Raw genomic sequence first — 48,971 nt, 5'->3', positions numbered from 1 at the left:
TCATTTTCAGCTTGTAATGCCTCCATTGAACCCTCTACAGGTAATGATTTTTTTGTTTCCTTTTTCATGGATGGACGCCCCTTTTTCTTTGGAAATAGAGCGTCCACACCTGATTCTTCAACCTGCCTTTGCCATTGAAGAATTGTAGAAGGAGAAGAAATGTTATACACAGCCGCTGCTTGTTTAAAAGACGCTCCAAGTTCGCTCATATAATTTAGTACGTCCATTTTAAAATGAATATCATAGTTTGTATAGGATGAAATTAATCCATTTTCACCATTTTCTCTATATTGAGCTATCCAAGTTTCTAAGGGGGTTTTACTTACATTGAAACGCCTAGCAACTGCTCGAATAGACTCTTTTCCATTTAAATAGTCTAATACCGCCTCAAGTTTTAACTCAAATGAATATTTGGCCATAAAAAAACTGCACCTCCAATTGTTAGTTGTGTCTAACAATTGGGGTGCAGTTCATTTTTGGTCCTTTTTAATTTGAAGCTAGATCATCTTCACTATATTTTGGATCCGAAATAATAATTTCTACCCGCCGGTTTTTCTGACGATTTTCCGGACTATCATTAGAAATAACTGGTCTTGTGTCCGCATAGCCAACCGCAATAAATCTGCGGCTATCAAGCTGATGATTGGCTATCAGATAATTTATTACACTGCTGGCACGCGCAGCCGAGAGCTCCCAATTGGATGGATATCTAAAAGAACTCATCGGGATATCATCTGTATGACCTTCTACCTTAACTAAATTAGGCAGTTTCACCAAAAGCTCGCCAACTTTATTTAAAAAGGCATGTGAATCCCCAAGAAGAGTCGCTTGTCCGGGATCAAATAGAACCTGTTCTTGCAGTACAAGAACGACTCCACGTTCTGTCCGGTTAGCAATAATTACATCTTCTAATCCATTCTTGTCCAGATAGTTTTGTACTTCAGTTAATAAACTCTGCAAGGATTCCTCAGACATGTCTTTCTCATTTTTTTCCTCAGGCAATTCCGTTTCTACGGCAGCTGGGTTTTCTAACGGGATCATCGAAGGATAAAAGTCAAAAAAGTGCTCCTGAAATGATTCAGTAATTGCTTTAAACTTAATCATATCAATTTGAGACATTGAAAATAACAAAATAAAAAAAACTAATATGAGTGTAACCAAATCAGAGAATGTAACCATCCAGCCCGGTGCGCCTTTTGCTTGCTCGGCTGGTCTTCTCTTAAGCTTCATCTTTCAGAGCCTCCCCTGAATTCATAGCTTGAATTGCTTCTTTTCTCTCTTTAGAGGATAGAAAGGCACTTAATTTCTCCTCCAACAGTTTAGGATTCTGGCCAGATTGCACGCCAATAACACCCTCAATAATAATTTGCTTAAAAAACACCTCTTGTTCTGTCTTTAAAGCTAGCTTGGAAGCTAACGGAAGGAAAAATAAATTGGCTAACAGTGTTCCATATAAGGTAGTTAATAAAGCAATTGCCATATTAGGTCCTAAAGAGGATGGATCATTCAGGCTTTTTAACATCAGGACTAAGCCGATCAGAGTTCCGATCATCCCCCACGCAGGTGCATATTCCCCTGCCTTTTCAAGAATGCTTCTGCCCTTTCTATGTCTTTCTTCCATCGCTACTATTTCTGCATTCATAATATCATTAATTACATCTGGCTCTATTCCATCAACTGCAAGTAAAATTCCCTTGCGTATGAATGGATCATCAACCTCTTCCAATTGGGTTTCTAAAGATAGCAACCCCTCTCGCCGTGCACGGTCAGATAGATACACAAATGTCTTAATTAATCCGCTTAAGTTTTGCTCATTATGTGAAAAACCGTGCTTAATAACAGTGAACATATGCTTCATATCCTTTAGCGGAAAGCTTACAAGCAGTCCAGCGAGCAGACCGCCTACTACAATAAGCATAGATGCAGGGTCAACAAATGAAAGAAATCCATCAATCCCTCCGTTTGTAATAACCCCGAAAATAAGCATTCCCAAACCAACGATTAATCCAATGGGTGTTAACGCGTCAAACCTTTTCATATTCCCTCTCCTGATCGTTTAAAAATAATATATCTTTCTGTTTTTTCTTTTATTTAGTTGAGTTTCGCTGTTCAATTCTGTGAGGAAGAACAATTATATGATCGGAGATTTCTTCTTTATTCATTAATTTTGTAAGGAGTCTCATTGCAACTGCACCAATATCATATAAAGGCTGTACAACAGTTGTAAGCTGCGGTCTTACCATTAATGATAAACGAGTATTATCCGAACTAATCACCTCAAAATCCTCAGGAATTTTGAAGCCTCTATCCTCTGCACCATGAACAACCCCTAATGCCATTTCATCCGATCCTGAGAAAATCGCAGTTGGTTTCGTACTTTGTTCAAGAAGCTTTTCAAATATTTCTATTCCGGAATCATATGTATAATCCCCTTCTACTACGAAGTCATCCTTGTATTCGATTCCTGCTTCTGTAAGTGCCCGTTTGTATCCTGCCAATTTTTTATCACGGTTAATTGGCTCTGCTAAAGGACCAATAGCGATCGCAATCTCCTTATGTCCCTTTTCGATAAAAGAATGAATCGCATCATATGCAGCTTGTTCATAGTCAATATTTACCGATGGGATTTTTTCACTTTTTTCAATAGAACCAGCCAGTACAATTGGTACAGGAGATTTTTCAAATTCTTCAACAAGTTCAGAAGTAACATTTCCTCCCATAAAAACAATTCCATCCACTTGTTTTCCAAGCATTGTATTTAATAAATGCAGTTCCTTATCCAAGTTTTGATCTGAATTGCTAAGGATAATATTATATTTGTACATTGTCGCGATATCTTCAATTCCTCTGGCAAGCTCCGCAAAAAATGTACTTGAAATATCCGGAATAATCACACCAACAGTTGTTGTTTTTTTACTGGCAAGACCGCGAGCAACAGCATTTGGACGATAACCTAATTTTTCAATTACCTCCAATACTTTCTTTCGGGTAGCTGGCTTCACGTTCGGATTCCCATTAACAACCCTTGAAACAGTTGCCATTGATACATTGGCTTCTCTTGCCACATCATATATTGTTACATTCATTAATTTTCACTCCTTATTCTAATAACGATCCATATGGTTTATCATAGTTTACTGCAAGCAGCAGCAACCTACTCATTCTCTTGGAATCTGATTAAAAATATATGTATAATTATGTATTCAATCATACGACAGTAATTGACAAGCCGCAATGTAAAGACTTGTTTTTTTATAAAAAATACACAATCGAAAAGCGGAGGCGACTGATCAGCCCCGACTTAGACCCAAGAGGGGCTAGAAGCCGCAGCTAGACAATAAAAAGCCTTCTACACGATGCAGAAGGCTTTCACTATTAAACTCTGGCAAAGGCAAATGATCGAAGTTCATTCATAAATTCATCAAATTGCTTTAAATCCATTTGCTGTGCATTATCTGATAACGCTACTGCTGGATCAGGATGAACCTCAGCCATTACTCCATCGGCACCAATAGCTAAAGCTGCCTTAGCTGTAGGGAGAAGCAAATCTCGTCTCCCAGTTGAATGCGTAACATCAACTAATACCGGTAAGTGGGTTTCTTTCTTCAAAATTGGGACTGCTGAAATATCTAGTGTATTTCTTGTAGCACGTTCATACGTCCGAATACCACGTTCACAAAGAATAATTTGTCCATTGCCTTGAGCCATGATATACTCAGCAGCATTTATAAACTCTTCAATTGTAGCCGAAATCCCCCGCTTTAATAGGATTGGCTTATTTACTGCTCCGGCTGCCTTCAACAGTTCAAAGTTTTGCATGTTTCTTGCGCCTATTTGAATGACGTCTAGATAGTCTACTGCTACTTCAATGTCAGCAGGGCTAACAATCTCACTAATAACAGCTAGGTCAAACTCATCGCCAATTCTTTTTAAAATTTTTAAGCCTTCTAAGCCAAGACCTTGGAAATCATAAGGAGATGTTCTAGGTTTAAAGGCTCCTCCACGCAGAAGCTTAAGCCCCTTTGCTCTTACAGCATCAGCAACAGTCGCTACTTGTTCATAGGATTCCACCGCACATGGACCAAAAACTAAATGCGGTTTCCCATCACCTATTCTTTCTCCTTTGAGTTCAACAATCGTGTTTTCAGGTTTCTTTTTTCTAGAAACTAATAGTGCTTTGCGGTGATCATCCTCTTGCAGCTCTAATCCTGCTTTGAAAATTTCCTTAAAAACATGCTCAATGGTTGAGTTTTCAAATGGCCCATCATTATGTTCTTTAATCTGATCAAGCATTTTTCTCTCACGGACAGGATCATAACGATAAACCCCCTGTGTTTCCTTCGCTTTTCCAATTTCCTGAACAAGCTTAGCTCTTTCATTAATTAATGATAAAAGCTGTAGGTTTAGTTCATCCACACGATTACGTAGTTGATCAAGTTCCTTACTCATTACAATCCCTTCCTTTCCATTTTTAAATGTTGAGTCAGAAGAAGAGTGTTACATTGATACTTGTCTAGCGCTAGAGCCTATCGCCTATCAAACTTCAGGTCCCCTACGCAACGATTTCGTCAGCATCGGTTCGCTATCGCTCACCGTGTTTCCTTTATCGAAAGAACCGGCCCTTCTGCGTTTGTACGGCGATGAGCAAGGCTCCCTGCGCTTTTTCTTCTTTATCGACCCGATATTATGTGTTACATTTTAAATAATTAGAGTTATTATATATGAATTATCTGAGTATGTCACTAATAATTTCTTTATCAATTAAACGCTTTTAAGTAATAAAGTGGACAATGAACTATGAAGAAGGTGTTTCCTTTGCAAAAACATAAAAAGCTATTTGCCCTAGATATTGGCACACGTTCTGTAATCGGCATTATCCTTGAAGAACATGAAGGGCACTACCATGTTGTAGACAGTCTAGTTAAAGAACATACAGAACGAGCCATGCTTGATGGACAAATACATGATGTCTTATCCGTATCAAAAATTATTTCTGAGATAAAAAAACAGCTCGAGGAGAAACATGGTCCGCTGAAAAAAGTTTGTGTAGCTGCTGCTGGCCGTGCGTTAAAAACAGAACGTTCAAAAGTAACAATTGATATAAATGGCAAACCGCTTATTAAAAATCAAGATATACTCCATCTGGAGCTTACTGCAGTTCAACAAGCCCAGTCTGTTGTTGCTGAAAAAAATGAAGCTGAACAAAGCTTTTATTATTATTGTGTTGGCTATTCTGTTCTATATTACCGGCTCGATGGAGAAGAAATCGGCAATTTAATCGATCAGCAAGGAAAAGAAGCTTCAGTTGAAATTATTGCTACATTCTTGCCAAAGGTTGTTGTTGAATCACTGCTATCAGCCCTTCACAGAGCAGGCCTTGAAATGGAAGCATTGACACTTGAGCCAATTGCAGCTATTCATGTATTAATTCCGCCCTCTATGCGCCGGCTGAATGTTGCGTTAGTTGATATTGGTGCAGGGACATCGGATATTGCCATAACAGATTTAGGAACTGTCATCGCTTACGGAATGGTTCCTGTTGCTGGTGACGAAATAACTGAAGCAATTAGCGACCAATTACTCTTAGATTTCCCATTTGCAGAAGAAGCAAAAAGAGAATTATATAAGAATGATACAATAACAGTTACAGATATACTAGGATTTGAAACTGAAGTGAGAAAAGAAGACCTCGTGTCACAGATTTCCCCTGTCCTTGATCGGCTTGCCTCATCTATATGTAATGAAATATTGAGCCTGAATAATAATAAGCCTCCTAAAGCAGTTATGCTTGTCGGCGGCGGCAGCCTCACGCCAGAACTGCCAAAAAGGGTTGCTGAAAAACTGAATCTACCCGAAAACAGGGTTGCAATTAGGGGAATCGATGCCATTCGTTCATTAACAATCGCTGATCAGATTGCACAAGGGCCAGAGCTTGTTACACCAATCGGAATTGCCATTGCTGCGCATCACTCCCCTGTTCAATATAAGACGGTATATGTGAATGAACAGCCTGTCCGATTATTTGAGGTTAAAAAGCTGACTGTTGGCGATTGTCTGCTTGCTGCAGGAATTAAGATGAATAAGCTTTATGGAAAGCCAGGCTTAGCACTTATTGTTTCATTAAACGGGCAAAATATTACCATTCCTGGCGGCCATGGCGATCCACCGGTCATACTGCGTAATGGACAAATAAGTTCATTAGACAGCGAAATCGAAAACGGAGACCAGCTCCAAATTGAAAAAGGAAAGGATGGTCAAAGGGCAGAATTACAAATAAAAGATTTAATCGATGAAATTCCAAAAAGAGAAGTAAAAATAAATGAAAAAGAGTATTCAATAGAGGCAGCAATTACATGTAACGGAAAGGCTGTTTCAGCTGAAAAACCTGTTGAAGACCGGGATGTAATTGAATGCTGCATGCCCGAGACAATTGAAGATATGCTTATCACACTAAATTTGGATGAACATATCATACAGTCCCGCCCTTTCAGAGTAAATATTAATGGAAAAGAAACGTTTATCCCGGCATTTTCAGGCAAGGTTTATCGAAATGGAATAGAGGTTAAGTTACATAACAATTTTGAGCATAAAGACCATATCACCATAGAGAAAAAAACAATGCCAACAGCTAAGGAAATAGCTGAAGTGAAACAAATAATGCTATCACATACGATTCCCATCTCATTTAATGGGGAAAACATCCATCTTCACAAGCCGATTTCAATTATTAGAAGAAATAATACGATTCTGGCAGAAAATGATCCTATCCAGGATGGAGACCATATTGTAATTGAGCATCGAAAGCTAGAACCTTTCTTATTTCAGGATTTATTTGGTCATGTTGAGATCGAAATGCCCGCACAGGCTAACGGAAACTTTGTCTTATTAAAAAACGGCGAACAGGCAACCTTTCATAGCAAACTGGAGCCAGGGGATAACCTTACAATTGTCTGGCCATCTGCACAAAAAACATCCATCTAATGGATGTTTTTTTGTTATTTATTTTCTTCAATTGCCTTTTTAAGTGAATCATATGTAATCTTCCAATGAGATGCATGCCAAACTGGTTTACTTTTTTTAAAGAGAATTGCTTGAGGTGATTCATGTTTAATTTGAAAGCTTTCAGCAATATGATTGGAAAAAGGACGATCCTCTTGTACAACAAGATAATATGTCTTTATACTCTCATTTTCATTTGCAAACGTTTCATATTCCTCATAAGCAGCCTGGCTAATTGGACAAGTCGAGCTATGCTTGAAGAGAAGAAACAAATCCTCTTCTTCCATTTTCTTATCAAATGCTGCATTTTCATTTATTCTTTCCACTGTAGTCCCTCCCATACAATTAACGGTGAAGCCATCTTACTTCACCGTTTCTAAAAAAAATTTCCTTTTATTGACGAACCTTTTTCTCTGTTTCATCGAATGCTCTCTTCGTATCTTCCAGTCTTTTTTGAATCTCAGAGTCATGCGCGGGCAAAGGAATATGTCCCATATTGCCTTCTTCTGTAAGGCTCTGCCCTTCATCATTAGTCTTTAAACCCTTTACCTTATTCATGATTTCAGCACTTTGCTTGGAGACTGTGTTTGTAATGGCATTTGTTTTTTCCTTCGCAGCACTTGCCAATACTGTTCCCTTTGCAACTGCCGTTTCACGTATTTGACCTGTTTTTGCTTTTAGCACAATTGCCTGTTCATTCATATTCGTTCTTAATTCTTTACCAGATTTAGGTGCCAGGAAAAGAGCTGTTGCAGCACCGACGATCCCACCGATTAAAGCGCCAATCAAAAAATCCTTTGTGTTGATACTTTCTTCTGATTTCGACTGATTTTGATCATTTTGGATTCGTTCTTGACTACCCATACTCATTACTCCTCCTTTAGTTTCTTCCTCTAATCCTTTTCTTCTGAAGGGCTTGTTCGCCTTCCACTATAAAGTTTTCTTTTTGTTTTCTCATTTTCCATTTATCCTTCATTTCGAGAAAAATCTGACTCCATTGAACCACTGCAGCAATCTTGTCCTTATTTTCTTCAAATTGATTATTCACAGAAGCAGTAACCTTTTGGATCGAACCATTAAAACTGCGAACGGTATCTCCTACATCTTTAACCGCAACTACTACACTATTCAAGCTTTCTGACTTATGCTGTATATCCTCTGCAAGTGCATTGGTTTTATGTAACAGTTCGGCTGTTTCTCGTGTTACTCCATCTAATTGTTTTTCCAGCCCAATTAATGTCTTCGATACGCTATCTAAAGTTACCTGTAAAGATTTTAATGTTTTAGATAAATAAATAACAAGAATCAAAAATGCAATCGCAATAACCGCTATACTCAAATATAATATGATTTGCAATAAAAGCACCTCCAAATGGAATAACTACTATCTTTCTACCCTATTTTGTTCGACATAAACCTTCGTTTCCTAATACATTTCCATACTAACGTGCACATACCTTCTTTTGCTTTCGACATTTTCCATTACAAATATAAATTTATCATATCTGAAGGGTTTAAATAAACAAAAATGGTTATTTCGGGTACAATAGTATGGTGACATACTAATATTACTTATTCGGAGGGATAAAAATGAAAGATCCTCGAATTGGAACACTGGCAAAAAATTTAATAAACTATTCAGTCCGCCTGCAGAAGGGGGAAAAGGTTCTTATTGAGAACTTTGGACTGCAAAGAGAGCTTGTAACAGCACTTGTTAAAGAAGCATATGCTGCTGGGGGCTATCCATTTGTTTCACTGAAGGATCATCAAGTGGACCGTGCTCTTTTATTAGGTGCACAAGAAGAGCAATTTAATATGATGGCAGATTTTGAAGCAAATGTGATGAGTAAAATGGATGCATACATAGGTCTTAGATCAGGTGATAACATTAATGAACATGCGGATGTACCAGATGACAAAATGAGAATCCAAGGTTCAACGATTGGCAGAAAGGTACACAGTGACATTCGCGTACCAAAAACGAAATGGGTAGTTCTTAGATATCCGAATTCTTCAATGGCACAGCTAGCTAAAATGAGTACAGAAGCTTTCGAAGATTTCTACTTCAAAGTATGTAATCTTGACTATGGAAAAATGGATCAAGCAATGGACAATCTAGTTGAATTAATGAACAAAACGGACAAAGTTAATATCACAGGTCCTGGAACAGATTTAACATTCTCAATCAAGGATATTCCAGCAATTAAATGCTCAGGTCAAATGAATATCCCTGACGGAGAGGTTTACACGGCTCCTGTTCGTGATTCAGTGAATGGAGTAATTACCTATAATACTCCTTCTCCATATCAAGGCTTCACATTTGAAAATGTGAAATTAACCTTTAAAGATGGAAAAATTATTGAAGCAGAAGCAAACGATAGTGAAAGAATTAATAAAATATTTGATACAGATGAGGGTGCCCGTTATATTGGCGAATTTGCCATTGGCGTAAATCCTTTTATCCAGCATCCGATGCAGGATATCTTATTCGATGAAAAAATTGATGGCAGCTTCCACTTTACTCCAGGCCAGGCGTATGATGATGCATATAATGGCAATAAATCAAATATTCATTGGGATATGGTTAATATTCAGCGCCCTGATTATGGCGGCGGGGAAATTTATTTTGATGACCGGCTTATTCGTAAGGACGGCCGCTTCGTTATCCCAGAGCTTGAGGCACTAAATCCTGAGAATCTTAAATAAAGAATACAGTTATACAAAAAAGATGCAGCTAAAATTAGCTGCATCTTTTTTATATCTGTTTTTCATATGCTTCTTGAAACTTCTGAATATCTCCTGCCCCCATAAAAATGATAACGGCATTTTCATGAGTTTTCAAAATAGAAGTTTCTTCTTCTAACAGAATTTCAGCATTAGGAATTTTGGCCTTCAAGTCTTCAATGGAAAGCTGTCCATGAACTTCCCTTGCCGACCCAAAGATTTCGCATAAATAAACTTTATCTGCTAAATTTAAACTTTCGGCAAAATCATCTAGAAAGGTTTGTGTTCGAGTAAATGTATGCGGCTGAAAAACACTAACAATCTCACGTTCAGGATACTTTTGTCTGGCCGCATCGATTGTCGCTTTAATTTCTGTTGGATGGTGCGCATAATCATCTATGATAATTTGCGTTCCAATTTCTTTTTCAGAAAATCTTCTTTTAACACCTTCAAAGGATTGAAGATATTCTTGAACAATACGTGAATCAATTTCCTCATAGTGGCAAATTGCTATAACAGCGAGTGAATTTAGAATATTGTGATCGCCAAAGGAACGAATGGAGAACGTTTCAAAAAAAGTATTTCTGACAAAGACATCAAATGTTGTTCCTTCTGTTGTCTTAACAATATTCCGCGCTTGAAAATCATTTTCCTCACCGAACCCATAAAAAAGGACGGGGACTTTTGCTTGAATTTTTTGCAGATGTTCATCATCTCCACATGCAAAAATCCCCTTATTTACTTGCCATGACATTTCCTGAAAAGCTGAAAATACATCATCAATATTGGCAAAATAATCTGGGTGATCAAAATCAATATTTGTCATGATTGCGTAATCAGGGAAATATGACAAGAAATGTCTTCTATATTCACATGCCTCAAAAACGAAATACTCCGCATTCTCTTCTCCCCTACCAGTACCATCTCCAATTAGGAATGAAGTTGGCTTGGCACCTTTCATTACATGTGCAAGCAAGCCTGTAGTAGACGTTTTCCCATGTGCACCCGTTATAGCGATACTCGTAAAGTTATTCATAAAGTCACCAAGAAAGCGATGGTAACGTATAACCGGCAAGCCAAGCCTCATTGCTTCTTGTATTTCTTCATGAGTATCCGGAAACGCATTCCCGGCAATAATCGTCATACCTGGCTGTATATTTTCCTTTTGAAAGGGAAGGATCTTTATTCCAGATTGCTCAAGGGCCAGTTGAGTAAAGAAATGCTTTTCATAATCTGAGCCTTGAACCTGAAAATTCATATCATGGAGAACTTGAGCCAAGGCACTCATTCCAGACCCCTTAATACCTACGAAATGGTAAATAGTCATATAAAGAACCTCCAACCATCGTATATCTGTAAAACAGTATATGACATTTATCTAGTTTTGCGCACATCTCAATCTAGGACATGCATTTTAAGCAGAACAAAATTTCAAAGAACAAAAAAATTTCCATTTAAAATTCATATTCAAACATTATACCATTAATTATCGTTAATAACTATGTAATAAAAAGGATTAACAGTAATCCCTTTTATTGTCAGGGACAAGATGAGAACAAGCTATTTTATGACTCTCCCTTGCCTGCCAGCTGTTTCCTATTATTATTCCACTTTTTCTAATCGTGGGTTTGGACGGTACCGTCTGCCTGCTTTAGCTGCATGTTTTCCGTTAATTAATACATTATCACCTGTAAAACCAATATTAATTTTCAGCAGACTGCTACCAACACCATAGGTGTCAACTGGAACGCCTCTTTCCTCAAACTCTTGAATCCGTGATTCATTAAAACCGCCACTTACAACAATTTTAACATGGGTAAATCCTTCTTCATCCAATGCATTTCGAAGGGCAAATACTAGTTCTGCATTTACCCCCCTAGGGTCAAACGTCCCTAGCAGATGCTGATTTCGTAAGAAGTATTGATCAATCAGTGTACGAGAAGTATCTAATCGAACTCCCTTTAATTCCTTGCCAAATGTTCTTGCAACCTTAAGAGAGTCAGTAATCACATCATTATTGTAATCAACTAAAGCAACAAGGTCATCTTCAGGGAAGGTTTCTTGATAGGCTTTCGTTGCAGCAACAATATCTCCATTGAATAGCTGAATGAGCGCATGCGGCATAGTCCCCATGCCTTGTTTTCCCCACCACTCATTCATAGCATGGGTTGCTTGAGCTGTTGCGCCTCCAATATGGGCTGCATATCCATCTCCAGCTTGAGTAATATAGTGATCGTCGCGATCCCCCATGAAGATCACTTGCTTCTGCTTTCCAGAAGCGCTTGCCGCCTTAACGACGTTATACACATTTGTTGCAACAGACGTCCGTCTTGAAAGAATTCCGTCAATGACACCCTCAAGGTAGCCAAACGTCTGATATTTGCCAGTAATGGTTAATACTGTTTCGAATGGAGATATTTTGTCGCCATCCTTTAAAGAATATATTTCAAGTTCATCCGGATTATCAGCAAAAGTTTTAAGAAGTGCGATTACTTCATCTGTTCCGCATAATACCGCGTGGTTTTTTTGAAAAAACTGCATCGTGACAACATTATCCTTCTTATATTTATTCACGATGTCTCTCGTCTTTAAAAAATAAACAGCGGAAAACCAGCCGTCTTTCACACGCTCATCGAATTTGAATGTCTGGTTTGTCAGACGTTTGATTTTCCCTTGAAGTTTTAACTCAATTTCTTTCATTTCTAAAAGCTCCTCAGTAATTAACAAATATTTATTCTTATTATTTTAAACATGCAAGTAAAGAATACCATGGATTAATTTATTGTACTAGTACCTTGGACTGATTCAAGATCAGCTTCAGTAATTAGAACATCACGCGGCTTGCTTCCGCGCGCCTCAGAAATCATTCCTTGTTTTTCCATCATATCAATTAATCGTGCAGCACGGTTATAGCCAATTTTAAATCTTCTTTGGAGGCTAGAGGTTGAGGCTGATCCTTGATCAACAACAAATTCGCAGGCTTCGTAAAATAGCTCGTCCTCTTCTTCGATCACTTGTGCCTTTTTCAATAATTCTTCCTGTTCAAATAAATATTCAGGCTCTCTTTCTTTTCTTACATGCGCAACGACATCGTCAATTTCATTATCAGACACATAAGTACCTTGGAGACGAACTGGTTTAGAGCTGCCATTTTCCAAAAATAACATATCTCCACGGCCAAGCAATTTTTCAGCTCCGCTTATGTCAATAATTGTTCGTGAATCAATCTGCGATGATACAGAAAAAGCAATTCTAGTTGGGACATTGGCTTTGATTAAGCCCGTAATAACATCAACGGATGGCCTTTGTGTAGCAATGATCAAATGAATGCCGCACGCTCTTGCCTTCTGTGCAATTCGACAGATGGCTTCTTCCACATCTGCAGGTGACATCATCATTAAATCAGCAAGCTCATCAATAATAATTACCATGAAAGGAAGCTTATCAGCATATCGTTTATGCTCCATCGCCAATTCATTGAAGCGGTTAATATCCCTTACACCAGCATGGGCAAATAACTCATAGCGCCTTTCCATTTCTTCGACAGCCCATTTTAAGGCAGCAGTTGCAGCCTTCACATCTGTGATAACTGGGCTAACTAAATGAGGAATGCGGTTGTACGGTGCCAATTCAACCATTTTTGGATCAATTAGAATTAGCTTTAATTCATCAGGCGTCGCCTTATATAATAGGCTGACTAAAATTGAATTGATACATACACTTTTTCCCGACCCTGTGGCCCCAGCTATTAATCCGTGAGGCATTTTTCTTAAGTCTGTTACGATCGGATTGCCTGCAATATCTAACCCCAGCACTGCTGTTAATGGCGAGGTGCTATCGCGAAATTCAGGACTATTGATGATTTCGCTTATAAATACTGGCCTGCTTTTCTTATTGGGCACTTCAATTCCAATTGTATGCTTGCCAGGAATTGGGGCTTCAATCCTGATGTCCCGTGCAGCTAGGCTTAATTTAATATCGTCTGATAGATTCGTGATTTTATTTACCTTTACACCTGGCTCTGGCTGTACTTCATACCTTGTAACGGATGGTCCTTGTGTAATATTAACTACTTTTGCATGCACATTGAAGTTTTTTAAAGTAGAATTCAATAACTGCTCCTGTTCTTTAATCCATTCAGATGATTCCTCCTGATAGACGGCAGAGGCAAGCAGTGTTTTTGATGGAAATTTATAATAGGTAATTTCTTCATCTTGAATCATTTGTTGATCAGCAGGAAGTACCGGTACAGCCTTCCCTGGAACTGGACGCTTAATTTCTAACCCTGATTTTACTGGAATCATTTTCTCAGCCAGATTTTTTTTATCTTGGTTTAGCATGATTACATTAAACGGGATATGCTTTCTTCCTGGAGAAACCGGAATCTCTTCTTCTTCCATGCTCTCTTGATTTTCAGCATAATGTCTTATATCTTCAGTCACTTCTTCTGTTACTTTAACTTCCCCTGAAATAGGATAGATCTCTTCCATTTCCTGTACTGGCTCTTCCAATAATATTTCAGAATGATCGTCTTCTTGAATTGAAAAAAGATCGATTTTATTTTCAGCTGGATCCTGCGGATGTATGGGCCGATCATTGTTTTCGCATACATCTATTTCTTCTACTGCGAATGCATCTTCCATTTTAAGAGCATTGTTTAATTCATATTCTATTGGTTCTTGATCCTCTTGCTCTATAATTTTTGTTTTCATTTTTGGACGGTCAAATCCGTATATCGGAGAAGGAATTTCTGTAGGCCGAAATGGACCTCTCTTTTTTACTGATTCGGACTTTTCCTTCGTCATTTTAGGCGGCTGATTAGGTGGTGAGAAGGAACCGGATGCGGCTCGACTTTCCAACGGTTCTTTTTTATTTGCCTGCCGTCCTCTAGGCTCTCTATTCTTTGGCTCATCAGGAATTAATGGGAAACGAAATTGACCCTTTGGATATTGATACACGATTTTTGCATCAATATCTTTTGACGTTTCATATTGTCTGTTCACAGGTTGATGATCTGTGAATTCTTGAATTTCATCATCTCTATAATCTTCCTCATCGTTCTTAAACATTTGAAAAAACTTCTTAAACAAACTCAAAGTATACCAACTCTTTCTTTCATTCTATCTTTCTTATTTTAGCAGTATTTCGCGAAATTTGGAGAAAAAAAAGAAATAAGACAAAAAGGACCACTAATTGTGATCCTTATATAAGTAATTGTATTTATTTTTTTTGATTCTTCCCAAGGATAAAAATTGGTTCGAATTCTCCATTTTCATAAAGGAAGGATAAAGCCGTAATCGGGACACGCCCGCTCGCGAAAAAGCTCATTGTTAACTCTGCTAGAATGTCGTACCCTGTCTCATTCTTAATATCGGCAATGATTAAGACATCCTGATGGGGAACAGCTACCGCCATTGAGCCTTTTACTTTTTGCTCCATCTTCTTAATAAATGGTTCATTTAATATTCTGCTTGCATCATAGCCATCATTTTTATTTAGAAAGTAATACGTATTGCCTGCCACCTCATCACTTTTCATTTCAGTAGGTAGGGAACGGACATTAAATAAGGCCGTTTCCTTGATTCTATCGTGAACCCAGCCTTCTTTTTCCATGAGCTTTGCATCGATTAGCCGGTAGGTTTTGCCTAAATCAAGTGCATAATAGATTCTTGTTTCCGCTGTATGCTCATCAAATAAGAATGGTACCCCTTCTTCGGATTCAGTTGGAAATGAGGTTGAACGGATGACGGGAAAGATGCTTTTCTCCTGCCCTGAAAGCTGAATGTCTCCTTCCATTGCTTGAAGACCTTCTTCCACATAGTAAACCACTTCATCTATCGCCTTTTCCTTTTGCAACTCCCATTTAGCAATGATTCCTGGCAGAGATATTGTAATTCCTTTACCTGTCTGTTTATTTTCAACCCTGAGTTCATCTTTCTTCTTATCGAAAGAAAAGGAACGATTGGAATTTGTTAATCGTTTTTCTAATTCCTTCTTCATTTTTATACTATCCATTTTCATAAAAAGTCCCTCCTTACAGGAGCTATTCAGCCTTAATTGTACATGAAAAACCTCCCATCGCAAAAGGATGGGAGATTAAACAGATTCTATTTGCTTAGACCTTCAATAAAGTTCTCAATTTCTTCTTGGGTTTTACGATCCTTGCTTACAAAACGTCCTGTTTCCTGTCCATCTTTAAAGCCAATAAAGCTCGGTATCCCAAAAACCTCTAGCTGAACACACAAATCAATAAACTGATCCCTATCAACATAAATAAACGTGTATTCTTGATATTTTGCTTCAATTTCAGGCAAAATAGGTTCGATGATGCGGCAATCCGGGCACCAATCTGCTGAAAACATAAAGATATGTTTCCCATTGTTCTTAAATTGTTCAAACTGATCCATTGATTCAAGCTTTTTCATATTTAATTCCTCCTATGCGGATAATTTTGCCATCTTAAAAATCCATCCAATTTTTCATCATTTAATCTGATCATAACAAAATTCTAAATCGATGAAAATAAATAAAGCGAAAGGAGTATGACCCTTCCGCCTTATTTTATTTCATCGTTACTGAATTTACAATCTCACTCATAATTGCTGCATCGGATGACAATTGCTTTGTTTTCGACCGGGAAGTAATTTTTACACCGCCAACACCAATAGTCATTTCATTCATTTTTTTATCTTTATTCTTAATTAATAAAAACCCAAAATGCTGATCTTTTTCAAATGTTTCGTTTAAATCATATTTTTTTTGCTTCATCGTCGCTTCATAAACCACTTTACTTTCTGGCCCCTCATGCTGATTATAGAAAAGAATATATGTCTTTGAGCCATTTTTTAAAATGATATTATTAGGCGATTTTTCTTTTACTTCCACTCCAAAAGGCAGATAAAATGAAATATCCTCATTTTTGTTATTTGCTTCTTTTGGTGTACCTTTGAATGCCTCATTTACAGCATCCTTAGCAGCTTTTTGCTCTTCTTTTAAAGAAGCGGAACAAGCACTTAGCAGTAAAACGACAGTAAATAAGAGCAAGGCAGCTTTCGATATGTTTTTCATACTTTTTTCCTCCTTGCTGGGAAATCCATCATCCTTTTCTATCATACATTTCTTCCTAATAGTCTGACAACCCTTCATTTTGAATGATCAGGCTTATCATAATAAACATAATAGAAAAAGTGGAAAAACAAATGGCTTATTTCGTCATTTCTTCCGATATTCATATTGCCCGATCAAAAGCTTCATTACGTGTGAAAACATTTCAGAGCGGCTAATTTCCCCATCTGTAAAAATACCGATTGCCCCCTCTTTTTTCCTAATATCATTTTTATTTGTAAAGGCGTCCATCACAGGACCAAGTTCTTCACCTGCTGCTAATTTTTCTGCAATAGCATCTGGCAGTAGAATTCTCGCTCCCCCAGCTATAATCGGGGGTTTTCCTTTCTCTGCAAGTGCACCCCAGTTACATAAAAAAAGACCATATTCAGTTTTTTGTACGCCGCCTTCCAGACCAACACCAATTTCACCGTCTCCTGCTTCTAAAGCACCGTATGCTCTATTAATTGCACCCTTGATTGTTTCTTCATCAGAAAATGGCTGATCGTTCACCCCAGAGGGAATATCCAAAGTTGTATATTCTGCATCATACTTATGAAATATATCTTGAACTGCCTTTATCTTCGCGGGATTTTTTGATCCAATCATGATTTTCATGATAGTCACTCCTTTTTAAGGAAATATTAAACTTTTATGTGCAGCTCATTTTATTTTACACATAAAAAAGAGGCAAACATAATGTTGCCTCCCAAAAGCTTAGCTGTTTTGTCGAATGGTTTCAACTGTTGTGCGATCACATGCTTTCACTAACTTGACTATTAATTCTTTCGCAGCTGCATAATCATCGATATGAATGATCGAGGCATGTGTATGAATATAGCGGGAACAAATCCCTATTACTGCACTTGGGACTCCTTCATTAGAAACATGCACACGGCCTGCATCTGTACCGCCTTGAGAAACGAAGTATTGGTAAGGAATCTTATTCGATTCTGCTGTATCTAAAACAAATTCTCTCATGCCGCGATGAGTGACCATTGAACGGTCAAGAATTCTTAGAAGGGTTCCTTTTCCTAATTGGCCAAATTCATTTTTATCTCCTGACATATCATTTGCAGGGCTCGCATCCATTGCAAAGAATAAATCAGGATTGATCATGTTAGCCGCCGTTTGTGCTCCTCTAAGTCCAACCTCTTCCTGAACCGTTGCTCCTGAATAAAGAATGTTCGGAAGTTTATCATCCTTCACTTCTTCAAGCAATTCAATTGCTAATCCGCATCCGTAACGATTATCCCAAGCTTTTGCGAGAATTTTCTTCTCATTTGCCATCGGTGTAAACGGACAAATAGGGACAATTTGCTGTCCTGGCTTAATACCTATTTTTTTTGCATCCTCGCGATCATCTGCACCAATATCAATCAGCATATTGCTAATTTCCATCGGCTTGCTGCGCTTCGCCTCATCTAAAAGATGTGGTGGAATCGAGCCAATGACACCAACCACTGGTCCATTATCTGTCATAATTTGTACTCTTTGTGCTAACAGGACCTGACTCCACCATCCGCCAAGTGTTTGGAAACGAATCATCCCATTTTCAGTAATGGAGGTGACCATAAAACCAACTTCATCCATATGTCCTGCCACCATAATTGTGGGACCATTTTCGTCTCCTTTTTTCACACCAAAAATACCGCCTAGCTTATCCTGAACTACTTCATCTGCGTACTGGCTAAGCTGCTCACGCATAAAATTACGGACGAGATGTTCATTTCCCGGCACACCTGGCAGTTCGGTTAATGTTTTGAAGAGCTGCAATGTTTTTTCGTTCATCTCTTTTCTCCTTAAATTAGAATAATATTATGTATTCTTTTATTTTACAGAACTTTCACAGCACTTGCCACTAATTGAGTTTTTAACATCTCGTAATTTTTGGTAAGATGGATAAGGAGCTTAAGAAAGAATAACGTGATATTTCTTTATGGGGGTGTTTCATATGAACTGGAAATCATTTTTATTAGGTGTGGGAGTCGGATTAGCTGGCGGATATGCAGCAAGGGAACTGTTAGCCCAAAAAACATCAGTCTCTCCCGAAAGAGCTTTGGCCAACGCAAAGGAAGCATTCAAGAAAGATGGACCGATTAGCGGTTCATGGATCCAAATGACGAAGGAACCCTTTGAAAAGGGACATTTAGTATATGAAATATATCGGGGAGGCATTTCTAGAAAAACCGGTGAAACGCACGAACAATTTGAATTTATCGCGGATGCTGGGACTGGAATCATACTCGATGCTTACAAACTATCCTAATAAAATGAAAAAGTCCGCTGAGTAATAAAATTTCACAGGCGGACTTTTTTCAATTATCGAACTCTCTCTACTTTATCAAGTATATTCCCATTCTGATCCCACTTAATCGCACGATAAAAGGCATCATGATAGAAAGTGAACCATGCATTTCTACCTAAACCATATTCCATCCATTTCTGTTTAGCTGCTATTGAATCCATTGGATAGTCATCATAGGCAAGTACCCATAACACATTTTGATGGGCATGTGTTGGCATCGTATCCGCCATATGAATTAGCGTATTATTCCCATCCTCAATGACAAGAACCGAGTGTCCATCACTATGGCCTCCCGTATGTACCATTTTGATCGCTCCAAAGGACCATTCCTTTTCAAATACAACGATTTGCTCTTGAATTGGCTCCCAATTTTCTTTCCAATATGTATTTCTTGACCGGATATTCGGGTTCCTCATTTCCTCCCATTCAATATTCGATACAATAATTTTTGCATTTGGAAAGACAGAGATAAACCCTTCTTCAAAAGGTTTTGTTAACCCGCAAGCATGGTCAAAATGCAAATGTGTCATTAAAATATAATCGATATCAGCAGGAGTTATACCTTGTCTTTTTAGGTCATCCTCCACATTAGATTCCTCAAGAGCACCAAAATTCCTCTTCTGTTTTTCACTAAGTTTTCCATTTCCTAATCCTGAATCAACAAGAATATTTTTATCCTCCAATTGAATTAGGATGGGATCGGTGCGCAGCTCAATTTGATTTTTCTCGTTACACGGATACTTTTTAGACCATAAAGGCTTTGGCACAACACCAAACATCGCACCTCCATCTAAATAGTTTACTCCTCCATGCAGCCAAGTAAGCTTTATATTGTTTAATTGTAGCATCTCCATTTCTTTCCCCCCTCACAATAATATTTTAACATTTTGAAATATATAAACAATCATACAGCAAAAAAACCTGAAGGGTTCATGCTGTCAAAAGGAATCCAGAGTATGGATTCCAATGCTGCCAGCTACCCCACAGGCAATTTTTATCGATATTGAACTTCACAACGATAAATACGGTTACCCCTATTAGAAAACTTCTCTTCGTATTCAGTCATAATATTTCCTTCAAAATTACTATTATGAAGGTCTAGACTTACATATTTCAACAGCAAGCCATATTCTGAAAAGCTTGTAAGAGAATACTCGAATAATCCTTGATTATCTGTTTTAAAATGGATTTCCCCTTGATCAACTAAGATATCCTCATAAATTTTAAGGAAGGTTTTGTAGGTTAATCTTCTCTTTGCATGACGTGATTTCGGCCATGGATCCGAGAAATTTAAATAAACTCTATCTACTTCACCCTTTTCAAAAAAAGTATGAAGATCATTTGCATTTACATTCATAAGTTTAATATTTGGCAGTTCAGCTTCTATGATATGGTCAAGTGCTGTAACAATCACGCTGTCCTGTAATTCAATTCCGATATAGTTAATATCAGGATTCGCCTTTGCCATTCCACTAATAAACCGGCCTTTTCCCGTGCCAATCTCTATATGAAGCGGCTGCTTTTTATCAAATACTTCGTGCCATTTCCCCTTCCATTGATCAGGGGATTGAATGACATATTGCGGATACTCAGCAAGCTTTTCCTTTGCCCAAGGTTTATTTCTTTGTCTCATACTTACACTCCTATAAAAGTTATATCGATCAAACATTATCATGCTAATGGCAGTGTTGCAACAAAAAATATTGGTAAAATAACTACCCCTTATGAATCATGCATAAATCAAAAAAGGAACTCACAACCTAAAGTGAATTCCTTTTATTATAGTTGAAAGGGTGACGATCATGCCAATCAGTCAGCAGGACCAGCTAAATTTATTAAAAGATATATTGAGCAACCATCAATCAGATTGTTGCGGATCCGTATCAGAATGTGAACAGCTTGAACGATTAGTTAAATCATTAATTAGCAGGCCAAATGTAGATCAGCATGCAAAAACAGTTTTAGAAGAAATATATAATTACAGTCAGAATGGAATTAACTCTTCCCAATTGGACAATCATATCGAAACACACCAGCAGGAATTATCTGGATGGGTAGATTCAATTAATCAATTTTCATAGGTACTATGAAGTTCTATAAGGAATTGGATCCATCTATCCATTTCCTCAAAACGGCTTTTACTTTTATGCCATTGAATGGAATTTATTGATTGTGCGATTACATACCATTTCATTCTCAACAGCAAATTATCTGTAAGTGTTAAACCGTATCGATTAATCCAATCATCCCATTCATGTTTTGGGATATACCAATACAATAGCATGCCAAGATCAATAGCAGGATCAGCTATCATTGCTCCATCCCAATCAATTAAATACAGCTGGTTGTTTTCAGCTAGCAGCCAGTTGTTATGATTGATATCGCAATGGCATACGGTCATCTCTTCACAATGAATATTATCGATCTCTTTTCTTAAAAACTTAATTGACTGAGCAATTACATCCATAGCCCTTATTTCAGCATCCAGCTCTTCTTCAATGATTTGAAGGATGATTTCTGGGGTTAATGGGGATTTCCCTAGCCTTTCGAGCATGCTAAGTAAAGGCTTGGAGCCATGGATCTTTTTCAGCAGCCTGGCAACTCGTTCATTGTTCATGTCCGCCTGCTTCAGTTCTCTTCCACTTTCCCACTGCTGAGCAGTGATCACGTCTCCATTTTCCAGTCTTTTTGTCCAAATAAGCTTAGGAACAATTCCCTCAGCGGATAGTACAGCAAGAAATGGAGATGTGTTCCGTTTCAGAAACAGCTGCTGCCCATTATGCTTAGCAAAAAAGGCTTCACCTGTCGCCCCACCCGCGGGAACAATCTCCCACTCAATACCTAATATATGTTCCAAAATTGTTCACCTGCTTAGTAGAAAAGCGCAAGCGCCTAGTTAATCCCAACTAACACACAATTTCCTTTGCATTTAGGGTAAGCAGCTTTCGCTAGACAATCTATTTCAAAATAACTTTTCCATTTCAAAAAATAAAGATAGCTATCGCTTTACGATCACCCAATAGCTATCTTTATAAATTTTATCTCTTTCATGCTTTTAACGTCAAGCTTATTTATTTTTCACTTGCTGACAAGGACGTACGAGCATATAGGCGGCAACTCTAGCGTATCTTTTTCTAGCTTCCTTTTCGGCTTCACATTCGCAGTTTGGTCATCTGCAAGTACCAGCCATTGACCATCCGGAAGCTCGACAGTTTTTTGTGAGAAGGCAGGATTAAAAAATACAATAATCTTTCTCCAATCCCCATATTCATCAACATCTTTTAAAAGAAATCCGATTACTGGCTTTTCTACAGGAAGAAAACACATATGCTCACGTATGAGCTTCTGTTTAGAGAATCGGAAGGCGCCATATGATTTACGAATCCGAATTAAACCACGCAGATAGATAACATTCGCCAAATAATATGATTTACGATCCCAATCAAGCTGATTTATTTTATCGGATGAGCGATAACTATTTCCTTCCCCTCTCTTCGTTCGAAAGAACTCCTGCCCGCTATGCAAAAAGGGAATTCCTTGTGAAAGCAGTACCATTGCCGTTGCAAGCCTATGCTGCTTTTGCCTTGTTTCTTTACTTAGTGATGCGGAACAGACTGCCAATTTATCCCAAAGTGTGTGATTATCATGCGATTCTACATAATTGACCGACTGAACAGGGGAAAAAAATAATCCATCTTCAGGCTTTTCCAGACCAATACTTCCCGCAAGAACTTGTTTGGCAGCCTCATAATAGTCGTCATTTCCAAATGCATAGCCTTTATCATCTAAATGAAATGTACTCCCTTTAACCGTATCCCTGAACTTATCATTAAAATGGGCAATTCCTGGAAGGCTATCTTGGTTGCGAATACAGGCCTTCTTATCTGCGGGAATAGGTGTATCCAAATCCCATCCTTCTCCAATAATAAGAATGGAAGGATCGATGGAATCAACTGCATTTCGAATTTCATTCATCGTTTCTATATCCAAAATGCCCATCAAATCAAATCGAAAGCCATCTACTTCGTATTCTTTCAGCCAATACATAACAGAATCAACAATAAACTTTCTTCCCATCAGCCGCTCTGAGGCAAAATCATTGCCCACACCTGTTCCATTGGAAGGCATTCCAAATTCATCATGGCGAAAATAGTAGCCGGGAACTATGTTTTCAAAAGATGAGAACTCTCGAATATATACGTGATTATAAACAACATCCATTATTACCCTTATACCTTGTGTATGGACCGCATGTATCATTGCTTTCAATTCATTTACTCTTGCATATGGATTAGAAGGGTCTGTAGAAAAGCTGCCATCAGGGGCATTGAAATGCAATGGATTATACCCCCAGTTATATTCACTCGTAACCCGTCTTTCATCAATTCCTTCAAAATCATTAAATGGAAGAAATTCAATATGGGTGATACCAAGTTCCTTTACATGCGTAAGTCCTGTTGGCGTTCCATCAATAGCCACAGTATTCAGCTCTGCAGCACCAAGATATGTGCCTTTATTCATAATTCCGCTATTTGAATGGATCGTTAAGTCCCTTATGTGTGTTTCGTAGATAATTGCATCGGTAGGTTGTTTAAAAAGGGGAAGGGGGGGTTTTGTCACTTTTGTTTTGTTTAGGTCAATGACAGCAGCATATTCTCCATTGAGGCTGACCGACGTAGCATAAGGATCGGCTGCCTCTCTCCATTCTGAATTCACATATACTAAAAAGGAATAGTAATAGCACTCAAGATCTCCGTTTACTGTTACGTGCCATACCCCTTTCTCCTTTCTCTTCATCGAATGAAATATTTCATCTTTGGATGTACCATTTGGCAGCAATTTTAATTTCACCTTCGTTGCAGTAGGCGCCCATAGCTTAAATAAAGTTCGATCTGAATGATAAAAGCAGCCAAGAGTTCCATCATAGAAAAACTCTTTATCAAAAGCAGCTGTGCGTATGACAGCGCCTATTTGCAAGTCTGTTTTCCCGCCATGCTCATCGTATACCCAATATTGTTCACCAATTATTAGTTTTCCTTCTATCTGACAGATGTATTTAATCATACTTTCTAACGGTATTTGTTTAATAACTGTCAGAGAAAGATGCTCCTTCCCATTCATTTTACTAATAAAAAAGCGTGAAGAATTCCCTCCGAAGTAATCATTAGGAAGTAAGATCGTAATGATTTGCATTTCATCTAAGTAAGCATAATATTTCCGATTAATCGCTTTCACAGATCCTACCTCCAATGTCATGTATTTATTCCTGTCCACTTGCCTTTGAAAGGATTGGAAGGAATCTTTTGCATGTAATGGTTGCTAATGGTGTACAGCCAATATCCTCACCATCTGCATGTGCCTGTATCGGATCAGGCGAAGTAATTTTAATCTCACTACCAGTAAACGTCTCCACTTCCTTGAATGTAACATGTCCTCCCCAAAAAACAGTAATAAATACAAATAAGAGCTTCAATCTTGATAAATTATGGACAACAGTAATATTTAGCTGACCATCAAAAGGGGAGGCTTTTGGGGATATTTTCATTCCTCCGCCATAAAACGGCTGATTTGAAACGGTTACAAACCAAGTGGAATGAAACGAATACCGTTTCCCATCTACAATGATTTCAATGGATGATCGTTGGTAAGTAAATACACTTTTCAGCAAAAAATAAACATAGACCAGCTTTCCTAGGGAAATGCGGTTTAATAACTTTTTAATTTTTGAAAGGTTTACCTTCCTTGCAATATGAGCATCCAGTCCAACACCCATATTATTCACAAAGTAGATATCTTTCTCGTCTTTCTTGTTTATTAGACCTAGATCAATTAATAAGGATTCTTCCTTCAATTGTGTTAAAAGGTAGTTAAGCGCAGCAACTGGATTTCTCGGGATGCCATATCCCCTAGAAAAGTCATTTCCAGATCCGCCAGGAATATATGCAAGATGGATATTGCTGTTGACTGCAGCCCCATTCACAGCCTCATGCATTGTCCCGTCTCCTCCAACAACGACGATGACTACATCTTTCCCTGCCTCTTTTCTGGAAATGAACTGAACAATCTCCTCTCCATGGCCAGGATACGCTGTAAAAAAAGCCTCATATGAAATATTTTGTTCATCAAGTATCTTTTCTAGTTTTCTCCAAACCTTTTGACAACGGCCATTTTTCGCCTGAGGATTAATGATAAAATAGAGATTTTCCATCACATTATTCTACCTTCTATATAGACTTTGTCCAATTATTCTTCTTCAGCAATCTCCCACTCAAGCCTTCTGATTGAAGACGTTTGGCAATATTGCAGTAAGCCTTGGGCCGCTTTGAGCTGTACATGTTTAAGCGGGGAACGAAGATTTCTCAAGCTATTAAACCATTCCTCATAATTCCTTTTTTCAACCATTTGGACATCAAAGGGAGCTGCAGGGTGGTCAATATATCCATTTCTGCATAGAACAGCCTTATGTATCGGTAAATCAATATCATTCATGCGGAATATTTGATGAACAATTTTCGCAGTTCGATTCAATGCTAATAATGGATTTAACACCTTTTTCTCTTCCCCATTCACTCGTTTTACCCAGAAGCGTTCTTTTGATCCAATAAAAACAGAAGAATCTTCTTCCTCAAGAATACTAATACACCAGACGCCTGTCGGGCTTAAAATTATTGTTTCTACTTCCACAGGTGCTTTTTTCAATAAAAAAAGCGGTAAATAGAGAACGAGAAACGTATCAGGAAATCGTTGAAGAAAAAACTTTAATCTTTCATCATAATAAAATCGTTTATCCACAAACGATTTTTCAGTCAATGTAGAGCTCGCCCATTTCATTTGAAAGCGAAATAATTGATCTAGGAATTGATGTTTTAATTCTTCCACTGTATCCGGACGATAGGTAAAGTTTGTTTCGAATTGCAGAATGGCTTCCTCTCCGCTATCTTCGCTGTCATGTTCCATTTGCTCTATGTTTAACAAATCTTCCTCTTCATTATCCTTTTTGCCCAGCTTCCATAGCCCTTTTAGCTTATTTATTAATGGCTTTTTCTCTTCTTCAAGCCAATCAGGATTTTCCTGCTGTGACTGGTTCATAAAAAAAGCATCCTCATTGTTTTCCCAAGCAGCTTTAAGCCTGTCCCATTGCTGCTTTTTAAGCCTAACATAGCGGGATGGATATAAATATATATTTTGTTCATAACGTGAAACGTAGTCTTGCATTTTAATTAACTGTCCCATTTATCATTGCCTGCCTTGTCATTTCTCTAGTATTTATTTATTCTGTCAGCAGCGGGAATGCTGCTATTTTTTCATATTTGGGGGTTCGATCGAAATGTGTTTGATACAAAGCAACTTCTTTTGCTTGAAAGGGAAGGGATGCTTCCTCAAACGGATTATTACTTTCTAAAAGATCCTCCTCGAAGGGAGTGCTGCCAGCCCATTTTCTCGCTAGTGTAATATGTGGCTTAAAGGCCCTCGTTTCTAATTCAAAACCAGCTTCCAGGCAAGAGAAAAATACGCGTTCACGAAGCTTCAATAATTTATCCTCTTTCACTGTATCTGCCCAAAAGATTCTAGGAGAATCCTTTTTCCCGAACACGCCAAGCTTATTAATATGAAGAGAAAAGGAGCTTTGTCCATTTAACTGTTCTACAACCAGCTTCTTTGCTTTCTCAAGCTTGCCATCTTGTGCAGTGCCTAGAAATGCCAATGTGATATGATAATCATCCTGATGAACCCAACGTTGAAAAGGGAGCCTTTCCTTTATAGTTAAGCATAGCCTACTTAACTCCTTCTTTACTTCCTCTGGTAAGCTGACTGCAAAGAAAAAATGAGGTTTCCGATCCATATCCATCCTCCATTGAATGACAAACATTTGCACTTATTTTAGCAGAAGTTGATGGCAGGTTCTACTTTATTCAGCGGTGATGATGGATATTTCGTCCAGAAAGAAAAAAGCAAGCAACCATTCCATATGATAATTGCTTACTTTTTTCATCAAATATTTAGCTAATGGTGCCGCATTCCTTTTCAATTTCTTTAACAAAGAGCTCTTGTAGACTCTTGGTGATTGGTCCTAGGCTGCCATCACCTACTTTCGCTCCTTCTATTTCAATGATAGGTGTAATTTCTACCGTTGTACCTGAAAGGAATACCTCATCTGCATTCTTTAGATCATCAAGTGTGAAAGGAGTCTCAGAACAAGGAATATCATTATTCCTGCATATATCCAAAACCTTCTGCCTCGTAATTCCGTTAAGAATTAAATTGTCCGCAGGATGTGTGATTACTTTCCCATCTTTAATTATTGAAATATTGGACAAGCTTCCTTCCGTTACCACTCCATCACGGTGCTGGATTGCTTCGAAACATCCTGCCTCCACAGCTTTTTGCTTTGCCATTAAATTCCCTAATAGATTTAAGCTTTTTATATCACAAAGAAGCCAACGAATATCCTCATTTAAAATCGTCTTTACTCCTGTTTTCATATTATCAGCGGGTCTCCCAATTTCCTTTGAATACGCAACAAAGGTTGGTGAAACATCACTTGAAGGAAATGCATGATTTCTTGGGGCTATTCCTCTCGTCATCTGCATATACAAAGTTCCTAGCTTCAGCTCGTTTTTAGCAATTAACTGCTTAAGCAGCTGCTTTAATTCAGAAACTGTATAAGGAATCTTCATTCCAATTTTCTTGCCGCTATCAATAAGGCGTTCAAGATGCTCCGTACCTGTAAACATTTTCCCGTTATATACACGGATTACCTCATATACGCCATCTCCAAACTGGTATCCGCGATCTTCGATATCTATTTTTGCTTCTGAACGCTTAATGAACTCTCCATTTACAATAACGTATGTCATTTCTCCTTGACTCCCTGTTTGAATTTTTTATTTTGCAAGTTCATAAATAGCCTGTGCATAAATGGCTGTTGCTCTAAGCATGTCTTCTATATGCATATATTCATCCTTTTGATGGGCGATGTCCTCTCTTCCAGGGAAAAGAGGACCAAATGCCACACCAGACTTCAAGGAACGAGCATAGGTTCCTCCGCCAATTGAAAGCAGTTCAGCCTTTTCTCCTGTTTGTTCTTCATATACTTTTTTTAGCGTTTGAATGAGAAAATCATCTTCAGCCACGTGATGAGGCTTCGAATCAGTAAAGTTTTCAATTATAAAATGTTCTTCTTTTAATAAACCTTCAAGACTGTCTTTCGTATCATCCATTTTATTTGTAACAGGATAGCGAACATTTAATCCAAGTCTTCCCCCGCTTTCCTCTGTATAGGACAGCTTCCCGACATTGATTGTTAAATCTCCTGTAATGTCGTCAGAATAGGAAATGCCAAGCTTCTTTCCCCTAGAATCTTCATAAAAATAAGTAGCTGCAAACTGAAAATAGTGACTAGCTTTCGGATCTATCTTCAATTCTGATAAAAACTTAGCCATGTAAAGACCCGCATTTTTTCCATTATTCGGCTCCATTCCATGGGCAGAGACCCCTTCCGCCTCAAGCATTAATAGACCGTTTTCGATATAGTATTTGCCAGGAAGCTCATTCTTTTTGAGAAAATCAGCGTACAATTGCACAGTATCTGTTGGCTCATTCGTCACCTCTAGTGAAGCCTTTGCAAAGTCTGGAACCATATTATATCTTCTTCCAGATTGGAAAGAGAGCACTTTTGCTTTTACTTCAGCATCGCTTTTTTGCTCTTTCCAATTTTGGACAAGGTCAAAATCAGCAATTCCTTTTTCCGCATAAATGATAGGGAAATCGGCATCTGGAGCAAATCCCATAGCTGGCATTTCCTCATGTTCAAAATAATGGTCTACACAGCGCCAATCACTTTCCTCATCCGTTCCAATAATCATGCGGACACGCTTATTTAATGGCAGTCCAAGTTCCTTCACAATCTTCATCGCATAATAAGCAGCCATCGTTGGCCCTTTATCATCAATGGCTCCTCTTCCAAATATTTTGCCATCACGGATTTCGGCGCCATACGGATCACTTGACCAGCCGTCCCCTTCTGGTACGACATCCACATGACAAAGGATCCCAACAATATCCTCGCCTTGTCCAAATTCTAAATGTCCTGCAAGGTTTCCAACATTCTTAGGGGTGAATCCATCCTTCTCGCCAAGCTGAAGCATAAAATCTAACGCTTCCTTTACTCCTTCTCCTAATGGAGCTTCCTCAGTTGCATTTTCTTCATCCAGTACGCTTTTTATTTGCAGCAGCTTTTTTGCATCTTCAATCAGTGCGTCTTGTCTTCGTTCGACTTCTTTTTGCCAATCAATCACGTTCATGATTAATCCTCCAGTGTAAGAAAAATATTAAATCTATTTAAAATTATATCAATTCATTTTTCCTTATGCACCATCATATACCTTACAAAAGTAAATAGAAATACTTTCTTAGCCTCTATAAAAGCCAAATGGCATACCAAAATAGGACAGTATACTATGCCAGCATATGACAAATATACCGAGTAAAATGATCGCTATAATAAATAATGACATAACAGCCCTTTTCCGTGCCTTAAAATAAAAATCTGTTTCACTATATTTTTTACTTAGTGGATTGGATGGTGCAATCTTATTCCAAACAAGTGAAAGCCATGAATTCATCATGATAAGAAAACCGAAGAATATGATCACTTTTATCCAGAGAGGTGGAATAAGTACGATTGCAACAGTTCCGACGGAAATAATTTGAAAATAGCTGATCACATACGAGCGGTTTCTTAGAAAAACCTTTAAAAACAACTCAATAAATCCATTTACTTGAGTCCGCTTTTTAAGAATCCGTTTTGAACGACGGAATAGCAGCGGCTTTGTTCTCTTCGTAACGATTGGTTTTTCAATTTCATTTGAAAGAATGAATATTAGTTCAATATTCTTCGTTTTATCCGTGCGGTTCATATCTATTTCATGATCAATTGCTGATAATTTCTGGATTGACTTTAAGCTAAAATAGATAGAGACAGTCAGCAAGACTATGCTGCTTAAACAAACAAAAAATAAAGCACCTTTGTCCCAAAGGAGATAAATGAACTGACTAAGCCAGCTTAAGGCAGTAAATAATAGAATACTAAACGCTAATTTTTTTAACCTTTTATCTATTTTGTGCAAATGATATTTTACTAGCATAATTAGCGCCTTTAATCCAATAAGGGAGAAAAGCAGTGCACCTATTTCCAGCCAGCTAAGAATGAAATGATTTCTTAAAAACGGCAGCAGAATAAGAAATATAATTGCTGTTACTAGCGATTGAGAAAAGAGTGAGCATATATATCCCCATTTTTTCATCCCAAAAAATAGAGACTTTATTTTTATGAGAAACACTTTGTCTGCTTCCTCTACATATGTGCGAATGCTTCCATTCCAGGATAAAAGAAAAAGAAGCATGAATACAAAGCCAAATGGAATCGATTCGATCCAGCCTGGCAGCTCCACCCACCAAGAGCGGTATTGAAAGATAATAAATAATATGGCTGGGATAAAAAGATAAATAATAATTGTCCAATCGGCAATGGACCGGATAACTCCAAACTGAAATTTTCGGTTTCTTATGTATCGGTCGCGAAATAATCTCCAACTACTCATCCGTATGATCCTCTGCGATTAAATGAAAACAATCATATAAAGAGCCTGCAGGAAGATTGCACTGTTTTCGAATATCCTCGAGGGTTCCAGCTGCTTGCAGCTCCCCATTATGAATCATTAAGAACCGGTCACATACCTTTTCCGCCGTATCTAATACATGAGTGGACATCAAAATACCTGCCCCCCGCTTCCGCTCTGTTTCGATTAGCTTTAAAAAGAGCTTCATCGCGTTCGGATCAAGTCCAATAAATGGCTCATCAATAATATATACCATTGGACTTGTAATCATTGCTAAGATCAACATCGCTTTTTGCTGCATGCCCTTTGAATATTTGCCAGGAAATTCATGTGCATGTTCCGTTAGCTTGTACTGCTCAAGTAATTCTTTTGCTCTCTCCTTGTACTCCTTATCCGGGAGATTCTCGGCTGCTGCGATAAAATCAAGATGCTCCCATAATGTCAGCTCATCGTAGAAAATGGGTCTTTCCGGTACATAGGAGTATTTTGTATACTCTCTAAAGGAAATTGCCCCCTCTTTATTTTCCAATAACCCTAGAATCGTTTTTATTGTCGTGCTTTTGCCAGCGCCGTTTGGACCGATTAATCCGATAAGCTCTCCTTCTTTAACATTAAAATGAATATTATGGATTATTTCATTTCCCTTGTCATAGCCTGCTGTTTTAATATCTACATGTAATAAAGTCATTTTATGTTCCTCCTATTTTATTTGTACGAATGACTGATGGAAAAGGTTTACTTTTTAACAAAGATTTATCTTTTGAACCATGAGAATAGTTGTTTTTAGAATTTTCTAACATAATACAAGCATGAAAGGCCATAGGATATACTAAGATTTTATAAAACGAGAAAGGAAAAAGTTTATGAATATGGTGTAAATTCTTTAATAAAGTAGAAATTATCAAAAAATAGGAGTACAATAAAGATAAGATTGACATCCCTTGAAAAAACATCTGATATTTGCAAAGGAGTTGGCTGAGGAAAAGAAAACTACATATGCTTGAAGGACATAGGTTCTTCAATGGACTGTCAGTTGCAGGAATTTGCCATTGGTTTGAAAAAAGGATAGGGAGTGGTTTTTTGAAACCTTCGACTAACCGGATGTTAAACCGTATCAAATCCGTCTACATGTTTATTAATAAGCGTGGAACTGTAACAACGGGAGAGCTTGTAGAGGAATTTGGTATTACTCCTCGCACCATTCAGAGAGATTTAAATGTTCTTGTTTACAACGACTTAGTGAAAAGCCCGAGTCGAGGAAAATGGACGACTACAAAAAAGAAGGTAAAGATGTCATCATAATTTCCCTTTCGTACACTGATCTCATATGAGGTCTGATGTCTGAAGTGAGGATCCAAGATTACGATTGTTAACAAAAAATAGTATGAAAAAAATCGCCAATCTAGGCGATTTTTATTTGACTTCATATTCCATTAAGCTTTCTAGTTCTTCTTCTGTCAATTCACGATATTCACCAAGCTCCAAGGTTTCATCCAGCTGAAGCGGTCCCATTGATATCCTTTGCAAATAAATGACTCGCTTCCCAACCGCCTCAAACATTCTTTTCACCTGATGAAATTTTCCTTCAGTAATCGTCAATTCAATATCTGATGTCAAACCGGATTTAATAATCTTCAATTCACCTGGTTTTGTTTCATATCCATCATCCAAAATGACACCCTTTTTAAAAGCTGCAATGTCCTCTTCCGTTACTTCACTGTTTATAACAGCAAAATATGTTTTCGGCACATGTTTTTTCGGAGATAAAAGGCGATGGGCAAGCTGCCCATCATTTGTTAACAGCAGCAGCCCTTCTGTATCTTTATCAAGCCTACCGACAGGAAACGGAGAGAATACGATATCCTCGGGCTCCAATATATCTAAAACCGTTTCATGCTGCGAGTCCTCCGTTGCGGAGATCACTCCTTGTGGTTTGTTCATCATTAAATAAATAAACTCTTTATACACCACTTCTTCTCCGTTTATTGTCACAACATCCTTATCCGGATCGACATGCTTACTCGCATCCTTCACCTTCTGCTCATTGACTTCAACAGCTCCGCTCTTTAAAAGCTGCTTAACATCCTTCCGGCTTCCAAAGCCTAAATTGGCAAGCATTTTATCAATTCTCATAACATCACCTCTTTTATTGAAGATTAGTTGGCTGTGTGAAACCTTAATAAATATTTATGTCCCATTATCCTCGCAATCTGACCTTCTTCAATAGACGATCGACCTTTTGCCCAAATAAGAAATAGACGAGTTTTGTTTTAAAGCTTAAATAGAAGTAGATTCCTGCACCAACTGCTGCACAAATGGCAACGATGATGAATGCCTGCAAATTGGCTGATGGCAATAAGAAAAGTGTAAGAACCTTATACGTGATTCCTGCACCTGCAAACATCAGCGCAGTGAAAATAACAATCAAGATCCCTCTTCTGAGGACAAGCCTGAAAGGATACTTAGCATATGTTTTTATCACAATTAAATTAATCAAGATAGCCGCTGCATAGCCTATCGCAGTTGCGACTACAGCTCCCTGAGTTTCCATCAGCTTGATTAGTGGGATATTTAAGCTCAATTTAAGCAGTAATCCAACAAGCAAGCTAAGCACGGTAAAACGCTGCTCATTGATTCCTTGTAAAATTGCCGCCGTAACTAAGAAATAGGCAAAAAGAATTGCCACTGGCGCATAGGTTCTAAGCACTTCTGTTCCAAGCTCATTGTGATCGTAAAATAATGTAAAAATAGGCTCTGCCAATAAGGAAAGTCCAACAACTGCCGGAAGCGTTAGAAATAACAGCACTTGAAATGCTTGATTCAATTGATAATTTAAACTCGTACGATCCTTTTCAACAAATGCTTTCGTAATACTTGGAACAAGTGTTAAAGAGAAGGCAGTAGCCAAAGAAACAGGAATAATAACCAGCTTATGAGTCTGGAAATTTAAAACGGCAAAGGATGATACTGCTTGATCTGCTAAGCCAATTTCTGCCATCGTCCGGATAAAAGTCAGCTGATCAATAAATTGGAAAAGAGAACCAGATAAACCTACAAAAATAAAAGGCGCGGCATATACAACAATTTCTTTGTACATATCCTTTAAAGAAATATCCATCGTGCCTTTATCATTTAATAAAAGTCCATCTAAATAAGGCTTTCTTTTATACCAATACCAAAAAAGTGCCGCTAGACCACCGATTGCGCCAATACATGCCGCAAAGGTAGCTACACTTACTGCCTGAACAAGACTACCTTTCATGATATATAAAACAATAAAGGCACCTGCAAGAACAAACACAATACGAACAATTTGCTCAATGACCTGTGATAAAGCAGAAGGTCCCATCGATTGGTGTCCCTGAAAGAAGCCCCGAATCAAACTCATAAAAGGAACAACAATTAACGCAAAGCTCACTGCTCTAATAACAGTCGCTACATCCTTCACACTCGTATCCACATTATCAGGAATAATAAAATCAGCTAACGAGGGAGCTAGAAAATAAAGGAATAGAAAGGATATCATTCCCGTACATAACATCACTACTAGTCCTGATTTAAATAGCTTCCTGCCTACTGCATATTCCTCTAATGCATTATATTTTGAAATGAATTTTGAAACCGCGGCAGGTATGCCTGCTGTTGCTAAACTAATGAAAATTGTATATGGAATATAGGCGAAAGAATAAAGCGCATTCCCTTCTTCCCCTACAATATGATAAAAAGGAATTACATAAAATAACCCGAGTACTTTTGAAATAATTGTCGCAAGGGTCATTATAAAAGTACCCCTTAAAAGCTTTGATGACATAGAACCCCATTCCCCTTCAAAAAAGCGCTGAACTTTGCCAGTAAAAGCCCTATTATAAAGAGGCTTCAGCTGTGCTGCGTTCCACCATTAAGTTATCGTAGCAAAAGATCATTCTTTCGGAAAATACATGTATGTAAATAATTATTGCTATTTTTTTTGCACACTATTTGTATTCTACTCTTCTTCTTACAGGATTTCTACTTAGAGCTAATAAAAATCGCCTTGCAGGAAGAAATAATCATAAACACGAAAAAAAGCCAGTGATATAACTGACTTCTTCTTAAGGTATTCTATTCAGCATTATCTTAAACTTGCTGTTTAATTTGTTCTCTTAATAAATTTGCTGCTTTACTCATCACTTTAAGCTTTTGAACAGCAATCTCTTCACTATTCATCGGTCTTTGTGCAAAGGTGCCAAACCCGCAATCTGGATTTAAATAGATATGATTAGCCGGTATGAGCTTTAATAATTGTTTGACTTTCTCAACAATTTCTTCTGCGGTTTCAACCTCTTCCGTTCGAGGGTTCACAACGCCAAATCCAATCTCAGCATGAGTGAATTCCTTTATTGCCTCAATTTCCCCAGCCCTTGGTGTCGCATATTCAAGAATAAGCTGATCAATATCTACTCTTGATAAATAAGGGATAAGCGGGAAATATGGACCTCTTAGAAGAATATCATCTTCTCTGCTCCAATTTCCTCGGCAAATATGGACCCCAATTTTTGTTCCTCTTCCCCGCATTCCTTCCATAACCTGATTCATTAACTGAAGAGCAAATTCAATTTCTACCTCAGCATCTGCTTTTGCAGTCAAGGCTCCACACATAAATGTGCGATTGGCATTCTTTTGTGTGAATACGAGCTCAGTCAGCACAGGTTCATCGAATTGTACAAAATCGACGCCTTCACCAATTAGATCTTCCAGTTCTTCTCGTAAAACGCTTACAATATCGATCGCTAAGTCTTCTTTCGTTGGATAAGCTTCTTCAGATAGCCCTTCAACCCACATGGATCTCGTTAATAAATAAGGACCTGGAAGCGTGACTTTTATTTTTCTATCTGTGTGCTTTTTTAGAAATTGAAAGTCATTTAATGCAAGCGGCTTTTTCCGGCTAATCTTCCCTACAGCCGCTGGATTTGATAGGGAAAAGGCAGGAACATCCAATGTACCAAGGATTTCCTCAAAACTTGCTTTATCATCAATGTATTCTAGCAATTCAGAGACCGTTAGCATTTTCACATTATGTAAATGCTCAGCAACAAACGAAATATAATTATCTCTTCTTTGCTCTCCGTCAGATACGATATCTACACCTGCTGCTTCTTGCAGACGAAGGCATTCAATAACCGCTTGATCCGCAACTGCTTGAAATGCTTCATCTGTCATTCTTCCTGCTCTTTTTTCTCTCATTGCCTTCTGCACTTCGACTGATCTAGGCCAGCTGCCGATGACAGAAGTAGGAAAGATTGTTGATTTCATTTGATTTCCCCCCTAATAAACAATTGAAAATGTCAGTTCAATTTCAACTGCTTTTTTCAAAGTTTGATAGATAGGCGACTTATTTAAAGTAATTTGCCAAATCTCCTTCAATAAATCTTCTTCAGCTGCGGACGATACATAGCAAGTACCAGAAACCTGATGTATACTCGGACCTCCCGTTTCTTCAATTTCCATATGAGAAAGAATATTTTCGATGGAGCCTTTAAGAGAAAGCTCTATTTGGTCAACAATGACATTCCTTCTTGAAGCATGCGCTTTGAAGCCAACTGTTAAGCAAGAAGCAAGGGAAGCAATAAAATAATCGATTGCACTAGGCGCATCCACACGTGCACTAAATTCCGCAGGCTGTCCTGAGTAGAAATGATGGTTTCTTGCAAACACTTTAGCCTTTAAATCCTTTTCCCCTTGCACCCGAACATTCCATTTGTACCCTTTTGCAGCCGTAAGATCACTCTCTAATGCTGATTTACTTTGACCTTTTCGCACAAAATACCTAACCGTATTCTCACCTGGTTCTGATCCGATAAATTCATGCTTGACCATTCGGCACCATGCTGGTAAATCATCAGCAACTGTACTTTCTCTGCTTCTAATTTCCAGAACTTGTCCGGGATCAAGAGGATTCATACTTTTATTAATAATTAGCAGCAAACCCGATCCGCAATCAAGATCTCCACCATCGCAAACGGCATGTGCATTTAACATAAGAGCGGCCCCCTAACAGAGAATTAGTATGTAATTGAAGCGGCACCTTGTGTTAGGAATTCTACTAATCTAGCTCCTCCGACGATTGTCGCGCCTTCAATTAGATTATCTTCTGATAATCCTCTCTTTTTGTAGCAAGGACTGCAGACCCAAATAATTCCTCCAGCTTCAACAAATTGATCCATTAATTGCTTTAATGGCGCGAAGCCTTCTTCGTGAATATCTTCTGCATATCCTTTTTCAGCTAAAAACGCACCTTCAACATTTAAAAAAACGACTGTTTCCTGACCAGAAGCAACTGCAGCGTTGGCAACTACAAATCCAACCGTTGCTTTATCTGTATCATTTTTAGCACTTGTAATACTCACTGCAAATTTTCCTGACATGATGATTCCTCCCAAATGTTAATTGACTTAAATAGATAATAGATCTAAGCTTACTTTCCTTTTTTAATAAAATAATGGCTGATATTCCCTTCATCAATCCGGTTTAACAGTGCATGGTTCTGCATTCTGCACCATGCAGGCAAATCTTCACGTGCGCCAGGATCATACGAGATTACCTTAATGATTTCCCCCTCTTCCATTTTCCTCATCGTTAAAAATAGATTCATTATTAGCTCTCCACACCCCGTTGGGCCGGCATCATAAGTGATATCCACTGACATGTGACTTTCCATTTGACACCACCTTTATATAAAAAAGCGGAATATATATAAAATTAAAGCGCTTTCCTCCCAATTATAATGAATTCGTTTTACAAAATAAATTCAATCTATCTATGGTATCGATGATGATGTATCGTATTTTCGAATAGATAGTGAATCAGTTTAATTAGCAGAATTTAAACTCAAGAATTTTTTTGCATATTATGTATTTCAATGCGAATCGTTTATAATTGTAAAGTAAATTAAGGATGAAATAAGTTGGTGAAAAAATTGAAGTATGATGTAATAGTGATTGGCGGCGGCCCTTCAGGGTTGATGGCAGCCATTGGTGCGGCTGAAAACAAAGCAAAAGTTCTCCTTATTGATAAAGGGGACAAGTTAGGCAGAAAGTTAGCCATTTCAGGCGGAGGCAGATGCAATGTGACTAACCGGCTGCCAGTTGATGAAATAATTAAGCACATTCCAGGGAACGGCCGCTTTTTGTACAGTGCCTTTTCCCTTTTTAGCAATGAAGATATCATCAAATTTTTCGAAAAGCTTGGGATTCAGCTTAAGGAAGAGGATCACGGCAGGATGTTTCCTGTTACAGATAAAGCACAATCTGTTGTTGATGCATTGCTTACAAGATTGAAGGATTTAAAGGTAGAGATCAAAACGAATTGTCCGATTAGTGATGTCCATTATAAAAACGGACAAGTTCATTCGGTTGAATTAAAAAATGGGCAAGTATATGAGGCGGATTCAGTCGTTATTGCTGTCGGCGGTAAGTCTGTGCCACATACAGGCTCTACAGGGGACGGGTATGCATGGGCGAAAAAGGGCGGTCATACGATAACCGATTTATTTCCAACAGAAGTACCAGTCACATCCGCTGAACCTTTTATTAAGGAAAAAACTTTGCAAGGATTATCTTTAAGAAGTGCAGCATTAAGTGTATTGAATCCAAAAGGCAAATCCTTGATTACACATCGGATGGATATGATTTTCACCCACTTTGGTGTCAGCGGTCCTGCCGTGTTACGATGCAGCCAATTTGTCGTTAAAGCGATGAAAAAGTGGGACTTACGTGAGGTTACAATGAGTCTTGATGCTATCCCTGATAAAAAAGAAGAACCATTGCTCCAGGAAATATATAAGCTTATTAAAGATGAACCAAAGAAAAGCATCAAAAATCTTTTAAAAGGCTTTTTACCTGAAAGATATTTATTGTTCCTGCTCGAGCGCGGAAATATTGACCCTTCTGCTCAAGGAGGAACCATCTCAAATGAAAAACTGAGAAGCTTTGTGAGTAGCTGTAAAAAATTTCAGTTTCAAGTTAATGGAACACTTCCATTAGAGAAGGCGTTTGTTACCGGCGGTGGCGTTTCCGTCAAAGAAATCGAGCCGCAAACAATGGCTTCAAAATTAATGGCGGGATTGTTTTTTTGCGGAGAAATTCTTGATATTCACGGCTATACTGGCGGATACAATATCACCTCTGCACTTGTAACAGGGAGGCTCGCTGGAATCAATGCGGCACTGACAGCGCGAAACCAAAAATAATTATGGATATGTATTTTGAGGTCACATAAAATTTTATGTGACCGATTTTTGTATTTATTACCATATTCGGCACACTTACCTTTTAAGTGACCTCATTTTATTAAAATACCCATTTTAGGAAGAAGCAAAAAAAATAACGATCACTACAAGTGATCGTAACCCACTCATTTATGCCCGATAAATAATCATTGCCGAGAAACAGTAAATCTGCTCATCTTCATCCTCATGAACAGCTGCCACATTATATTTAATATCGAGCAGCTTTTTCTCTTCTATTTTCTGTAAAAATCGATTCATTTCCAACTCGAGATCTTTCTCATGCTCTTGATCAAATAATTTGACCTGAATCAAAGACCCCTCACCCTTTCCAGTGTTTTAGAATCATTATTAACTGAATAGTCAATATTTAGTCATTTTATAATTAATTTACATTAGAAGTATTCCCTTCCTTTTAATTGCCCGTTTCCTCTTATCGTATTAAGTTTTTAATTTTGGACAAAACTTCACACCCTTATCTCATATAGAAATGGTATTCTTATATAAATACAATTAATTGATATCATATATAGGATTCAATCGATATTATCAATGAGATAGGAGGTGCAGGAAATGGATTTGCACCAATTATTTGTTTTTACGAAGGTTGTCGAGCATAAAAACTTTTCGAAAGCAGCTGATGACGTTTTTTTAAGCCAATCAACAGTCAGCTCACATATTAAGGCATTAGAGAAAAGTTTAAACCTCAAGCTTTTTGACCGGGATGGAAGAGATACAATACTAACACCGCATGGGGAACGATTACATCATTGGGCACAAAAAATTTTACTATTAAAAGATGAGGCATTGCTTGATCTAAAGAGGGAAATGATGGACTTTCGCGGAATTGTAAAAATTGCTACAAGCTCTGTTCCTGGCTCCTTTATCATTCCAAGTATAATTAAACATTTCAATCATGTTCATCCAAATATTTCTTTTCATATCTCAGAATCCTCATCAAAAAGGGTCGTAGAACATGTTCTGGATCGAACTGTAGATATTGGTATTCTAGGAAAAAAATATGAAAATGATAAGCTTTGCTATCTTCCACTTCAAAAAGAAAAATTAGTATTAATTACTTCTAAAGAACTAGAATTTAATGGACCCGTTTGTTTAGAGGAAATCATTAAGCATCCTCTAATTATGAGAAGCTCAGATTCTGGTACAAGGTCACTACTAAATAAGTTTTTAGAAAAGAAAAAGATTTCAAAGGAACATTTACATACAGTCGTCCATACGGATTCTGGCAATAGTTTGATCCAGTTTGTTAAACAAAATATAGGAATCTCCATTATTTCAGAAATAGCTGCACAAGAATTTGCTTCAGCCAATTTAATTCATATGTACGAAATTAAGGACTTTCATGATGAAAGGTTTTTTTATCTTGTTTATCATAAAAACAAAACATTATCATTAGCTTCAAAATTATTTATTGAGGATGTGAAAGAATTAAAATTAGATACTTATTAAGAAAAAGAACAGACTGCCATACCTAGCAGTCTGTTCTTTTTCTTAGAAGAATGATCCTCACTTTTCAGGCTTCACTGTTTCCCCAGACCAATTCAGCATCCCGCCAATCATATTTCTAACCTTGAATCCTTGGTCTTGCATGTAATGACAAACATTTTCGCTGCGTGCGCCAGAACGGCAAATAAAAATGTATTCCTTATTTTTATCAAAGGAATCAAGATTTTCAGGAATGGTCATCATACGTATATGCTTAGCACCAGGGATCATCCCTTGCGCTACTTCTTCATCTTCTCTTACATCAACAAGCTCCAGCTTTTCACCGGCAGCAATTTTTTCCTCTAATTCATCTGTTGTAATGATTTCGATTGATTCCATTTAAAAAATCCCTTCTAAATTTATTTATCTCCCTATTGTAAAAAACATCCTCCGAAAACACAATCGGAGGATGTTCTGATCAGTCGCCTGCGCTTTTCTCTGGCCAGCTTCAGTGGCTACCCCCTCGAGGTCATAAGCCAATCTGGCTTGAAGGTTAAAGGACAACCTTCATTCCAGCTCGTCTTATGCTTGTCGGGGGTGAGCAAGCCGCTTCCGCTTTTCTAGTTCGCCACGATATTAACTAGTTTCCCTGGTACCGCAATTACTTTACGGATGGTTTTCCCATCAATTTGCTCTTTCACCTTATCATCATCCATAGCGATTTTTTCAAGCACATCTTTTTGGGCATCAGATGGAACGCGAAGCTTTGCCTTCACTTTTCCGTTAATCTGAATAACAATTTCAACTTCATCATCCACTAGTTTTGCTTCGTCAAATGCTGGCCATGCTTCATAAGCAATCGTACCGTTATGGCCAAGCTTTTCCCAAAGCTCCTCTGCAACGTGAGGTGTGATCGGTGACAGCAATTTCACAAATCCTTCAATATACTTCTTTGGCAGAACAGTTGATTTATACGCTTCATTTATAAAGACCATTAATTGTGAAATAGCGGTATTGAAACGCAATCCTTCATAATCCTCTGTAACCTTTTTCACCGTTTGGTGGTAAATCTTCTCTAAGTCGCCTGCTTCTTCAGCAGCTTGGATTTTCGGATTTAAGTCCCCATTCTCCTCAACCAATAAACGCCACACACGGTCTAAGAATCTTCTTGATCCATCTAATCCATTTGTTGACCAGGCAATCGAAGCATCTAATGGTCCCATAAACATTTCATATAAGCGAAGTGTATCTGCACCATGGCTTTCAATAATATCATCAGGGTTTACAACATTCCCCTTTGACTTACTCATTTTTTCATTTCCTTCTCCAAGAATCATCCCTTGGTTGAATAGCTTTTGGAAAGGCTCCTTCGTATGAACCACACCGATATCATATAAAACCTTATGCCAGAAGCGCGCATATAGAAGGTGAAGCACCGCATGCTCTGCTCCGCCAATATAAATATCAACTGGAAGCCATTCTTTTAATTTTTCAGCATCTGCAAGGGCTTCTGTGTTTTTCGGATCGATATAGCGTAAATAATACCAGCAGCTGCCAGCCCATTGCGGCATTGTATTCGTTTCTCTGCGGCCTTTTTTACCAGTTTCAGGGTCAACAACATTTACCCAATCTTCAATATTCGCCAGTGGAGATTCCCCTGTACCGGACGGCTTGATTTCTGTTGTCTTTGGAAGGATTAATGGAAGCTGGTCTTCTGGAACAGCTGACATTGTGCCATCCTCCCAATGAATGATCGGAATCGGCTCTCCCCAGTAACGCTGACGGCTAAAAAGCCAATCACGAAGACGATAGGTTACCTTTTTCGTCCCGATCTCTTTTTCCTCAAGCCATGCAATCATTTTTTCAATCGCGTCTTCTTTGTTCATTCCATTCAAGAAGCCTGAGTTTACATGCTCGCCATCACCTGTGTATGCCTCTTTTTGAACATCTCCGCCGGAAACTACCTCAATAATCGGAAGGTCAAATTGCTTTGCGAACTCATAATCACGTTCATCATGTCCTGGAACTGCCATGATCGCACCTGTTCCATAGCTAGCTAATACATAATCAGCGATCCAAATTGGCATTTTTTCGCCATTTACTGGATTGATTGCATAGGCACCTGTAAATACACCGGTCTTTTCTTTTGCCAAATCTGTTCTTTCAAGGTCACTTTTGCTTTGGATTTTTTCGATGTACGCATTAACTGCTTCTCTCTGACCATCTGTTGTAATTTCATTGACTAAAACATGTTCTGGAGCTAGCACTGCATACGTTGCACCAAAAAGGGTGTCTGGGCGGGTTGTAAATACAGTAAAGTTTCCTTCGTGCCCTTCAATTTGGAATGTAACCTCAGCACCTTCTGAGCGGCCAATCCAGTTGCGCTGCATATCTTTAAGGCTTTCAGGCCAATCCAATAAATCTAAATCTTCAAGCAAGCGGTCAGCATATGCTGTAATTTTCAGCATCCACTGTCTCATTGGCTTACGTACAACTGGATGTCCGCCACGCTCACTTTTTCCATCGATTACTTCTTCATTAGCAAGTACAGTTCCAAGTGCCGGGCACCAGTTAACCGCTACTTCATCAATATAAGCAAGCCCTTTTTCATAAAGCTTCAAGAAAATCCATTGCGTCCATTTGTAATACTCAGGATCAGTCGTATTCACTTCACGATCCCAATCATAAGAAAAACCTAATGCTTTAATTTGACGTCGGAATGTATTAATATTTTGCTCCGTAAATTCAGCCGGATCATTTCCTGTATCCAATGCGTACTGCTCAGCTGGCAATCCAAATGCGTCCCATCCCATTGGATGAAGAACATTAAATCCTTGCATCCGCTTCATACGGGAAAGAATATCTGTTGCTGTGTAGCCTTCTGGATGTCCCACGTGAAGACCTGCACCAGATGGATATGGAAACATATCTAGTGCGTAAAATTTATTTTTCCCTTTATCCTCACTTGTCTTAAAGGTTTTACTGTCTTCCCAGACATTTTGCCACTTCTTTTCAATCTTCTGGTGATTGAAGCTCATTGTCTTTTCCTCCTAATGCCAGAATGCGTAGGCGCCTGCTTATCGCCGATGGCGTCCGAAGCTAGACTGCTTTCTGACTTCAATTTTGAACTGCATTTTTTAGCAGTAATAAAAAAACCTCTCATCCCAAAATAGGGACGAGAGGATTATGTATGAATCTCCCGCGGTACCACCCACATTAATGACAAAAGTCATTCGCTTCATTCATCCTTAACGCGGAAAACGGCAAGCATTACTAGTCTTTCACACTTGCTGCTCAAAGGCGAGTTCATGATGCTTCCTGCTGACTTGCACCAACCGTCAGCTCTCTAAAAAGGATTCGACACCACTACTGCTCCTTATCGTGGCAGTTAGCTAATATTTTATTGCTATTGTATAAAATTTCCCGCCAAGATGCAAGGGGGCTCATCCTGACGGGAAATGTAATAGATAGTATATGCGTGAAAACGAGTATTTGTTCCTTGAAGCAATAATTAATAACTGAATTGAAGTATTAAGTTCTTCACTGGGTATGGTCACCAGAACATAACTTAAAATGTACTCAGAACCTTCTCTATTTAAGAATAGAGAATAATTCCTCCATTCACATGGATTGTTTGACCTGTTACATAAAATGAATGATTTGCAGCTAAGTACACAAATGCTGGGGCAATTTCAAATGGTTGTGCAGCCCGTCCCATTGGTATATCTGTGCCAAGTGTAGCTACATGTTCTGCGGGGTATGTGCTTACGGTTAGAGGTGTCCATGCAGGACCCGGAGCGACAGCATTTACACGGATCCCCTTTTCTGCTAGTGATAATGCCATTGATCGGGTGAAGGTTACTACAGCTCCTTTTGAAGCAGAGTAGTCAATGACATTTTTATCTCCTTCATAAGCAACTCTTGAGGCCGTATTGATAATTGAACTGCCTTTTTTCAAATATGGAAGGGAGGCTTTTGTCATATAAAACAATGGGAACACATTGGTTCGAAACGTATCTTCAAGTTGTTCATCTGATACATCCATAATATCTTTTGTGTATGGCTGTACAGCAGCATTATTTACCACTATATCTAAGCGTCCATATTTTTCGATCGTACTTTTTACTGCAAGTGCTGAAGTTGAAGGGGTACGGAGGTCACCTCGAATAAGAAGACAGTTGACATCAAATTGTTCAACATATTGCTTTGTCTCCATCGCATCGTATTCCTCATTAAGGTAGACAATGGTCAAGTCGGCCCCTTCTTTGGCAAAAGCTACTGCTACCGCACGTCCAATCCCACTATCCCCTCCTGTAATTAGTGCTACTTTTCCCTGCAGTTTCCCACTGCCTTTAAAGTCTGCATAGTCAAATATGGGCCGTGGAACCATCGCCCATTCCAAGCCCGGTTTCTGTTCTTGATGCTGGGGTGGAAAGGCAATTGGCTGTTGAACGACCTTTTGTATAACACCAAGATAAGGGTAGACTGGGTAGCCCTGGCTCATGCTCATGCATCCTCCCCTAACAATTGATTAATAACAGGAATTGTTACATACTTTCATAACTGTTCCCTCAACAATATCAACCTATAATTTTTTTGGATCAAACGATCATTTCGTGGCTTATTTCGATTATCTTGTAACATGGAAATTCACCTTGTAATCCTTTTTCGAATTAGATTATGTCATATAGGCTACTATCGTGCATGACAGTCATTATTTGTTTAAAAAAGCAGCATAGTATACGAAAAAAGAACCTAAAAAAAAGTTCAGAGCCATACGACTCTGAACTTTTTTTGTCCTATTAATAATTTTTCCCACAACCACATTCCATCAATTCATCTACCCATTTTCTCATTTACTGAACCGTATATCCTCCATCAATAACGATTGCTTGACCTGTTATGCCTCTTGCCGATTCACTTGACAGAAAAATAGCATAGTCAGCAACCTCTTCAACTGTTAACAGCCTCTTTTGAGGAACTAACGGAAATATGATTTCTTCAAGAGCCTTATCGATAGGAACATTCCTCGTTGCTGCAAGGTCATTAAGCTGATTGCGGACAAGTGGTGTATCAATATAGCCCGGACAAATGGCATTAACCGTAATCCCCATTTCCGCTGTCTCTAATGCCGCCACTTTTGTTAACCCTATTACCCCATGCTTCGCACTATTGTATGCTGCCTTTCCTGCAAAACCTACTAATCCATTGATCGATGCCATATTAATAATCCGTCCAAATTTTTGCTGCTTCATGATTGGCAAAGCATGTTTGATTGAAATAAAAGGAGCCGTGAGCATAACCTTGATAAGAAATTCGAATTTTTCTGTTGGAAAATCTTCAATCATTGACACATACTGAAGCCCTGCATTATTTATGAGAACATCAAGTCTGCCGAAAAGCCGAACGGTTTCTTGAAAACAGAAATTAATATCTTCTTCAGAAGTAACATCGCATTTTAAGCCAATGGCTTTGCAGCCTTCATTCTGTAATTTTTCTGCCGCTCGTTTCACAGACTCTTCTTGGATATCTGTTAAAACAATTGCAGCACCATTGGCTGCAAATCTTTTCCCTATTTCATAACCGATGCCTTGTGCCGCACCGGTAATAAAAACTACCTTTTTCTGAACCATGTACAAACTCCTTTCGAAAAACAATGCTAGAAAAAGAAATTCCTAGACTCAGATGCCAAGTCCAAAAGAGAATAGAATAATAGCAATTGCAACCCCTATTAACGGTACAATGACCGTGACAGCACCAACTGCCCCATAGGCATCCTGATGGCTCTCTCCGCAAATGGAGCGGACCGTAGTTACAACATATCCATTATGAGGCAGTGAATCAAGTGCACCGGACGAAACCGCAGCAACCCGATGCAGCGCTTCCGGGTTAACTCCCATATCCATATAGTGTGGTGCTAAAAGAGGAAGTGCAATGACCTGTCCTCCAGAGGCTGATCCAGTTATTCCAGCAATTACACTCACGGCGATCGCCGCACCGATTAGCGGACTTCCCGGGATGCTGGTCATAAAATCCACGGCTGTTTCAAATGCAGGTACTGCCTTTGCCACACCGCCGAAACCGACAACAGCTGCTGTATTTCCAATGGCAATTAATGCACCTAGCGTTCCTTCAGAGACAGCATTCCAGAAGTCTTGGAAATACTTGCGATTTAGTAGATAAGTAGCGATTACTCCACCTAATAAAGCAATGATTAATGCTGATTGTTTAAGAGAATCGTGGAAAATGAATGATATAATAAGTACTACGATTAATGGCACTGCTCCCATAAGCGGGTTCGGCAACTTTTTATCTACTGATACAGGATCTTTTTCTCTTGCTATAAATGTTTCTCCTCTTTGAACTGCTTTAGTGATCATTCTCTTCAGCCACCAATAGCCAAATATCATCATAAAGACAGCAACGATTATACTAACCTCCAAGCCAGCATATGGCGTTGTACCAAGATATTCAATTGGAATCCAGTTTTGAATTTCTGGAGACCCAGCTGAGGTCATCGTAAATGTAACTGATCCGAAGGCAAGGGCAGCTGGAATAAATCTTCTCGGCAAGTTTGCTTGCTTAAATAAGCTTAAAGCCATTGGATAAACTGAAAAAGCTACAACGAATAAGCTGACACCGCCATAGGTTAAGATCGCACAGGAAACAACAATGGCAAGAACCGCATACTTCATTCCAAGCTTATCGACAATCAGCTTGGAAACACTATCAGCTGCCCCGCTATCCTCCATTACTTTTCCAAAAATAGCACCTAATAAAAACATTAAATACCATGAGGTAACAAACCCGGAAAACCCTGACATATAATTGCCAACCAGATTCGCCTCACCTTCTCCGGCAAGCTGCGGAAAAAGCGGCATCCCGCTAAAGACGGCAACAAATATCGCTGACAAAGGACCTACGACAAGAAGATTCATTCCACGCATGGTTAAAAATATTAATAATGCCAATCCACCAATTAACCCAATCATGCTAAGCATTCCAGTTCCTCCTTTATTTTGAGTTTGGAGCTCACATCACCTTTTTTCGCTATTCCATCCCCCTTTTGAAAATGATTACATTTCAAAATAATTTCTGGCAAGGTACAAAATGTTCCTCTATTTTATTTATTGCAAGTAGCATGCCAAAAGTAAAAAGCGATAAGGAACAGGAAAATTTGAAAATTATGTGAACTTTATTTCCGGAAATCTGGAATCCCTCAAATGAATTAGCTTCATAAAAGCCTTTGTTGATTGATGAATACAAAGAAAGTCCAGAATTCCGGAACGCCTTCCGAAATTCTGGACGACTAATGGTCAATTTCATATTTTTTAAGTTTTTCATACAATGATGACTTACTAATCCCGAGAGCCTTTGCTGCTTCTAGTTTATTGTTATTGTATTTTGCTATGCTTTGAAGTAATATTCGCCTTTCCGTCTCTTCGATGATTTCCTTTAATTTCTTCTTTCCGACAGGAAAAAGTGATGACTCCTTCAAATAATCGGGAAGTGAAGCCAAAGTAATCACTTCATTGTTTGTCAGATGAATGGCTGCTTCAATCACATTCTCCATTTCTCTAATATTGCCTGGCCAGCTATATTGCTGAAACCTTTCAATTACATCCTCATCTACAGACATGATTCTTTTTCCTGATTTTTTCGTAATTTTTTTTATAAAATAATCCATTAAAATAGGAACATCTTCCATTCGCTCACGCAAAGGGGGAATTGTGAATGGCACAACATTTATTCGATAAAACAAATCTTCTCTGAATCTTTTCTCTTCCATCATTTTTTCAAGCGGACGATTCGTAGCAGCAATAATTCTTACATCAATATGAACAGGTTCAGTTGATCCTACACTCTCCACTTCGCCTTCCTGTAAAGCTCTTAATAGCTTTACTTGCATATTGATTGGCATATCACCAATTTCATCTAAAAATAATGTCCCTCCATCGGCCAACTGGAACTTTCCCTTTTTTCCACCTTTTCTAGCTCCAGTAAACGCGCCTTCCTCGTAACCAAATAATTCTGATTCCAAAAGGTGCTCTGGAATGGCTCCACAATTTATCTTCACAAAAGGCTGGTGGCTTCTGTTGCTTAATTGATGAATGCTATGTGCAAATAATTCCTTGCCTGTCCCGCTTTCCCCGCGGATTAAAACGGAGATGTCACTTGCAGCAATCATCTTTACTTTATCTTTTAAGCTCTGAATTTGCTTCGAGTTTCCAAGAAGATCATCTAAGCTATATTTCACACTGCGGTCAATTTCTTGGATATAGCTTTGAATTTTCGTCAGCATGCTTTTTACATGACTGTTCATTTTCATCCATTCCTTTGTATCGCGAAAAAAAACAGTCCCAAATGCGCCAACCACATGATTATTTGAAACAATTGGAATGCGGTTAGCAATCATATAGTTACCTCTTATGTACTGAAGATCTGCAATTTCCTCTTTTCCCGTTGCAGCAACAATATGCATCCGTGAGTTTTCTATTACCTTGGA

Annotated in this window: 47 protein-coding genes and 1 other annotated feature (1 of these 48 cut by a window edge); of the genes, 7 read left to right on the top strand and 40 right to left on the bottom strand. The window is 38.4% G+C overall.

The window, feature by feature from the left end:
* The 5 genes from C1726_RS26255 to C1726_RS17010 all read right to left on the bottom strand — a co-directional run.
* A partial coding sequence (locus tag C1726_RS26255) for a helix-turn-helix domain-containing protein (RefSeq protein WP_180968133.1) occupies positions 1–419 on the bottom strand: 419 nt, incomplete at its 3' end.
* Between the two features lie 67 nt (positions 420–486).
* Positions 487–1,230: a flagellar motor protein MotS gene (gene motS / locus C1726_RS17025; RefSeq protein ID WP_102274239.1), complete on the bottom strand. Its 744-nt coding sequence runs from the start codon at positions 1,228–1,230 to the stop codon at positions 487–489.
* Positions 1,220–2,038 carry a flagellar motor protein MotP gene (motP, locus tag C1726_RS17020; RefSeq protein ID WP_102274238.1) on the bottom strand — a complete coding sequence of 273 codons (819 nt, stop codon included), beginning with the start codon at positions 2,036–2,038 and terminating at the stop codon, positions 1,220–1,222. Before motP ends, motS begins: the two co-directional genes overlap by 11 nt.
* Before the next feature lie 49 nt (positions 2,039–2,087).
* On the bottom strand, positions 2,088–3,086 hold the full coding sequence (ccpA, locus tag C1726_RS17015) for a catabolite control protein A (protein WP_102274237.1): 999 nt from the start codon (positions 3,084–3,086) through the stop codon (positions 2,088–2,090).
* A gap of 289 nt (positions 3,087–3,375) precedes the next feature.
* Positions 3,376–4,449, bottom strand: coding sequence for a bifunctional 3-deoxy-7-phosphoheptulonate synthase/chorismate mutase (locus C1726_RS17010; protein WP_102274236.1), 1,074 nt, complete (start codon positions 4,447–4,449; stop codon positions 3,376–3,378).
* Between the two features lie 366 nt (positions 4,450–4,815).
* Between C1726_RS17010 and pilM the strand changes: the two genes are divergently transcribed.
* Positions 4,816–6,981 carry a cell division protein FtsA gene (gene pilM / locus C1726_RS17005; RefSeq protein WP_102275841.1) on the top strand — a complete coding sequence of 722 codons (2,166 nt, stop codon included), beginning with the start codon at positions 4,816–4,818 and terminating at the stop codon, positions 6,979–6,981.
* A gap of 14 nt (positions 6,982–6,995) precedes the next feature.
* On the opposite strand, the gene ytxJ is transcribed toward pilM, so the two are convergent.
* From ytxJ to C1726_RS16990, 3 genes are all read right to left on the bottom strand, one after another.
* Positions 6,996–7,325 carry a bacillithiol system redox-active protein YtxJ gene (gene ytxJ, locus C1726_RS17000; RefSeq protein WP_102274235.1) on the bottom strand — a complete coding sequence of 110 codons (330 nt, stop codon included), beginning with the start codon at positions 7,323–7,325 and terminating at the stop codon, positions 6,996–6,998.
* 67 nt (positions 7,326–7,392) lie between these two features.
* The gene (locus tag C1726_RS16995) at positions 7,393–7,863 is read right to left on the bottom strand and encodes a YtxH domain-containing protein (RefSeq protein ID WP_102274234.1); all 471 of its coding nucleotides are present in this window, start codon (positions 7,861–7,863) and stop codon (positions 7,393–7,395) included.
* Positions 7,864–7,879: 16 nt separating this feature from the next.
* On the bottom strand, positions 7,880–8,356 hold the full coding sequence (locus C1726_RS16990) for a DUF948 domain-containing protein (protein ID WP_102274233.1): 477 nt from the start codon (positions 8,354–8,356) through the stop codon (positions 7,880–7,882).
* A 233-nt stretch (positions 8,357–8,589) separates the two neighbouring features.
* Here C1726_RS16990 and C1726_RS16985 point away from each other — a divergent pair, with 233 nt between their 5' ends.
* A complete protein-coding gene (locus tag C1726_RS16985; RefSeq protein ID WP_102274232.1) occupies positions 8,590–9,705 on the top strand; it encodes an aminopeptidase in 1,116 nt (371 codons plus the stop codon).
* 49 nt (positions 9,706–9,754) lie between these two features.
* Here the strand turns inward: C1726_RS16985 and murC are convergent, their stop codons facing one another.
* The 8 genes from murC to C1726_RS16945 all read right to left on the bottom strand — a co-directional run bounded on the left by murC (position 9,755) and on the right by C1726_RS16945 (position 18,618).
* Positions 9,755–11,050 carry a UDP-N-acetylmuramate--L-alanine ligase gene (gene murC / locus C1726_RS16980; RefSeq protein WP_102274231.1) on the bottom strand — a complete coding sequence of 432 codons (1,296 nt, stop codon included), beginning with the start codon at positions 11,048–11,050 and terminating at the stop codon, positions 9,755–9,757.
* 275 nt (positions 11,051–11,325) lie between these two features.
* On the bottom strand, positions 11,326–12,423 hold the full coding sequence (locus tag C1726_RS16975; RefSeq protein WP_102274230.1) for a nicotinate phosphoribosyltransferase: 1,098 nt from the start codon (positions 12,421–12,423) through the stop codon (positions 11,326–11,328).
* A gap of 74 nt (positions 12,424–12,497) precedes the next feature.
* The gene (locus C1726_RS16970; RefSeq protein ID WP_102274229.1) at positions 12,498–14,792 is read right to left on the bottom strand and encodes a DNA translocase FtsK; all 2,295 of its coding nucleotides are present in this window, start codon (positions 14,790–14,792) and stop codon (positions 12,498–12,500) included.
* 151 nt (positions 14,793–14,943) lie between these two features.
* Entirely contained in the window at positions 14,944–15,744 is an 801-nt protein-coding gene (locus C1726_RS16965; RefSeq protein WP_102274228.1) for a DUF1444 domain-containing protein, read from the bottom strand.
* 86 nt (positions 15,745–15,830) lie between these two features.
* The gene (locus C1726_RS16960) at positions 15,831–16,148 is read right to left on the bottom strand and encodes a thioredoxin family protein (RefSeq protein WP_102274227.1); all 318 of its coding nucleotides are present in this window, start codon (positions 16,146–16,148) and stop codon (positions 15,831–15,833) included.
* Between the two features lie 136 nt (positions 16,149–16,284).
* Positions 16,285–16,791 (bottom strand): hypothetical protein, encoded by a 507-nt coding sequence (locus tag C1726_RS16955; RefSeq protein WP_102275840.1) that lies wholly within the window; start codon positions 16,789–16,791, stop codon positions 16,285–16,287.
* A 144-nt stretch (positions 16,792–16,935) separates the two neighbouring features.
* A complete protein-coding gene (locus C1726_RS16950) occupies positions 16,936–17,445 on the bottom strand; it encodes a DUF84 family protein (RefSeq protein ID WP_102274226.1) in 510 nt (169 codons plus the stop codon).
* Between the two features lie 99 nt (positions 17,446–17,544).
* The gene (locus C1726_RS16945; protein ID WP_102274225.1) at positions 17,545–18,618 is read right to left on the bottom strand and encodes a M42 family metallopeptidase; all 1,074 of its coding nucleotides are present in this window, start codon (positions 18,616–18,618) and stop codon (positions 17,545–17,547) included.
* Positions 18,619–18,781: 163 nt separating this feature from the next.
* On the opposite strand from C1726_RS16945, the gene C1726_RS16940 reads away from it, so the two are divergent.
* Complete coding sequence (locus tag C1726_RS16940) at positions 18,782–19,096, top strand: PepSY domain-containing protein (protein ID WP_102274224.1); 315 nt, start codon at positions 18,782–18,784, stop codon at positions 19,094–19,096.
* A gap of 53 nt (positions 19,097–19,149) precedes the next feature.
* Here C1726_RS16940 and C1726_RS16935 read toward each other — a convergent pair whose 3' ends face one another.
* Together C1726_RS16935 and trmB are read right to left on the bottom strand one after the other, a co-directional pair.
* Complete coding sequence (locus tag C1726_RS16935; RefSeq protein WP_102274223.1) at positions 19,150–19,989, bottom strand: YtnP family quorum-quenching lactonase; 840 nt, start codon at positions 19,987–19,989, stop codon at positions 19,150–19,152.
* A 140-nt stretch (positions 19,990–20,129) separates the two neighbouring features.
* On the bottom strand, positions 20,130–20,768 hold the full coding sequence (gene trmB / locus C1726_RS16930) for a tRNA (guanosine(46)-N7)-methyltransferase TrmB (protein WP_102274222.1): 639 nt from the start codon (positions 20,766–20,768) through the stop codon (positions 20,130–20,132).
* Positions 20,769–20,937: 169 nt separating this feature from the next.
* Here trmB and C1726_RS16925 point away from each other — a divergent pair, with 169 nt between their 5' ends.
* A complete protein-coding gene (locus C1726_RS16925) occupies positions 20,938–21,216 on the top strand; it encodes a YtzH-like family protein (protein WP_102274221.1) in 279 nt (92 codons plus the stop codon).
* On the opposite strand, the gene C1726_RS16920 is transcribed toward C1726_RS16925, so the two are convergent.
* The 9 genes from C1726_RS16920 to C1726_RS16880 all read right to left on the bottom strand — a co-directional run bounded on the left by C1726_RS16920 (position 21,204) and on the right by C1726_RS16880 (position 31,444).
* The gene (locus tag C1726_RS16920; protein WP_102274220.1) at positions 21,204–21,992 is read right to left on the bottom strand and encodes a phosphotransferase family protein; all 789 of its coding nucleotides are present in this window, start codon (positions 21,990–21,992) and stop codon (positions 21,204–21,206) included. The two genes, C1726_RS16925 and C1726_RS16920, sit on opposite strands and share 13 nt — an antisense overlap.
* A 221-nt stretch (positions 21,993–22,213) precedes the next feature.
* Positions 22,214–24,370, bottom strand: a complete 2,157-nt coding sequence (gene pulA / locus C1726_RS16915) for a type I pullulanase (protein WP_102274219.1) — start codon at positions 24,368–24,370, stop codon at positions 22,214–22,216.
* Positions 24,371–24,395: 25 nt separating this feature from the next.
* Positions 24,396–25,343, bottom strand: coding sequence for a diacylglycerol/lipid kinase family protein (locus tag C1726_RS16910; RefSeq protein WP_102275839.1), 948 nt, complete (start codon positions 25,341–25,343; stop codon positions 24,396–24,398).
* Positions 25,344–25,378: 35 nt separating this feature from the next.
* Positions 25,379–26,368: a nuclease-related domain-containing protein gene (locus tag C1726_RS16905; RefSeq protein ID WP_102274218.1), complete on the bottom strand. Its 990-nt coding sequence runs from the start codon at positions 26,366–26,368 to the stop codon at positions 25,379–25,381.
* Between the two features lie 37 nt (positions 26,369–26,405).
* On the bottom strand, positions 26,406–26,978 hold the full coding sequence (gene thpR / locus C1726_RS16900) for an RNA 2',3'-cyclic phosphodiesterase (protein ID WP_102274217.1): 573 nt from the start codon (positions 26,976–26,978) through the stop codon (positions 26,406–26,408).
* Between the two features lie 157 nt (positions 26,979–27,135).
* Positions 27,136–27,993 carry a D-amino-acid transaminase gene (dat, locus tag C1726_RS16895; RefSeq protein WP_102274216.1) on the bottom strand — a complete coding sequence of 286 codons (858 nt, stop codon included), beginning with the start codon at positions 27,991–27,993 and terminating at the stop codon, positions 27,136–27,138.
* Positions 27,994–28,020: 27 nt separating this feature from the next.
* Entirely contained in the window at positions 28,021–29,439 is a 1,419-nt protein-coding gene (gene pepV, locus C1726_RS16890) for a dipeptidase PepV (protein ID WP_102274215.1), read from the bottom strand.
* 108 nt (positions 29,440–29,547) lie between these two features.
* A complete protein-coding gene (locus C1726_RS16885; RefSeq protein ID WP_102274214.1) occupies positions 29,548–30,738 on the bottom strand; it encodes an ABC transporter permease in 1,191 nt (396 codons plus the stop codon).
* The gene (locus tag C1726_RS16880; protein ID WP_102274213.1) at positions 30,731–31,444 is read right to left on the bottom strand and encodes an ABC transporter ATP-binding protein; all 714 of its coding nucleotides are present in this window, start codon (positions 31,442–31,444) and stop codon (positions 30,731–30,733) included. Before C1726_RS16880 ends, C1726_RS16885 begins: the two co-directional genes overlap by 8 nt.
* Before the next feature lie 392 nt (positions 31,445–31,836).
* Here C1726_RS16880 and C1726_RS16875 point away from each other — a divergent pair, with 392 nt between their 5' ends.
* Positions 31,837–32,058, top strand: a complete 222-nt coding sequence (locus tag C1726_RS16875; RefSeq protein WP_053477612.1) for a DeoR family transcriptional regulator — start codon at positions 31,837–31,839, stop codon at positions 32,056–32,058.
* Between the two features lie 111 nt (positions 32,059–32,169).
* On the opposite strand, the gene C1726_RS16870 is transcribed toward C1726_RS16875, so the two are convergent.
* The 6 genes from C1726_RS16870 to C1726_RS16845 all read right to left on the bottom strand — a co-directional run bounded on the left by C1726_RS16870 (position 32,170) and on the right by C1726_RS16845 (position 37,453).
* Positions 32,170–32,889, bottom strand: a complete 720-nt coding sequence (locus tag C1726_RS16870) for a pseudouridine synthase (RefSeq protein ID WP_102274212.1) — start codon at positions 32,887–32,889, stop codon at positions 32,170–32,172.
* Between the two features lie 64 nt (positions 32,890–32,953).
* The gene (locus C1726_RS16865; protein WP_102274211.1) at positions 32,954–34,567 is read right to left on the bottom strand and encodes a putative polysaccharide biosynthesis protein; all 1,614 of its coding nucleotides are present in this window, start codon (positions 34,565–34,567) and stop codon (positions 32,954–32,956) included.
* 305 nt (positions 34,568–34,872) lie between these two features.
* Positions 34,873–36,048: a cobalamin-independent methionine synthase II family protein gene (locus C1726_RS16860; RefSeq protein WP_102274210.1), complete on the bottom strand. Its 1,176-nt coding sequence runs from the start codon at positions 36,046–36,048 to the stop codon at positions 34,873–34,875.
* A 12-nt stretch (positions 36,049–36,060) separates the two neighbouring features.
* Entirely contained in the window at positions 36,061–36,774 is a 714-nt protein-coding gene (locus tag C1726_RS16855; protein WP_102274209.1) for a sulfurtransferase TusA family protein, read from the bottom strand.
* Between the two features lie 23 nt (positions 36,775–36,797).
* A complete protein-coding gene (locus C1726_RS16850; RefSeq protein ID WP_053477373.1) occupies positions 36,798–37,160 on the bottom strand; it encodes a DsrE family protein in 363 nt (120 codons plus the stop codon).
* Between the two features lie 50 nt (positions 37,161–37,210).
* Positions 37,211–37,453: a sulfurtransferase TusA family protein gene (locus C1726_RS16845; protein WP_180968232.1), complete on the bottom strand. Its 243-nt coding sequence runs from the start codon at positions 37,451–37,453 to the stop codon at positions 37,211–37,213.
* A 258-nt stretch (positions 37,454–37,711) separates the two neighbouring features.
* On the opposite strand from C1726_RS16845, the gene C1726_RS16840 reads away from it, so the two are divergent.
* Positions 37,712–38,983 carry a BaiN/RdsA family NAD(P)/FAD-dependent oxidoreductase gene (locus tag C1726_RS16840; protein ID WP_102275837.1) on the top strand — a complete coding sequence of 424 codons (1,272 nt, stop codon included), beginning with the start codon at positions 37,712–37,714 and terminating at the stop codon, positions 38,981–38,983.
* Between the two features lie 168 nt (positions 38,984–39,151).
* Here the strand turns inward: C1726_RS16840 and C1726_RS16835 are convergent, their stop codons facing one another.
* Positions 39,152–39,334 carry a sporulation protein Cse60 gene (locus C1726_RS16835; RefSeq protein ID WP_053477376.1) on the bottom strand — a complete coding sequence of 61 codons (183 nt, stop codon included), beginning with the start codon at positions 39,332–39,334 and terminating at the stop codon, positions 39,152–39,154.
* A 258-nt stretch (positions 39,335–39,592) separates the two neighbouring features.
* On the opposite strand from C1726_RS16835, the gene C1726_RS16830 reads away from it, so the two are divergent.
* Positions 39,593–40,489 carry a selenium metabolism-associated LysR family transcriptional regulator gene (locus tag C1726_RS16830; RefSeq protein ID WP_102274208.1) on the top strand — a complete coding sequence of 299 codons (897 nt, stop codon included), beginning with the start codon at positions 39,593–39,595 and terminating at the stop codon, positions 40,487–40,489.
* A gap of 57 nt (positions 40,490–40,546) precedes the next feature.
* Here C1726_RS16830 and C1726_RS16825 read toward each other — a convergent pair whose 3' ends face one another.
* From C1726_RS16825 to C1726_RS16795, 6 genes are all read right to left on the bottom strand, one after another.
* Complete coding sequence (locus tag C1726_RS16825; protein WP_102274207.1) at positions 40,547–40,864, bottom strand: rhodanese-like domain-containing protein; 318 nt, start codon at positions 40,862–40,864, stop codon at positions 40,547–40,549.
* Positions 40,865–41,085: 221 nt separating this feature from the next.
* Complete coding sequence (leuS, locus tag C1726_RS16820; RefSeq protein WP_102274206.1) at positions 41,086–43,503, bottom strand: leucine--tRNA ligase; 2,418 nt, start codon at positions 43,501–43,503, stop codon at positions 41,086–41,088.
* Positions 43,504–43,633: 130 nt separating this feature from the next.
* Positions 43,634–43,857 (bottom strand) — a binding site (T-box leader).
* Positions 43,858–44,060: 203 nt separating this feature from the next.
* Positions 44,061–44,975, bottom strand: a complete 915-nt coding sequence (locus C1726_RS16815; RefSeq protein ID WP_407642033.1) for an SDR family oxidoreductase — start codon at positions 44,973–44,975, stop codon at positions 44,061–44,063.
* Positions 44,976–45,321: 346 nt separating this feature from the next.
* Positions 45,322–46,098: a 3-hydroxybutyrate dehydrogenase gene (locus C1726_RS16810; RefSeq protein WP_102274204.1), complete on the bottom strand. Its 777-nt coding sequence runs from the start codon at positions 46,096–46,098 to the stop codon at positions 45,322–45,324.
* A gap of 48 nt (positions 46,099–46,146) precedes the next feature.
* The gene (locus tag C1726_RS16805) at positions 46,147–47,466 is read right to left on the bottom strand and encodes a GntP family permease (RefSeq protein ID WP_102274203.1); all 1,320 of its coding nucleotides are present in this window, start codon (positions 47,464–47,466) and stop codon (positions 46,147–46,149) included.
* A gap of 308 nt (positions 47,467–47,774) precedes the next feature.
* A protein-coding gene (locus C1726_RS16795; RefSeq protein ID WP_102274201.1) for a sigma-54 interaction domain-containing protein crosses the window boundary here: on the bottom strand, positions 47,775–48,971 show its 3' portion. The gene runs 168 nt beyond the window's last position; 1,197 of the gene's 1,365 nt are visible here — the last part of the coding sequence; its start codon lies beyond the right edge, outside the window; its stop codon occupies positions 47,775–47,777.

The sequence above is a fragment of the Cytobacillus massiliigabonensis genome (assembly GCF_900199725.1).
GTDB classification, from domain to species: domain Bacteria; phylum Bacillota; class Bacilli; order Bacillales; family Cytobacillaceae; genus Cytobacillus; species Cytobacillus massiliigabonensis.
The sequence above is the reverse complement of the archived record's forward strand: the minus strand, read 5'-3'. Positions and strand labels throughout refer to the sequence as shown.

What these genes read in the sequence shown, in the direction of transcription:
- motS (WP_102274239.1), bottom strand. Translation starts at nt 1,230, where the DNA reads ATGAAGCTTAAGAGAAGACCAGCCGAGCAAGCAAAAGGCGCACCGGGC.
- motP (WP_102274238.1), bottom strand. Translation starts at nt 2,038, where the DNA reads ATGAAAAGGTTTGACGCGTTAACACCCATTGGATTAATCGTTGGTTTG.
- ccpA (WP_102274237.1), bottom strand. Translation starts at nt 3,086, where the DNA reads ATGAATGTAACAATATATGATGTGGCAAGAGAAGCCAATGTATCAATG.
- C1726_RS17010 (WP_102274236.1), bottom strand. Translation starts at nt 4,449, where the DNA reads ATGAGTAAGGAACTTGATCAACTACGTAATCGTGTGGATGAACTAAAC.
- C1726_RS16995 (WP_102274234.1), bottom strand. Translation starts at nt 7,863, where the DNA reads ATGGGTAGTCAAGAACGAATCCAAAATGATCAAAATCAGTCGAAATCA.
- C1726_RS16985 (WP_102274232.1), top strand. Translation starts at nt 8,590, where the DNA reads ATGAAAGATCCTCGAATTGGAACACTGGCAAAAAATTTAATAAACTAT.
- murC (WP_102274231.1), bottom strand. Translation starts at nt 11,050, where the DNA reads ATGACTATTTACCATTTCGTAGGTATTAAGGGGTCTGGAATGAGTGCC.
- C1726_RS16975 (WP_102274230.1), bottom strand. Translation starts at nt 12,423, where the DNA reads ATGAAAGAAATTGAGTTAAAACTTCAAGGGAAAATCAAACGTCTGACA.
- C1726_RS16970 (WP_102274229.1), bottom strand. Translation starts at nt 14,792, where the DNA reads ATGTTTAAGAACGATGAGGAAGATTATAGAGATGATGAAATTCAAGAA.
- C1726_RS16965 (WP_102274228.1), bottom strand. Translation starts at nt 15,744, where the DNA reads ATGAAAATGGATAGTATAAAAATGAAGAAGGAATTAGAAAAACGATTA.
- C1726_RS16960 (WP_102274227.1), bottom strand. Translation starts at nt 16,148, where the DNA reads ATGAAAAAGCTTGAATCAATGGATCAGTTTGAACAATTTAAGAACAAT.
- C1726_RS16955 (WP_102275840.1), bottom strand. Translation starts at nt 16,791, where the DNA reads ATGAAAAACATATCGAAAGCTGCCTTGCTCTTATTTACTGTCGTTTTA.
- C1726_RS16950 (WP_102274226.1), bottom strand. Translation starts at nt 17,445, where the DNA reads ATGAAAATCATGATTGGATCAAAAAATCCCGCGAAGATAAAGGCAGTT.
- C1726_RS16945 (WP_102274225.1), bottom strand. Translation starts at nt 18,618, where the DNA reads ATGAACGAAAAAACATTGCAGCTCTTCAAAACATTAACCGAACTGCCA.
- C1726_RS16940 (WP_102274224.1), top strand. Translation starts at nt 18,782, where the DNA reads ATGAACTGGAAATCATTTTTATTAGGTGTGGGAGTCGGATTAGCTGGC.
- C1726_RS16935 (WP_102274223.1), bottom strand. Translation starts at nt 19,989, where the DNA reads ATGGAGATGCTACAATTAAACAATATAAAGCTTACTTGGCTGCATGGA.
- trmB (WP_102274222.1), bottom strand. Translation starts at nt 20,768, where the DNA reads ATGAGACAAAGAAATAAACCTTGGGCAAAGGAAAAGCTTGCTGAGTAT.
- C1726_RS16925 (WP_102274221.1), top strand. Translation starts at nt 20,938, where the DNA reads ATGCCAATCAGTCAGCAGGACCAGCTAAATTTATTAAAAGATATATTG.
- C1726_RS16910 (WP_102275839.1), bottom strand. Translation starts at nt 25,343, where the DNA reads ATGGAAAATCTCTATTTTATCATTAATCCTCAGGCGAAAAATGGCCGT.
- C1726_RS16905 (WP_102274218.1), bottom strand. Translation starts at nt 26,368, where the DNA reads ATGGGACAGTTAATTAAAATGCAAGACTACGTTTCACGTTATGAACAA.
- thpR (WP_102274217.1), bottom strand. Translation starts at nt 26,978, where the DNA reads ATGGATCGGAAACCTCATTTTTTCTTTGCAGTCAGCTTACCAGAGGAA.
- dat (WP_102274216.1), bottom strand. Translation starts at nt 27,993, where the DNA reads ATGACATACGTTATTGTAAATGGAGAGTTCATTAAGCGTTCAGAAGCA.
- pepV (WP_102274215.1), bottom strand. Translation starts at nt 29,439, where the DNA reads ATGAACGTGATTGATTGGCAAAAAGAAGTCGAACGAAGACAAGACGCA.
- C1726_RS16885 (WP_102274214.1), bottom strand. Translation starts at nt 30,738, where the DNA reads ATGAGTAGTTGGAGATTATTTCGCGACCGATACATAAGAAACCGAAAA.
- C1726_RS16880 (WP_102274213.1), bottom strand. Translation starts at nt 31,444, where the DNA reads ATGACTTTATTACATGTAGATATTAAAACAGCAGGCTATGACAAGGGA.
- C1726_RS16870 (WP_102274212.1), bottom strand. Translation starts at nt 32,889, where the DNA reads ATGAGAATTGATAAAATGCTTGCCAATTTAGGCTTTGGAAGCCGGAAG.
- C1726_RS16865 (WP_102274211.1), bottom strand. Translation starts at nt 34,567, where the DNA reads ATGTCATCAAAGCTTTTAAGGGGTACTTTTATAATGACCCTTGCGACA.
- C1726_RS16860 (WP_102274210.1), bottom strand. Translation starts at nt 36,048, where the DNA reads ATGAAATCAACAATCTTTCCTACTTCTGTCATCGGCAGCTGGCCTAGA.
- C1726_RS16855 (WP_102274209.1), bottom strand. Translation starts at nt 36,774, where the DNA reads ATGTTAAATGCACATGCCGTTTGCGATGGTGGAGATCTTGATTGCGGA.
- C1726_RS16850 (WP_053477373.1), bottom strand. Translation starts at nt 37,160, where the DNA reads ATGTCAGGAAAATTTGCAGTGAGTATTACAAGTGCTAAAAATGATACA.
- C1726_RS16845 (WP_180968232.1), bottom strand. Translation starts at nt 37,453, where the DNA reads ATGGAAAGTCACATGTCAGTGGATATCACTTATGATGCCGGCCCAACG.
- C1726_RS16830 (WP_102274208.1), top strand. Translation starts at nt 39,593, where the DNA reads ATGGATTTGCACCAATTATTTGTTTTTACGAAGGTTGTCGAGCATAAA.
- C1726_RS16825 (WP_102274207.1), bottom strand. Translation starts at nt 40,864, where the DNA reads ATGGAATCAATCGAAATCATTACAACAGATGAATTAGAGGAAAAAATT.
- leuS (WP_102274206.1), bottom strand. Translation starts at nt 43,503, where the DNA reads ATGAGCTTCAATCACCAGAAGATTGAAAAGAAGTGGCAAAATGTCTGG.
- C1726_RS16815 (WP_407642033.1), bottom strand. Translation starts at nt 44,975, where the DNA reads ATGAGCATGAGCCAGGGCTACCCAGTCTACCCTTATCTTGGTGTTATA.
- C1726_RS16810 (WP_102274204.1), bottom strand. Translation starts at nt 46,098, where the DNA reads ATGGTTCAGAAAAAGGTAGTTTTTATTACCGGTGCGGCACAAGGCATC.
- C1726_RS16805 (WP_102274203.1), bottom strand. Translation starts at nt 47,466, where the DNA reads ATGCTTAGCATGATTGGGTTAATTGGTGGATTGGCATTATTAATATTT.